42 protein-coding genes (2 of these 42 only partly in view) are annotated in these 57671 nt (G+C 42.2%); 13 read left to right on the forward strand and 29 right to left on the reverse strand.

All coding sequences use genetic code 11. The annotated features are described in order from the left end of the window. From P855_RS0112590 to P855_RS0112610, 5 genes are all read right to left on the reverse strand, one after another. A protein-coding gene (locus P855_RS0112590; RefSeq protein WP_028783907.1) for an NADH:flavin oxidoreductase crosses the window boundary here: on the reverse strand, positions 1–400 show its beginning. 704 nt of this gene lie to the left of the window's left edge; the window shows 400 of its 1104 coding nt (coding positions 1–400); its start codon is at positions 398–400; its stop codon lies off the left edge, out of view. A 297-nt stretch (positions 401–697) separates the two neighbouring features. Then, entirely contained in the window at positions 698–967 is a 270-nt protein-coding gene (locus P855_RS22100) for a hypothetical protein (protein ID WP_152526235.1), read from the reverse strand. Positions 968–1125: 158 nt separating this feature from the next. Beyond that, positions 1126–1977: a chemotaxis protein gene (locus P855_RS0112600; RefSeq protein ID WP_028783909.1), complete on the reverse strand. Its 852-nt coding sequence runs from the start codon at positions 1975–1977 to the stop codon at positions 1126–1128. A gap of 270 nt (positions 1978–2247) precedes the next feature. Next, positions 2248–2637 carry an aspartate 1-decarboxylase gene (panD, locus tag P855_RS0112605; protein WP_028783910.1) on the reverse strand — a complete coding sequence of 130 codons (390 nt, stop codon included), beginning with the start codon at positions 2635–2637 and terminating at the stop codon, positions 2248–2250. A 78-nt stretch (positions 2638–2715) separates the two neighbouring features. Continuing rightward, a complete protein-coding gene (locus P855_RS0112610; protein WP_028783911.1) occupies positions 2716–3165 on the reverse strand; it encodes a VanZ family protein in 450 nt (149 codons plus the stop codon). Positions 3166–3592: 427 nt separating this feature from the next. Here P855_RS0112610 and P855_RS0112615 point away from each other — a divergent pair, with 427 nt between their 5' ends. The 4 genes from P855_RS0112615 (at position 3593) to P855_RS0112630 (ending at position 9383) form a co-directional block, all read left to right on the forward strand. Next, the gene (locus P855_RS0112615; protein ID WP_028783912.1) at positions 3593–5191 is read left to right on the forward strand and encodes a DUF2334 domain-containing protein; all 1599 of its coding nucleotides are present in this window, start codon (positions 3593–3595) and stop codon (positions 5189–5191) included. Positions 5192–5260: 69 nt separating this feature from the next. Then, entirely contained in the window at positions 5261–6991 is a 1731-nt protein-coding gene (locus P855_RS20925) for a DUF2334 domain-containing protein (protein WP_051353204.1), read from the forward strand. After that, complete coding sequence (locus P855_RS0112625; RefSeq protein WP_028783913.1) at positions 6984–8264, forward strand: glycosyltransferase family 2 protein; 1281 nt, start codon at positions 6984–6986, stop codon at positions 8262–8264. The genes P855_RS20925 and P855_RS0112625 overlap by 8 nt, the downstream gene beginning before the upstream one ends. Before the next feature lie 24 nt (positions 8265–8288). Next, positions 8289–9383 (forward strand): glycosyl hydrolase family 8, encoded by a 1095-nt coding sequence (locus P855_RS0112630; protein WP_028783914.1) that lies wholly within the window; start codon positions 8289–8291, stop codon positions 9381–9383. Between the two features lie 86 nt (positions 9384–9469). On the opposite strand, the gene P855_RS20930 is transcribed toward P855_RS0112630, so the two are convergent. Both P855_RS20930 and P855_RS20935 read right to left on the reverse strand, forming a co-directional pair. Then, the gene (locus tag P855_RS20930; RefSeq protein ID WP_084315695.1) at positions 9470–15361 is read right to left on the reverse strand and encodes a pullulanase; all 5892 of its coding nucleotides are present in this window, start codon (positions 15359–15361) and stop codon (positions 9470–9472) included. A gap of 353 nt (positions 15362–15714) precedes the next feature. After that, positions 15715–17196, reverse strand: a complete 1482-nt coding sequence (locus P855_RS20935) for a PQQ-binding-like beta-propeller repeat protein (RefSeq protein WP_051353205.1) — start codon at positions 17194–17196, stop codon at positions 15715–15717. A 319-nt stretch (positions 17197–17515) separates the two neighbouring features. Between P855_RS20935 and P855_RS0112645 the strand changes: the two genes are divergently transcribed. Continuing rightward, complete coding sequence (locus tag P855_RS0112645) at positions 17516–18367, forward strand: YitT family protein (protein WP_028783915.1); 852 nt, start codon at positions 17516–17518, stop codon at positions 18365–18367. A gap of 823 nt (positions 18368–19190) precedes the next feature. Here the strand turns inward: P855_RS0112645 and P855_RS0112650 are convergent. From P855_RS0112650 to P855_RS0112700, 11 genes are all read right to left on the reverse strand, one after another. Then, positions 19191–20030 carry a MurR/RpiR family transcriptional regulator gene (locus tag P855_RS0112650; RefSeq protein WP_028783916.1) on the reverse strand — a complete coding sequence of 280 codons (840 nt, stop codon included), beginning with the start codon at positions 20028–20030 and terminating at the stop codon, positions 19191–19193. Positions 20031–20059: 29 nt separating this feature from the next. Continuing rightward, positions 20060–20956, reverse strand: a complete 897-nt coding sequence (locus P855_RS0112655) for an ROK family protein (RefSeq protein WP_028783917.1) — start codon at positions 20954–20956, stop codon at positions 20060–20062. Positions 20957–21022: 66 nt separating this feature from the next. After that, the gene (locus P855_RS0112660; protein ID WP_028783918.1) at positions 21023–22303 is read right to left on the reverse strand and encodes a TRAP transporter large permease; all 1281 of its coding nucleotides are present in this window, start codon (positions 22301–22303) and stop codon (positions 21023–21025) included. Next, positions 22304–22771, reverse strand: a complete 468-nt coding sequence (locus P855_RS22520; RefSeq protein ID WP_028783919.1) for a TRAP transporter small permease — start codon at positions 22769–22771, stop codon at positions 22304–22306. Positions 22772–22797: 26 nt separating this feature from the next. Beyond that, positions 22798–23829 carry a sialic acid TRAP transporter substrate-binding protein SiaP gene (locus tag P855_RS0112670; RefSeq protein ID WP_028783920.1) on the reverse strand — a complete coding sequence of 344 codons (1032 nt, stop codon included), beginning with the start codon at positions 23827–23829 and terminating at the stop codon, positions 22798–22800. 123 nt (positions 23830–23952) lie between these two features. Then, on the reverse strand, positions 23953–24822 hold the full coding sequence (locus tag P855_RS0112675; RefSeq protein WP_028783921.1) for an N-acetylneuraminate lyase: 870 nt from the start codon (positions 24820–24822) through the stop codon (positions 23953–23955). A 13-nt stretch (positions 24823–24835) separates the two neighbouring features. Further along, a complete protein-coding gene (locus tag P855_RS0112680) occupies positions 24836–25534 on the reverse strand; it encodes an N-acetylmannosamine-6-phosphate 2-epimerase (protein ID WP_028783922.1) in 699 nt (232 codons plus the stop codon). 195 nt (positions 25535–25729) lie between these two features. Then, positions 25730–28132, reverse strand: a complete 2403-nt coding sequence (locus P855_RS20940) for a sialidase family protein (protein ID WP_152526237.1) — start codon at positions 28130–28132, stop codon at positions 25730–25732. Positions 28133–28376: 244 nt separating this feature from the next. Beyond that, a complete protein-coding gene (locus P855_RS0112690; RefSeq protein WP_028783923.1) occupies positions 28377–30428 on the reverse strand; it encodes a CocE/NonD family hydrolase in 2052 nt (683 codons plus the stop codon). Positions 30429–30443: 15 nt separating this feature from the next. Further along, entirely contained in the window at positions 30444–31142 is a 699-nt protein-coding gene (locus P855_RS0112695) for a TetR/AcrR family transcriptional regulator (protein WP_028783924.1), read from the reverse strand. Between the two features lie 12 nt (positions 31143–31154). Next, positions 31155–32681, reverse strand: a complete 1527-nt coding sequence (locus P855_RS0112700) for a BCCT family transporter (RefSeq protein ID WP_235062646.1) — start codon at positions 32679–32681, stop codon at positions 31155–31157. 380 nt (positions 32682–33061) lie between these two features. Between P855_RS0112700 and P855_RS20945 the strand changes: the two genes are divergently transcribed. From P855_RS20945 to P855_RS0112715, 3 genes are read left to right on the forward strand one after another with little or no spacing between them, the layout of a single operon-like run. Beyond that, positions 33062–34054 carry a glycosyltransferase family 2 protein gene (locus P855_RS20945; RefSeq protein WP_051353207.1) on the forward strand — a complete coding sequence of 331 codons (993 nt, stop codon included), beginning with the start codon at positions 33062–33064 and terminating at the stop codon, positions 34052–34054. After that, positions 34035–34409, forward strand: a complete 375-nt coding sequence (locus tag P855_RS0112710; RefSeq protein ID WP_028783926.1) for a GtrA family protein — start codon at positions 34035–34037, stop codon at positions 34407–34409. Before P855_RS20945 ends, P855_RS0112710 begins: the two co-directional genes overlap by 20 nt. Before the next feature lie 13 nt (positions 34410–34422). Further along, positions 34423–37014, forward strand: a complete 2592-nt coding sequence (locus P855_RS0112715) for a YfhO family protein (protein WP_028783927.1) — start codon at positions 34423–34425, stop codon at positions 37012–37014. 414 nt (positions 37015–37428) lie between these two features. Here P855_RS0112715 and P855_RS22410 read toward each other — a convergent pair whose 3' ends face one another. The 5 genes from P855_RS22410 to P855_RS0112745 all read right to left on the reverse strand — a co-directional run bounded on the left by P855_RS22410 (position 37429) and on the right by P855_RS0112745 (position 41752). Beyond that, on the reverse strand, positions 37429–37593 hold the full coding sequence (locus tag P855_RS22410; RefSeq protein ID WP_200865956.1) for a hypothetical protein: 165 nt from the start codon (positions 37591–37593) through the stop codon (positions 37429–37431). A 118-nt stretch (positions 37594–37711) separates the two neighbouring features. Further along, complete coding sequence (locus P855_RS20955) at positions 37712–38491, reverse strand: SDR family NAD(P)-dependent oxidoreductase (RefSeq protein ID WP_051353209.1); 780 nt, start codon at positions 38489–38491, stop codon at positions 37712–37714. Between the two features lie 24 nt (positions 38492–38515). Continuing rightward, on the reverse strand, positions 38516–39655 hold the full coding sequence (locus P855_RS0112735; RefSeq protein ID WP_028783928.1) for a thiolase family protein: 1140 nt from the start codon (positions 39653–39655) through the stop codon (positions 38516–38518). Next, the gene (locus P855_RS0112740; RefSeq protein ID WP_028783929.1) at positions 39656–41113 is read right to left on the reverse strand and encodes an AMP-binding protein; all 1458 of its coding nucleotides are present in this window, start codon (positions 41111–41113) and stop codon (positions 39656–39658) included. It abuts the gene before it with no gap. A gap of 60 nt (positions 41114–41173) precedes the next feature. Continuing rightward, a complete protein-coding gene (locus P855_RS0112745) occupies positions 41174–41752 on the reverse strand; it encodes a biotin transporter BioY (RefSeq protein WP_028783930.1) in 579 nt (192 codons plus the stop codon). 262 nt (positions 41753–42014) lie between these two features. On the opposite strand from P855_RS0112745, the gene P855_RS0112750 reads away from it, so the two are divergent. After that, the gene (locus P855_RS0112750) at positions 42015–42509 is read left to right on the forward strand and encodes a sigma-70 family RNA polymerase sigma factor (protein WP_028783931.1); all 495 of its coding nucleotides are present in this window, start codon (positions 42015–42017) and stop codon (positions 42507–42509) included. Between the two features lie 456 nt (positions 42510–42965). Here P855_RS0112750 and P855_RS0112755 read toward each other — a convergent pair whose 3' ends face one another. Further along, positions 42966–45089, reverse strand: a complete 2124-nt coding sequence (locus tag P855_RS0112755) for a lamin tail domain-containing protein (RefSeq protein WP_028783932.1) — start codon at positions 45087–45089, stop codon at positions 42966–42968. A 419-nt stretch (positions 45090–45508) separates the two neighbouring features. Beyond that, a complete protein-coding gene (locus tag P855_RS0112760; RefSeq protein ID WP_028783933.1) occupies positions 45509–48673 on the reverse strand; it encodes a glycoside hydrolase family 2 TIM barrel-domain containing protein in 3165 nt (1054 codons plus the stop codon). Positions 48674–48856: 183 nt separating this feature from the next. Between P855_RS0112760 and P855_RS0112765 the strand changes: the two genes are divergently transcribed. Genes P855_RS0112765 through P855_RS0112780 form a run of 4 tightly spaced genes read left to right on the forward strand, consistent with a single transcriptional unit; the run spans position 48857 to position 53562 of the window. Further along, positions 48857–50041, forward strand: coding sequence for a galactokinase (locus tag P855_RS0112765; protein ID WP_028783934.1), 1185 nt, complete (start codon positions 48857–48859; stop codon positions 50039–50041). Continuing rightward, positions 50038–51039, forward strand: coding sequence for a UDP-glucose 4-epimerase GalE (gene galE, locus P855_RS0112770; RefSeq protein WP_028783935.1), 1002 nt, complete (start codon positions 50038–50040; stop codon positions 51037–51039). The genes P855_RS0112765 and galE overlap by 4 nt, the downstream gene beginning before the upstream one ends. Further along, positions 51036–52514 (forward strand): UDP-glucose--hexose-1-phosphate uridylyltransferase, encoded by a 1479-nt coding sequence (galT, locus tag P855_RS0112775; RefSeq protein WP_028783936.1) that lies wholly within the window; start codon positions 51036–51038, stop codon positions 52512–52514. The genes galE and galT overlap by 4 nt, the downstream gene beginning before the upstream one ends. 13 nt (positions 52515–52527) lie before the next feature. Next, complete coding sequence (locus tag P855_RS0112780; RefSeq protein ID WP_028783937.1) at positions 52528–53562, forward strand: aldose epimerase family protein; 1035 nt, start codon at positions 52528–52530, stop codon at positions 53560–53562. Positions 53563–53830: 268 nt separating this feature from the next. On the opposite strand, the gene P855_RS0112785 is transcribed toward P855_RS0112780, so the two are convergent. The 4 genes from P855_RS0112785 to P855_RS0112800 form a co-directional block, all read right to left on the reverse strand. After that, a complete protein-coding gene (locus P855_RS0112785) occupies positions 53831–54991 on the reverse strand; it encodes an ROK family transcriptional regulator (protein ID WP_028783938.1) in 1161 nt (386 codons plus the stop codon). Between the two features lie 94 nt (positions 54992–55085). After that, positions 55086–55913: a carbohydrate ABC transporter permease gene (locus P855_RS0112790; protein ID WP_051353210.1), complete on the reverse strand. Its 828-nt coding sequence runs from the start codon at positions 55911–55913 to the stop codon at positions 55086–55088. Next, positions 55910–56782 (reverse strand): carbohydrate ABC transporter permease, encoded by an 873-nt coding sequence (locus tag P855_RS0112795; protein ID WP_051353211.1) that lies wholly within the window; start codon positions 56780–56782, stop codon positions 55910–55912. The genes P855_RS0112790 and P855_RS0112795 overlap by 4 nt, the downstream gene beginning before the upstream one ends. A 90-nt stretch (positions 56783–56872) precedes the next feature. Further along, positions 56873–57671: the 3' portion of an ABC transporter substrate-binding protein gene (locus tag P855_RS0112800; RefSeq protein WP_028783941.1), read on the reverse strand. It continues 494 nt past the right edge of the window; 799 of the gene's 1293 nt are visible here — the last part of the coding sequence; the start codon falls outside the window, past its right edge — the gene reads right to left on this strand; it ends in the stop codon at positions 56873–56875.

The raw sequence follows: 57671 nt of genomic DNA on the forward strand, positions 1-57671 counted from the left end.
TTAATCCAGAAGGGCCTACAGGATCTGCTTCTTCATTAGGCAGGTCTCCCTTTTTGCGGGTCATCCCGACATGCCAAAGCTGAGGCACAATCTTACCGCCAGCTTCATGAACCTCTTCCACCACTTGAGCCCAGCCGTTCAAAGCAGCTTCTCCATAAAAAACAGGAATACTGGCACCTGAAACTGAAGCCGGGTGATTGATTCCGGTTCCTTCCGTTACAATTAAACCGACTTCATTTTCCGCACGACGCCGGTAATAGGCAGCTACATCCTCTCCCGGTACTCCACCTGGTGAAAACCCACGCGTCATCGGCGCCATCACCGTACGGTTGGGCAGATTTAGTTTTTCACTTTGGAATGGCCTGAATAATGCTTCGGTAGTTAAGTTTGTATGATTCAAATCATTTCCTCCTTATCTTAAACACACTATGTATTATTTCAAATTGGATAATTGAAGGAAAATCATCTGTTTGGAAAAACGTATTTCATCTGGCATCACCTTAATTCTAAGGTTTTCATTATCATTTCAGGACTTTCCGCTCAGAAAACTACTAATTAAGCCTCTGATGAATGATAGCTTTTTTTGTTAAACTGCAAATAAGAAGACAGCAATTACCAGACCTCCCCCTACACTGGCCGCTGTCTTCTTATTTTAATACTTACAATTTGAGAACCGACGGACCTGCGCAGGTAAGAATTACTCCGCGAGATGTCCGTTGCTTTCTTTGATTATTGATGCGACTCGGTCATAATCCTCTTCACTTATATCCGCAGTCAGTACTTGTCTTTGATGATTATCCTTTTCTTCTCTCGGTGAAAAAATTCCCTGTAAAAGATCGGTCATTTCACTGTTTTCCTCAGGTATCGGTTCTACGGAAACACGATCTGCTCTTAACGCCTGCAGCTTCGCCCTGACACCTTCCGCCTGGTCCTCGTTTTGAAAATACGCCTGGATTCTTTTCATCATCAATAGCCTCCTGTCATTGTTATACCACTTATCTTCCCCATTCTTCCTTCCCTTAACACTTATAATACCCATTATCTGGAGGACCTGGGGTATAAAATAAAACACCCCGGAGCCCTCCAAATTCTGGAGGACCCGGGGTAACGACTTCAAGGCTGTCATCATTGATTAATTTCCTGCCATGTACGTACTAATCCATCCACCATCTTGTCAATCACAGCATTTTCTTCATCGTACTGATGATGGGAAAGGGGATTCCAGCTGGTCAGCGCACCTCCTGCATTGACCTGGATGTCTTCCGTTACCGCTGCCTGGTATTGTTCGTTCAGGTTTTTCAGCGGGTATGCGAGGATATCGTCTTTATCGTAAAAATTCAGCCATTCTCCCTTCACTTCTGGATGATGGTGGTGAAGGTTAGGTGCGGGCACCTGGATTGGCAATCCAAAACCGCCGAAGCGGAGTGACCACAAAGCCATGGGGCTGCCCATCGTGTAGAAATTAGCCAGGGTTTCGCCGTTTTCCAGTGGGGTGTTCTTAATACGACGCCATGTCCGGGTGCCGATATTCGACTGTTTCACTTGGAGATCATAAAAATAGTTGCTGGCAATAACTGAACCCAGACTGTGGCTGATGACACATAATGGCGCGTCCTTCCCCGCTTTTTCTTCTATGTGACTCAGCGTTGCCGCTAGAAGCTCATGCACTTTATCATAATTATTATCATCGACAGATGCAGGCTGGTAGGCGATCGCATCAGCAAGGAATTCGACAGTAAAGCCCCGGAGCCGCTGATAATCGAGATCCGTATCCATATGTACCCGCTCCCACAGCCGCTCTTGCTCTGCTGCGAAAATTTTTGACCACCACACTGGTTCAAACACCAACGCTCCTTCTGCTTGAGCTCCAGCTTTTTTCCTGAACCGTTCTGTTATTTTTTTAATGATTTCTACGGCAAAATCGTCACCTGGCGTTCCTGCGCCATGTAATATCATTACTGCTATTTTATTTGTCATGGACTTTCCTCCTCAACCGGGGAGTTTCATATATAATTTCACTAGTATAAGATGATTTTAACTGATTTTCTGAAGTTAAGGCAAAGTTGCGTTTATTTTTTTCTAGTATGTTGAATGACCCCTCTTAATTTCTCCGTAATTTGTAGTGGGGAGTACTGTGTTGACCGTCCTGCCTATTACAGATATTCTCTCGAGGGATCACCATCTTCCACTCATTACAAGCTTTAATTAAAAGGGACATGGAATAACCCATGCCCCTTTTTTCGATATTTATTTAACACCTTCCGGCCAATGAAGGTCATGTTCTTCCACAGAAGTAATCGCATTCGCTCCATCGACAAACACGACCCTTGGTCTTAACGTTTCAATTTCTTCATCGGTCATTTGCGCCATGCTCAAAATGATGACGATGTCTCCTGGTGAGAACAAATGAGCTGGTGGTCCATTCAGACAAATTCTCCCCGAGCCCTCTGGAGCAGGAATCGCATACGTTTTCCATCTCGTCGCATTCTTCAGACTGGTCACCTGGACCATTTCGTACGGCTTGATATCGGCTTCTTTCATTAACTTTTGATCGATAGTTATACTTCCGACATAATCCAGTTCTGCCTCTGTTACGGTTGCACGATGTATTTTTCCTTTGCACATCAATCGCTGCATGGAACTCTCCTCCTTTGTTGATACTACAACCGTATAACAATCTATTAAAATATTCAAAATATGCATCCTGCATTTTCACTAATCTTCTAATCCAATAAAAGTAACAACCCTATTCATTTTTTCCTGCAAAGGTTCGTCGAACGTAACAAAAGGTCTCTCATTAAGGTAAAGCAAACCAATGAATAAAGGAATCAGAACGATAAAATAGAGACCAGGATATTTGAGGTGACTACGGTTTCGGATGATAAAAAATAATAGAAGCGGCACCAGTAAGCCGACGGTTACTCCTGCCATGTTCGCAATAGCATCGAACAACTCCGCACTCCGGGCTGGTGCAAAATATTGCCTGTATTCCTCTACTATTCCAACAATGACCAAAGCCATCCAAAGCGTGCCTGCCCTGCGATATATGGTCTGTCGATCAGATACCAATACTAAAATCATGCCACACAGTAAAGATACTAAAGCAAAACTAATCACATGAAGCTGTTTGTCTACTCCAAATATCAATTGGTAGTCCCACTGCACTCCCATCACCCTCTCTATCACTAGCTTTACCAGTGATAGAGTTCCATAGACCTGTGTAAGGAAAGTTTTATTCATATTGTGAAAAAAGCCCCGGTGACGTCAATTGTCTACCCTGTGATACTCTTTATAAAAGTCGGCGTACATCCTAAAGGTACTTATGTAGCGAACGTGTAAGTTGCCGAACTGTATTTTTTCATTATACGATTCGGTCTGCTGATTAATGTGTTATTTTATTATGTTTCTCTCCTATTATTTTTCCTGCTTCCTACACGGTATAACGAACGATGGAAAACCTGGAGTTATATGTTAATTTATAGAAATCTTATTTGCGCTGGCCACTTGTATTTTGACTGAATATGTTGTATCGTTCTATTTAAAGAACGACACTTTCGTTATAACACTACTAAAATTGAAAGGAGGCAAGTGATTGAAACGACTGAAGAAACTTATTTGCTGCTTCTATCTTTGTCTGGCAATACTGTATGTCCCCTGGAGCTTTTCGTACGTTTATGCTGAAGTAAATGCCAGCCAGGAACCTGTCATAACCGTTGTATATTCTTCACCAGACAACAAAATCGGAGAACATCAAAGAAGTCTCGACATGCTGCTCAGTCATTTCAGTCAACCAGTTACGTTTATAAATGCATCCGACCTGGAGGAATCGGACCTCAACTCCACGACACACCTTTTTTACTACGGCCAAGTGAAGGATGAATTACCTGCTGAGGCGGTTAATATCCTGAATCAATTTAAAGGTACTAAAGTTGTCATCGGCTACAACCAGGAACAGTTTACCGATTTTGAATTTGTAAAGGGCAATGGGGAACCAGGGGTAAGCAAACTAACGTTAACCTCCCAGGAAAAAGAAATCCAACTTCCTGAAGACCACCAAATTTTTAATGTAAAAGACAGTAATGTCACCCATACGTGGATCTCCGCTCAGGGGAAGAATGAGTCCTATCCATTATTCATCCAAAATCAATCCAACTACTATTATGCTGACTATAACCTTGCCATTTCCGATGCAATCCTGTTAGGCGAAGTGCTGCATGAAGTGTTTGATGTCGAACACCAAAACATCCATCCTGCTGCGATGCGGCTGGAAGACGTCAATCCTTTACTTGATCCTGATTTATTAAGCCAATCTGCAAATGTCCTGTTTGAAAAAGGAATTCCTTTCATGGTATCTGTCACACCCATCTATAAAGACCCCGCCACCGGTGAAAATTATTATTTATCAGATTCGCCTGGACTGGTGTCAGTCCTTCAACACTTGCAGCAGAAGGGCGCAACTATTCTTCTCCACGGCTATACAGATCAATCAGCCCTGGGAAAGTCAGGGGACGGTTTCGAATTTTGGAGTCCTAACGACACTTCAGAAAAAAAGGACAAAACATACGTCAAGAATCGAATTAAAAAAGGAATCATCGAGTTACAAAAGAACGGTCTGAATCCTTATGCGTTTGAAACACCCCATTATGCTATTTCACAAGAAGGCTACGAGGCAGTGGCAGATTTTTTCCCTACTTACATTGGACAACTGCAGCTCTCAAACGAAAACTGGAAACACATGGAGGAATCACCTTTTCTGACCCGGCCATCCTTTATCCATGGCATGCAACTGTTGCCAGAAACTTTACGCTACATTCAGGATGGTGAACCTCACTCGATCACCGACGTGATGTCACGTGCAGAACATTTATCATTAGCGAGAGACAGTGTGATGAGTGCCTTCTACCATCCCTACTTAGGCGCTGAAGGATTAGAAGAAATGTTGGAGTATATGACAACAATTCCAAATCTCGATTGGATAGACCTTGCTGCTGTCGGCGATCCTGCCCCTTATTTAAATGACACAGAGACCGGTACTCAAAGACTATCGCAGGTAGACTCAGCGCGAATAACTGATTATCTATTCCTTATGAATCCATTGTGGCTGCCACTGTTAGTGGGTGGAGTAACTGCCGGATTGATGCTGCTGGTTTCTTACCTTTTGGCAATAAAGATAAGGCACGAGGAAAAATGACAGCATCTCTTTTTTTAACAATACGTTCTTAATAAAGAACTTAATTATCAAAAAGAAAGGAGAAAGTCGATGCTACGTTCGCTGATCACCTGTCTGATGCTATTGCTTGGGTCGATGGCCACAACCTTCCCTGCCTTTGCGGAAGGTAGTGAAGCACAGTCTCCTAATGTTCTGGTGGTCTATTCCAATGAGGATAACGAAATAGATGAGTACCAACGGATGCTGGATATGTTAATCGGTCACTTCACTACCCGCATTCAATTCGTCTCCACCCGGAATTTTCAGGCAGAGCAATTAAAAGGGATCACCCATTTATTTTACCAGGGAATCAAACAGGAAGAACTTCCTGATGATCTCCGTGACGAACTGGAAAGGTTTCCCGGAACAGTGGTTGCATCAGGGCATAACATCGAACAATTAGGACCCGCTTTCTCATTCGCTGAGCCACTCGCTGTAAAAAAGTTCAATGAGATGTACGTATCGTCCGATCCTGATAGAAAAATCAGGATTGCTCTCCACGAAGTGCAGAATATCAATCCTGATAAAAGCTCCTCCGTATTAGCATGGGCCAAGGGGGGGCACACTGCTTACCCGTTAATTACCAAAAAAGAAAGGTATTTTTATGTAGGTTTAAGTAAAATCGACTACAATTCATCACTATTACTGGCGGAAGTGTTCCATGAAGTTTTTGATGCACCTCACAAACGACAGCATCCTGGCTATATCCGTTTAGAGGATGTCCATCCGATGGTTGACCCGGTGAAATTGAAGCAAGTGGCTGAAGTTTTAAAAGAAAAAGAGATTCCTTATATGATTGCCGTCATTCCGGTCTATGTCAATCCTGAAACAGGGGAACAATTTCATATGTCGGACTACCCGAAGGTCCTGGAAGTGTTGAAATATATGCAGAAAAACGGGGGAAGTATCGTCCAGCACGGATATACGCATCAGTATCGTTCGACAGAGACCGGTGAAGGTTTCGAATTTTGGGACGTGGAGAACAACACACCGATTTACAAAAATGCAACAGATCCAGCCCCTTTGAAAGGTCCCAATAATTTTAAGAATGATCAGGAGTATGAAGCTTACCTGCAAGAACTTCTATCCTTTGAACAGGAATATGTGACAAAGAAGGTGACAAAAGGCATCAATGAACTCAATGGGTTCGGACTTCAGCCGCTGGCATTCGAGGCGCCGCACTATACCATGTCACAAAATGGTTACCAAACGGTTGCCAGCCACTACTCCACCTATGTTGGGCAGGTGCAATTAAGCGACAAAGATTGGAAAACGATGGATTCCACTCCATATATCACTCGCCCATCCTTCCTTCATGGGATGACCTTGCTGCCAGAGACACTGGGCTATGTCCAGCCGGAAGACCCGCAAGCACTCGAAACGATCGTTGCAAAAGCAGAAAACCAATTGATCGTAAGAGACGGTATAGTATCCCTTTTCTACCATCCTTACTTAGGAGTAGAAAAGTTCAAAGAACTTTTAGAGCACCTGGAAAATTTACCTGACATCGAATGGATTGACCTGAAGCAGGAAACAGCTACTGCTTCTACCTCTGAAGTAATGATTGCGGCCAAGAACGGAAAGATTCACACATCCAGAGATACATTCGGAGCAATGACGGATTCTAAAGAGAGTTTTAATTACCATATGAAAACTGCTGTGGATAAAATAACATGGGCCATGGTCGGAACAGGGACATTGGCTGTTATTTTTTTCACCATTTATACCATCGTGTCCTACCGGCGTCTGGCTAAAGAAGAATGGAGGGATAAAGTTGGCTGATATCTTCATCTATATATCACTATTTTTAATATGGTTCATGCTGTTCTACCATATGTTTTTGATGCAAGGCGGCTACCTTCACTCACTCAATTATAAAAAGACGGCAATAAAATGGAGCAGACGTAGTGGCGAACTCCCCACCGTAAGTGTCCTGATACCTGCCCATAATGAAGAGGTAGTCATTGAAAATACACTGAATGCGATGCTCCAGTTGAAATACCCCAGACACAAACTCGAAGTAATCGTAATCAATGACAACTCCAGTGATGGAACTGGAGAAATAGCAGACACTTATGCACGAAAATTTCCAGTAATCAAGGTGGTCCACACCAGGCCGCCACATGCAGGAAAAGGTAAATCAGGCGCCTTGAACCAAGGGTTGAAGGCTTCTAACGGTGAAGTCATTGTCGTATATGATGCCGATAACACCCCGGAGCCCGATGCGGTCATAAATCTGGCCCTGGGATTGCAAAATGACCCGAAAGCCGGAGCGGTTGTCGGCAAGTTTCGGGTTATCAATGCCAATAGGAACCTGTTGACCCGTCTGATCAACATCGAAACGCTCACCTTCCAATGGCTCGCCCAGGCAGGCCGCTGGTTCTGGTTCAAAATGAGCACCATTCCAGGAACGAACTTTGCCATAAGACGTTCCATCCTTGAAGAACTAGGCGGTTGGGATGAAAGGGCTCTTTCCGAGGATACCGAATTAAGTTTCCGGGTTTATAATCTCGGCTATCATATCCGTTTTTTCCCCGCTGCCATCACCTGGGAACAGGAGCCTGAAACACTGAAGGTCTGGTGGAAGCAGCGGACGCGCTGGGCACGAGGTAATGAGTACGTCATCCTGAAGTACCTGCTTGGATTTCATAAATTAAAGAGGAAAAAGATCGCAATCGACCTTACGTACTTCCTGTTCACTTACTTACTGTTTTTCGCAGGAGTCATCATATCCCACACGATATTCATCCTGAATTTGTTTCTTGATTTGCAACTTTCCGTAGGACCCGTCTCTTTTATTCTGCTGGTGCTGGGCTTCTTATTATTTGTAACAGAAGTGACTTTAGCTCTCAGCTTTGAAAAGGGTCAGTTGACCTGGAAGAATGTCTCGATTGTAGTATTTATGTATTTCACCTATTCCCAGCTTTGGATTCTTCTCGTCATTTATGCTACGTACTTGGAAACTAAGCGTGTCTTATTCCGACAGGAGGTAACCTGGTATAAAACACAACGGTTCAAAGGTAAACAGGCGAATGAAAATCGATCAGTCTCGTAGTGCAAGGGTAAAGGTGAAGAGGAGTTGAAAAAGATACTGATGTTGCTGATGTTTCTTGTAGTGGCTGTCAACATCGCTTTCTTTACAAGAGGAGCAATTGGGAAGGCAGACAACGAAGACACCGTTCAATTCATTAATGAATGGATGCGTAATGATAATGGAACTTTCGCTACTTATTTAAAGGAAACGATTGAAAAGGATGAAGATAAAGTTCAGGGAAGGGAAGCCTTATCCGAATCCCTTGGTCTGTGGATGCTTTATGCGATTGAAAATGATGATGAAGCCATGTTTGAAGAGAGGTTCCGCTTATTGAAAACCTACTTCATGACGGGAGAGGGATTCATATCCTGGAAACTGCCTGAGACGGGAGAGTCCGATGTACAGACCAACGCACTGATCGATGATCTGCGAATCTACAAAGCTTTGATTCTGGCTTATCGCCAATGGGGAGCGACTGAATATCTGACAGCAGCTGATAAGGTTGGAACATTTCTTGGCAGCAACCTTATCTATCAATCAGTCCTGGTTGATTTTTATGATAGGTTTTATGACTATCAGACCCAAACGATTACACTTTCCTACCTGGACCCTGAGGCGATTAAAATGCTGGAGCAACACGGCCACATAACTCCGTCCAGCTACAAGAAAATGACGGCGCTATTACAGGAAGTCCCATTGAAGAATGGCTTTTACCCTAAGTCTTACAACGTGCAAACGAAAAAAATGGTGTTTGATGAAGAAATAAACTTGATCGACCAGCTGTTAGTGGCCATCAATCGTTCCCAGCTTGATTTTAATTCTGATGAATTGCTCATATTTATTAAAAAGGAATTAGAACAAAGAGGCGTCTTGAACGGAAGATACAGTATAACTACCCGTTCACCAATGGTAGCGTATGAGTCTCCGGCGATATATGGATTCGTTATCCTATATGCGATTGAAATCAAGGATAGGGAGCTCGCACTTCAAGCCTATCAACGGATGATTGACTTCCGGGTCAACCGCTCCAAGTTTCGAGGAGCTTATTCCATCAACGAAGACCAAAACACCCATATATTCGATAATCTCGTCCCATTATTAGCAATACAAAAACTCAAGAATGCCCAATGGATCAGCTAACTTTTTTTACAATATCTGGAGGACCTGGGGTGCAAACAAAAGCACCCCGGGTCCTCCATTTTTGGAGGGCTCCGGGGTGGGTCACTTTATTTAAGCTTTTTTATTTTCTCTAACGCTTCTGTAAGCTGCTTGGAGGCTGTTTTGTCTGCATTTTTCTTGCCTGCATCTTCCAGCAACTTCTCCAAACTACGCTCGATCTGTTCCACAGCTGTTTCAACAGCTCGTGCTTTGCCGGTTTGCTTTTCTTCTTTGTCCTCATTTAAGAATACTTCCAATACAATATCCTTAATTTCTGCCGGTTTCATTTCGCCTGCTGCAGTCAGATCCATCATGGTTCCGGCATCTTGTGCAGCAGAAACTTTACCAGCTAGGAAATCTTCGGTATTGAATTGAACCAGCTCTTCCGGTGTCAGCGGTTCATTCGCTTTACGGTTTTCCATTTTGATGACGACGGTTGTCAGCGGCTCGATAGTCAGTGTATCTTCCGTCATTTCAAAACCGGATCGTTCGTCCACTGATTCAGCACCAGCTTCGTCACTGTCTACCAGCACATCGCCGCCACGGAAGTTATAATCACCTAGTGTCAGGCTGCGTGCTTGATCATCGGCATTGACGAATACATAATAGTTGCCCGTTTCGTCGGTCGACACTGCTTCATAACCGATCAACAAGTCATTCTCCTGCATTTCGGGGAATTCCAGCAAGGAAACATTTTCATTGACCAGCGATTGTTCGCCCAACCTAAATGCATTGGTAGATTTACGCAGTTCAATCATGCCTGCTGTGAAGTCCCTCGTCGTTGTATTAACCGCATATTTCTCTTCGTTGGTCGCTTTTTCCCAGTCAAACATGTTTATGGCATCAGAAGAATCATAGGAATCATGGATGAAGTAGCCAAATGGATCGCCACTGTCATCAGTCAATTCATGATACTTCTGTTCCGGTACACCTTCACCGAGCCATTGCTTGGTACGACCGTACTCCTGGCCGGAATGGATGAAAGCTGTACCCTGGGAGGTCAAAATCATCGAATTCCCTAGACGAATCCGTTTATGAATTTCTAAATCGTTTTCCGGTATGGCCGGATCCTTTTTAATTGACTGGGCGATGACATCATACAACGGCAGGTTATCGTGTGCCGCAATGTACTGGACCATATCGCCTGGATCGTCTTCCGCCGTATTGGAAGGCTGACCTTTGATGTTGTTGAAAATGACATCGAGATCACGTGCTCCCCCGGTCAGGAAGCGAGGCTCCCCTTCAGAACCGAAACCGGACTTTAATTCGTTTCGAATTTCATCGGAGAATACGGCGACATCGTCGGTTTTATCCATCCAGTCCTGATCTGCGCCCATACCTTCTAAAGATGGATCGGCAAGATGGCCGGCAAACGTTCTCCATCCTTCACCGATGAACAACGCATCCGGGTTGATCGCTTCTGCGGCATCATACGCATTCTGGACAGCTGGATAAGTAGCGTCACCCATCATGTCAAAACGCATGCCGTCAATTTTGTACTCATCGAACCAGTATTCTACGGAATCGACCATCAGCTTTTCCGCCATATAATGGTTGGTCGCCAGGTTGTTACCGAAACCGCCAAGGAAGTTGCCCTGATCGTCCTGGAAAGCATAATAATCAGGAACGATATCATTCAAGGTGCTTGTCTTGGCCATATGGGTATAGACGACATCAAACACAACGCCCATGCCGGCATCGTGAATTGCATCGATCAATTGCTTCAATTCTTTCACACGCAGTTCTGGATCTTTCGGGTTTTCGGAATAGGCACCATCCGGCGAGAAGTAACTGTGCGGGTCATAACCCCAGTTGTACGAATTACCCGCTGCTGAATACTCCAGTTCCCGTTCACCCATATCGGTTTCATCGCCATAGTACCATGCCATCACAGGAAGCAGCTGCACATGGGTTACTCCCAGCGATTTAATATAGTCCAGCTTGTCAATGAACGCGGTATAAGATCCCCATTTGGAATCCAGGTCATCTGCGATGGATGGGTCAGATGTAAAGTCGCGGATGTGAGTTTCGTAAATCACCGCATCTTCACGTTTTTCATAACCATCGATCGCCGCATGACCGAAGCCTTCCGGATCTGTACCGCTCAAATCGACGATTGCCGCTTTACCGACATCATCGCCATCCGGGCCAGGTTCGCCTGTCGTGTCGACAGTAAATGCTGCCATGGACTTGGCGTATGGATCCAATACTTTTTTCGTGACACCGTCATTGGTCACTTCGTACTGATAGTAGTAGCCTTCGAGATCCTCAACTCCCAGTTCACTGGCAGCGACCTCTTCAGCCCAGACACCCTGTTCCACTTTTGTCAGTTCGACACTGCCAATTTTGGTTGCGGCATCTTCTTTGTCAAAAAAGTTCGCCACGACTTTGCTTGCTTTTGGCGCCCATAATTTCAATGTGGCATCGCCATCCTGATAGGTTGCACCAAGATCATCGCCTTCATAGGCATACAGTTCATCAATCATTCTCCAGCTCGTGTCTGCGGAAACAGTTCTTTCCCCGTATTCCACCGTCAGTGGAAGTTTTTCCAAATCGAAAACAGCTTTCACTTCCACCGTCTTGTCACCGGTGATATCCACACTGTCTATCGCTACATCGTTACCATCGACATCTTTGATGGACAGCTTCGCGATCAAACCATCAACGGTCAGACCATCAGTCATGGTAAAGCTTAATTCGATGGTATCTTCGGCAATCACCTCTGCCGATGCAAGGCCAGTGGCCATTTCCCAGTACGGAGAAACATAGACATTGTCGTCACCTTGTCTGAGCCATAGCTGATTGTATCGGTCTAATAGATTGAAAGTTTTGTCGCCGCCATCTTTGTTGCCATTCGTCGTATCAAGCGTGATCATGCCGATTTCCTTTGCATTTTCTGTCAGCTTGATATCTACATAGGCCCCGTATCTGTCTGTTCCTTCAAAAGGAGCGGCACCAGTCGGCCAATTTTCAGAAGGATTAGCTACATCGCCCCAGTTCCAAAGACCGAAGTTTTCATAATCATCATTGTCGCGGTCATAATGGATGCGAACGGTATTTTCAGGTAAATCTACTGGTTCATAGGTATAAACTTTATCCGATCCCTGTTTGATATAAATCTCGTTGATTTCCGGTGAGGTAATCGTAAAATCTTTATCTCCACCATCTTTTCCGGCATCTCCTTTGGTCACATCCATGACCAGGAAGCCGATATTTTTCGCACCGTCAGCAAGTGGTACGTCGGCATAGGCACCATAGCTGTCTGTTTCTTCAAACATGGTCGCTCCTGTCGGCCAATTTGCGGAAGGTTCAGCTACATCATTCCACAGCCATAAGCCATAGTTTTCATAGTTGCCATCGTCACGCTTGTAATGGATGCGGATATGATCTTCCGGGACAGGCTCGACTTCCATGTCGCCTTCTCCTCCATCACTTGCACCTGCAACACCCGTAATGGCTCCACCTTCAGCGGTCAACAAGGCAGTACCACCGTCCGCTTTGGAAGGGATAGTCAAAGTAACCTTTCCTTCTGAAGCCTCGTAAACCTTTCCAGTATAGTGATCGGTCACAGTTGTACCGTCTTCCACTTCGATGGTCACTTCCTTAGCTTCATCGGCAACATTAAGCCCGACATGGACGGAGCTGCCGTCATAAGCCCGTTCAAACAGTAAGAATTGATCGCTGTCAGATCCGCCGACAAACGTACGATCTCCTTTTGCAAAAACCTCGGACTGCTCGCCCCGGAAGTTCAAAATCTTAGAATAGTGTGCGAGAATATCATTGTTTTCTACTTCATTCCAGGCAAAATCATAGCGGTTATCGTATTCCGGGTAGTTGTTCGCTCCCGATTGCCCGAGTTCTTCCCCGTAATAGATGACCGGCTGCCCTTTTGCGGTCGCCTGAAGGGAAGCCGCTACTTTCAGTTTGCCTTCATCGCCACCAAGAGAATGCAGGAAACCATCTTCATCGTGGCTGCCTAAAAATTGCCCTAACGTAGCGGTGTTATCCATTTTCTCATTACGTGCAGCAAGCTTGTCATCGGCTGCTTTCAAGCTGCCATTGACGAAATCATGGGCAATTCCTTTGAATCCGAAATCAAGGAGCGAGTCCATCATTCCGGTTTCCAGGTAGCCGTAATCGTTGTCGGCATTGGCTCCCCATGCTTCCCCGATCATTTTGTGTTCCGGCATTTTTTCCGTAATCGCGTTCTTGAATGCCATCCATGTCGTATCCTCGACATGCTTTACGGTATCGACACGGAAGTAGTCAATCGTGTTTCCTTCATCTGTCGTCGCTGCCTCAATCCAGCTCGTCTGCCAGTCGATGATCTGCTGGCGGACGGCAGGATCTTCGGTCTTTAAGTCAGGTAATCCAGCCAGTTCACCGACAACCTCATCGGTGCCGACATCTGCTCCCTGACGGACAAGGCTGCTGAACCTTTCGCGGTCAGCGTCGGTCGGATAACCTTCCGGCTGCTCAGCTTCAGGCATATCGTCGACTTCCTTCAAACCATATCCGGTATGATTCAATACGACATCGACCATGATTTTCATATCACGGGCATGGGCTTCATCAATCAGGTTATGGAACTCTTCCATCGTTCCGAAGTGGGGGTTCAATTTCCCAAAGTTATTTGCCCAATAACCATGGTAGCTATAGTAAGGCTGGTCGCCGTCTTCATTGTAGCGGACATCATACTTGATGTTTTCGACAATCGGGCTGATCCAGATCGTGTTCACCCCAAGATTATCGAGATAATCAAGTTTTTTCGTAATCCCTTCAAAATCTCCTCCCTGGTAGGTGCCACGTTTTTCCGTGTCATAACCAAGGTTGTATGGATCGTTGTTCGATGTATCACCATCAAAAAAGCGGTCGGTCAGCATAAAATAAATGATCGACTCGTCCCAGTCAAAATCAGCTTCACCGACAGACTGGCGCGTTTTCACTTCTACTTCTGCGGTTCCTTCATGATGATTGCCGAAAGAATCTACTACAGTAAGCGGAATCGCCTTCGTCCCAGCTGTCACGTCATCATCGACAGCAATGGAGATTTCCTGTAGTGACGGATCAATCGGCAGCTTTTGTGATCCGCCTAAGGAAGAAATATCCGCATACATTTCTGTAACCTGCAGGTTATCCGTTAGACCTTCCACATCAACATTCAACACAGCGTTTTCATTATAGTCAATCGCTGCAGGTTCGACTGTTCCCGAAACGCTGAGGTCAGCTTTTTCGAAACTGATGGTCGAAACGCCATCTACTGTGTTGTATGGATCGGTCACCTCGGTAGTCTGCCCATCCTTGGTCACGAGGTACGTGTATGCATGTTCTCCATTTGGAATATCATTGTACGTAAAAACAAACCGCTCATTCTCCGGCTCATACGTCATTTCCTTCGTTTCACCGTTGAACTTCAACTCGACTTTATCGATCGTGTCCATCGCATCGGATGCGAACAACTCTTTATCCCTGTAAAAGAACGTCGCATTTCCGTTATCAATGACAGGAGCCGAGCCATCCGGCACTATCCTTATTTCCTCGACACCGCTGGTTATGTAGGCCTTGGTGAGGGTGTCGTTCTGGCTGACCTGGATAAAGCGGTCTCCAAATTCTTTTTCCGCCGTATTCCAGTCTTCCGTGCTGCGGAGTACAAAACCGAACTCTTTTGTTTCCGGTGCAACGGAAATATTCGCTGTCGCAACACTGCCTTCATACGAATCAAAATTAATCTGGCCATCCTGGACGCCAGTATTCCAGGTCCAAATATTCCAGTCGCCAAAATTCTCATCTTCCCGGATGTAATTGAACTGGACCGTTCTTTTTGTAGTTTCCTCTGTCGCGGTTGCATCAGTAGCTCCCGCTGCATGCGTCTGTTTAACTGGCGCAATCGGCGACCATAAGCTTAACAGCATGATCAAAATCAAAAAAATGGAGAAATTACGCCTCGTATCTCTTCTCATTCAATTATTTCCTCCTTAATAGATTAATAGAATAGCGTCATCAGCCCTCCCTTCTTTTCGTAAACCTATACGTTTGCAACTTGTGGCGCAAACGCTTGCATAAAAGGGTAAATAAAAAGAAGTTCTTAAGTCATAGGTATTTTATATTATCGTGCAAGCGCTTGCATTTTATGTTTTTATTTTACATGATTTGCTAACAAACGGCAAACTGGAATTTCTTTTTACAATGCACTTAGACGCATTCTTGCTCCATAAACCAAACACCCCGGGTCCTCCAGATTTTGGAGGGCTCCGGGGTGTTCAAGGTTTTACCCCAGGTCCTCCAGAATTTGGAGGACCTGGGGTGGCTCAGTTTATCTCTCGATTTTATTTTTTCTGCTTTTCCTTACGGTAACAATTAGGATAGTTACCAGTACAACAAATGTTACTAAAGGTATCCCATAAACGACCGTAAGAAAACTGAACTGGCTTTTCTCCGGAGGCTCCGGGTCAGCGGTGAATGCATCCGAACCATTACGGATATCCTCTGTAGGCAGTGCATAAACCTTGCTATCCTGACTCCCGACAATCAACGTATCATTCATAATAATCGGTCCCGATGGTGCCAGAGTGCCGCCAAGTTTCTTTCGTCCGATTTCTTCCCCTGTTTCAGCATCGAGGGCATGGACGTATCCTTTAGCGTTAGAAAAATAGACAACTCCACCTTCTGCGACCGGCGGAGCTTTCATCGTAGTGTTTTGAAAGTCCCAAAGCCGTTCGCCGGTTTTCAAATCATAGGCATAAAACTTTTTCGTGATCGGACTCCCAACATATACTGTTCCATTGTAAATCATCGGTGCACCTGATTTATTGTTTTTTACCATCTCGCCATATCCAAGGCTTTTTTTCCACAGTACTTCCCCGGTCTCTGTATCCATCGCATAGATGACATGTTCCGGGTGTTCCATGCGCTCCCCGCCAAATGACCTTCCCATTTCTTTATAAGCTTCTAACAATCCATATTGCTCATAGACTTCTTTAAGCGTTAATTGCTTAGGTCCCTCCAGCGCTGTCGTTACGACAATATCATCGCTGATGGCAGGCGGCACATCATCCAACCCGGCGAAAGCTTTCGGCATTTCCGTCTGCCACACCACTTCACCATCAGCTAAATCAATAGAAGAAAAAGTATATGGCTGTGGATGGCCGCCTCCCACAAACAACTTCCCTTCATATAGATTAGGAGAAGACATACTGACGACATGACCAAGACCTATCTCGTCCACGACCTCCCCTGACTCCACTTCCATCTTATATATCTGCCTGTCCCCTGCCGCGGCATAAACATAACCATCATGATAAACCGGGGCGGGCATGACTTCACCGTCGGTACTTGTCTGCCATTTCGTTTCGCCTGTTTCCGCATCCACAGCCATCACGCCGCTTTTTCCTGTACCCCGGAGCCCATTACCCTGAAAAAATCGGTTGCCATACCCGACATAAACGGTTCCGTCATGATAGATCATTTCCGAATGGATCCAGTTCGGCGCCTGGTTCTGCCACAATTGCTCTCCTGTCTTGATATCAAAAGCAAACATACCTCCGGTATTGTGATTGCCGACAAACATGCGGTCTCCTGCCACTACTGGTGTCGAACGGATTTCATCCTCTGTTTCAAATGTCGTGGCCTCAAGCGGCTTTACTCCTTCCTGGTTAAAAACGGGATTATTGCTGTCATTCAACCGATATTCCAGCCATTCATCAGGCCCAAAAGCCGCCCACGCACCAGCAGGGGCAATCAATAAGTATAATAGTAATACCGCACCGGCCCAGCTATTTTTCATCACCAACTTCACAACAAAACCCTCCCCTTCTTCAAAACATCTCTACTCCATTACTTACTATCATACCCCTGAGGCAATTGTGTTACTACATCTCACTCTAAGAATTAAAAATGGAGGTCTAGGAATAGAGTATGCCAGAGTTGTCTTTTCCAGGAAATATAACAACTACGTGCCTCCTTATAACCTATGACTCTAATCTTACAAGGCAAGCAGGCGAAGATTTCAGATCCTTATAAAAGACAAAAGGTGTTTTGCATGTTTGGGTGCAAAACACCTTTTCCTGTTGTAGAGTTTCCCTTATAATTCGTGTAAGGATGGGAGGCAGTACGATATGCAGAGGTATAGTAAAGACTTGATTTTACTTATTGTCGGTTCTTTTATTTTTGCGATTGGTATAAATTATTTTGCCATTCCTAACCAACTTTCCGAAGGTGGCATTATAGGGATTACCATCGTAACCTACTATTTATTTGGCTGGTCTCCTGGAATAACGAATTTTCTCATTAATACTTCTTTGGTTGCGATCGGATATAAGTATTTCACAAAACGAATGACCATCCTTACGATTATTTCCATTGTGATTACCTCCATTTTCCTCCATATCACGGCCGGTTGGGGTGAGTCACTGAACGGGGATACGTTATTAGCTGCTTTATATGCCGGCCTGGCTGTAGGGATGGGGATCGGATTCATATTCAAAGCGGGAGGAACATCAGGCGGCACGACCATTCTTGCACGCTTACTTAACCAATGGCTGGGATGGAGTGTCGGAAGTGCCATGCTGATCATTGATATAACTGTGATTGCAGGTTCTTCTTTCGTTATCGGAAAAGAAAAAGCTATGTATACACTGATTGCGGTATATATTGGAGCAAAAGTCATTGATGCCATCGTGGAGGGAACAGAAGAACGCAGTGCTGTGATGATCATCTCAGACAAAAGCGAAAACATTCTTCAGGCCGTCACGGAAAAAATGTCACAAGGAGTCACGGTTCTTGAAGCAAAAGGCGGTTATAGCCAAACCGATAAGAATGTATTATATATCGTCATAAACAAACGGGAAATCGTCCAACTTAAAAAGCTGGTAGAGGCTATTGATCCTGAAGCTTATATTACACTGCATCGTGTACAGGAAATTTTCAGAAAAGGTTATAAGGGAGAAAAACGCTCCAGAATCAAATAGAAAGCGAACCTTGTATAATATTAACACTCCCGAGTAAAGAATCGCTAACATTGACGCCTCTAATAAAGAAATTCCGGGAAGCCTATGTGTCTGACGAAGGTAAAGAACAAGCAGCGGCTTAGTTAATGAAAGAGTTTGAACATCTACAGCAACTCCCAGAGCAATTGAATCAGGAATAGGAGAACGAGAAGTTTTTAACCGAAGTAGAATCTTACCTCGAAAAACTGAAATATTACGATGAAGCTGGTGAAATTCCGTTAGACATCTAATGGCCACTAAGAACAACGAGACAGAGAAAGCAGAGGAATACAAAGAAGAGCTGATTACTCTGTTCAACCAATCCGAACAGATACCGCAAAAAATGGGCAGGGAGTCATCAAGCCATTCCTAGTTCAGAGTGTGCTGGGGTTGCCTTCCTTACAAGAATCAATCCAACCCTCTATAGATACATTTTACAGCATGTGGCATGACCTGAATGACATCGATTATCATAAGCTGGATGGAGTCAACAAAGACGCCACGCAGGTGAATTGATTCAGTACACACCTGAACACGGAAAACGAACCGGTACCAACCATTGGTGGTCGAAGGGCTCGTCGCAGAAAGAGGCGGCAACAATTCTATCATGCCTTACTACGGATAGTCCTGAGCATTCATGCCAATGACTAGCTGAGAGAGAATGCGGATCTAGGGGCTGACTATTCGTATAGAAGATGGCGTTGTTCTGGTTACTGAATCTTAAGCTCTATAAACCAAACGAAACAAAAGGTCTGAAGGGGGTACCCTTCAGACCTTTTGTTTCATCCTTTTTTAAAGTAAAATCTTAATATAACTTACTTGCAGTATTCTTGGTAATTCCCATTTTAACTTTTTCTGCATACTCGTAGTTTTTAATGGTTAGCCCGGTACATATCAAATCGATTAAGAATAACTGGGTTATCTTAGCTACTAGTGATCCACTGTCCAATGGGCTCTCTTTCGATGATGAAAGTAAGACGTGATCTGCAAATTTCGTGAGAGGGGATCTGATATAGTTTGTGAGTGCAATGACTTGCGCGTTGTTTTCCTTCGCAATAGCTACACTATCCACAATATCTTTAGTACTTCCCGTCAGACTTATAGCGATTACAACCGTATTTTCATTCATGGTGGAAGCACGCATCACTTGAAAGTGTGGATCCGTAATGACATCCACATGCTTTCCAATACGCATCAGCCGGGTCTGCATATCCTGGGCAGCAATACCAGAAGAACCAACACCGAATACAACAACATCGTTCGCCTCATGGATTGTGCTGATACACTGCTGTAATACGTCCGGGTCTACAAGATCGTAGGAATCTTCGATGGCCCGTACCATATTATTCTTGATTTTTTCTACGTAAGTAGCTTCATTATCATCCTTGCCTTGCACTGATAATTCCTGAGCGAACAAAAATTTAAAATCCTGAAATCCCTTGAATCCCAGTTTTCGAAAAAAGCGTAGAACCGTAGCCTCTGCCACACCGCTCGCCTCTGATAATTCCGTCAATGAATGGTAGAGAACCTGCTGGCTATTTGCTTGGATATACTGATATATTTTATTTTCTGACTTTGTAAAACCAGGCTTATTTTGTTCCATTAAAATGGAAGGTTTCACACCATTAAGTCGGTTCTTTTCCATAAAATGATCCCCTCTTTCTCCCTTTGCGGTCAATCAGCAAAATAGTGGTAAGCAGCTCCCAGAAGGTTTGCTTTATTTTGATGAACTGCTATCCGAACATCAAGTTTTCTTCGATGATTCGGCATCACTTTTTCAAAAAGCGATTGTTTAATATGGGTCAAAAGAAATTCACCTTGGGCAGAAATACCGCCACCGATAACGATCAGTTCTGGATTTAAAACATGAACAACCGACTTAAGGCCGGTCGTCAAATCATCCAGCCACTGATTAAAAACTGCTTCACTCTGTTTATCACCATACCGCAATTTTTCGAAGAATTCTATTACCTTTATTTTACTACCAAACGATTCATTTATCATCTCTTCCAAGGCGGAACTTGAAGCATATCTTTCCAGACAACCATCATTTCCACAGGTGCACGGCTTCCCTCCGGGATATAAAGTAAGATGACCGATCTCAGCCGCAGCATGACTGGAACCAGAATATAATTGACCATTTAAAAACAATGAACCTCCGATTCCCGTACCAATGGTCAAACATAAAAAGTTTTCTGTATCATTAGCTGCACCCTTCCAATATTCTCCGAGCGCTGTACAATTGACATCATTTTCTACTTTAACCTTCAGACCTGTTGCTTTTCCAACACGACTTCTGATATCCATTCCAGTGTAATCGGGGATAGTATCAGTAGCATATACCACTACCCCATTTTCCGAATTAATCTGACCAGCTGTACTAATGGATATTCCATCTATCTTCCAGATTTTTTTTATTTCCAGGCTTTTATTGATGACTTTTTTTATAATAGCTTCTCCACCTTGTTTTGCTGCTGTGGGGAAGGAGCCATCTTCCATAAATGAGCCATCCCTATCTACAACACCATACTTTATTGATGTTCCTCCTATATCAAACACGGCAATCAACATAGCTATTTCTCCTCTATATTCAAGTTAAAAAGAGAAAAACCTGCAGACAGGCTTTTCTCTTTAAAATTACGGACTAAACAAATTAGGTAAAAACAGTACAAGTTGAGGAAATATCGTTATGATAATCAATGTAACGAACAACGGAATCCAAAATGGAATGACTCCTCTGGTGATGACATGAATAGGGATATTACCCACTTTTGACACCACAAACAACGCCATTCCCATCGGTGGAGTCAATATTCCAATCATCAAGTTCAGAATAACAATGATACCAAAATGAACTGGATCGACACCAGCTGCTACGACAACAGGCACCAGAATTGGTATCAATAAAATCAGTAAAGCCAATGACTCGATGAACGTTCCCAGAAAAATCAAGAGTAAATTGATCAATAACAGCAATAGTACAGGGTTTTCTGTGACATTCAAGAAAAAGTCAGCTATTTCCATGGCGACTCGTTCATGCGCGATCATCTGGCCAAAAAACTCAACAGCCATAATCATCAATACAGCTACCCCGGTCAATTTTAACGAATCAACCACATTATCAAAAAACTTCTTCAAAGTCAGTTCACGATATAAAAAGAACCCCAGGATCATTGCATAAACCGTGGCTACCACAGCAGCCTCTGTCGGTGTAAATAACCCAGAAAAGATACCACCTATAATGATAACCGGTGTCAGCAATGCCCAAAATGCTTCTTTAAAATGAAAAGCACGCTTTTTGAAGGTAGACTTTTCTTCCTTTGGAAATCCACGCTTCTTTGCAAAAATATAGGCGACCACCATCAAGCTGGCTGCCATTATAATACCTGGGATAACTCCCGCTAAAAATAAATCGGCAATCGATTGATCAGAGACTACACCATAAATGATCAATGGAATACTGGGAGGAATAATTGGCCCAATGATCGCTGAAGCTGCCGTTAGGCCTCCCGCGTAATCATCATCGTACTTCCCGTCACGCATCGACTTAATTTCTAATTGTCCCAGCCCCCCAGCGTCAGCAAGTGCTGAACCGGACATGCCGGAAAACATTAAGCTTGCCATGATGTTCACATGTCCCAGTCCACCCATGAAGTGTCCTACCAGCGATCTTGCAAAACTGAAAATCCGCTCGGTGATGCCAGATGAATTCATTAATGTTCCAGTTAATATAAAGAATGGAACGGCAAGCAGCGAAAATGTATCAAGACTATCAACCAATTTCGCACTTGTGAAAAATACCAGGCTCCAGTCATTGGTAAGAAAATAAACAAATGCTGCAAGCAGTAACGTGAACCCCACCGGCATACCCAGGAATAAAAGGACAAGCCATAACAGCAATATCATAAAGACATCCATTTATCCCACCTCCTTCTTATGCTTTATCTCTTTGATGTTTTTCTCAATCAAGCGATAAAGCATAAGCAAGGATAGTACCGGGAGTGCCATATACATATATACATAGGATATATTCAAGGAGACAATCTCCACCGGAAGCTTACGTATTGACATTTCGTACCCGATATAGGTCATTACCAGCAGGATGATCCCTATTAGTATTTGAAAAGTGTAGTGGATAACATTTTGTATCCTGACTGGCAGCTTCTCAAAGAAGTATTCGATTCTCACATGTCCATCACTTTTAATCTCAGAGGAGACGGCAAGGTAAGCTACATATACAAATAGAAACCTCGCCAGCTGCTCAGACCACGTATTCGGACTATCCAATACCTGCCTTGAAAAGATTTGGAGGACAAGAACAATTAATATTACGATGAACAGCGATCCACCAATAATCTCCTCGAGATTCCGAAAGAACTTTTTCATAAACATTCCCCTAGATCGAGTTTGAATTACCGCGCGTCTTTAATTTGTTGTAAGTATTTTTCTCCGTCACCTTCAATATCTTCCAGATATTTAGGGTAAGCTTTGGAGACTGCCTTTCTGAATTCCTCTAAATCAGGCCTTGTTACAGTGACACCTTCTTTTTCGAACTTAGAAATCAAACTTGCTTCTTCTTCTTTAAATAGCTTGGTATGCTCTTCGGCAGCCTTATCAATTCCTTCTTGTAAAATGGTCTGGAGGTCTTCAGGTAATGCATCCCAAGTCTTTTTACTTACTACATAATTGGCATCGTTAACTACATGATTTGTCATAGCGAGGTAATCCTGTACTTCATAGAATTTTTGTGCATCAATCGTGGAAAGAGGATTCTCCTGTCCATCTACGGAGTTAGTCTGAAGCGCCATGTATACTTCTGTAAATGCCATCGGTGTAGGAGAGGCTCCAGTATATTTAGCATAATCAAGGAGTGTATCAGCTTCCGGAACGCGAAGTTTCAAACCTTCCATATCACTTAATGATTCTATCGGACGGTTGGAAGTCGTCTGACGAGTACCATTATAGGCAGTTGCAGCTATCATCCAGTTATGGTCTTTCTCTAATTCCTCATGAAGTTCTTTCCCATAGTCCGTTTCATAAACAGCACGTTTCAGGTGATCGAAATCCTCCACAATATATGGAAGACCCATCAGTTCAGCACGCGGTACCCATATCCCGAATCTGCCAGTCTCCGCAAGAGTAATATCTAAGCTATCTTCCCTTACTTGCTCTAACATGGCGCGGTCATCTCCAAGTTGAGAATCTGCATAAATGTTGATGGTTAATTGTCCATCACTTTCTTTCTCTACATAGTCAGCTAGCAGCTCAGCCGCCTTGTATTCGTTCTGAGCAGTTCCGGCTACCATTCCAAACTTCAATTCAAATTTTTCTCCATCAGATGAAGAGTCGGCACCTGCAGAACTTGTATCATTTTCTCCAGAACACGCCGCTAAAGCGAATACTAAAACTAACAAAAAGCCTAACTTCATGATATGTTTCTTCATAAAATAACCTCTCTCCCTTTAATATGTTTTGAAACGCTTTCATTTGTTAGTAAAAAATATATCATCTTGATAGTTAATTGTCAATATTATTATTATTATGAAAATCAACTATCAAGAAGAGTTTTAATTAAAATACTTTTCAGCAATTTTATTAGCTCTTGTTACTTCTGTTTCTGTTAAAGCACGCATCGGTTTGCGGCAAAAACCGGCGTCTACGCCTTTTTGCTTAAGGACTTCTTTAATAGTTTGATAGAGTCCATTATCAAGTATTTCAGCAATTACATCGTTCGTTACTTTTTGTACTGCTCTCGCCTCGTCAATTTTACCATTTTGCGCCAATTCAAAGATCTGTTTCGCCCGTTGTCCATTCAGATTGAACGTACTGCCAATAGCGCCATCGATATCTAATACACTTGCTGACAGGAGCATCTCATCAAATCCAGAATAAATCAGTTTCTCTGGGAATTTGTGGCGAATTCGTTCCAACAGGAAAAAGTCAGGAGCTGTGAATTTTACACCGATGATTTTTTCATGTTCAAATAGCTCAGCAAATTGATCCAGGTTCATATTGACCCCTGTCAATGCTGGAATGGAATAAATAATCAAATCGTTATCAACGCTTTCAAGAATTGTCTGGTAGTAGTCTTTGACCTCTGCAAAATCAAATTTATAATAAAAAGGTGTGACAGCAGAAATAGCATCATATCCCAAATCTGTCGTGTACTGGGCCAGCTCCACTGCTTCATCGATGTTCAAAGATCCCACTTGCCCGATCAATTTCACTTCGTCACCGACTTCATCCTTTACAATTTTAAATACCTGTTTCTTTTGCTCCGTGGATAACAGGAAGTTCTCCCCGGTACTGCCATTTACATAAAGACCATCCACTTCGGAAACATCGATATTATATCTGACAATTTCCCGTAAGCCTTTCTCATTTATGTTTCCTTGTTCATCAAAGGAACACATTAAAGCTGAAAATAATCCCTTCATACTTATCCCCCTATTATTTACTGGATTCATATTCATCCACTTGATCAATAGCTGCTGCAAACTTCTTAGTAATCAATTGCGGTCTCGTGATGGCACTGCCCACTACCACTGCATGAGCGCCTAGTTCTAATGCTTCTTTCACTTTCTCAGGGGTATCATAGTTGCCCTCGGCTATTACAGGAATAGAAACAACCTCCAGTACCTTCTCCAATACTTGCAATGGAACCACATCTTCCGTATAAGCGGTGTACCCCGCAAGTGTTGTCGCAACAATATCTACGCCTGCTCTTTCTGCTTCTATTGCTTCTTCAGTTGTAGATACATCTGCCATGAAAAGCTGTTGAGGAAACTCTTTCTTAACTTTGTGAAAAAATTCAGTAAAGCCTTTGCCATCCGGTCGTTTTCGGCAGGTAGCATCAAAAGCGATAATGTCACACCCTTCTTGGTAAAGCTCCCTCACTTCTTTAGTGGTCGGGGTAATCCTTACATCATTATCCGGGTAATCCTTTTTGATAATCCCGATGATAGGAAGCTTAATCTCCCTTTTAATCGCCCGAATGTCCTTTACTGTATTCGCCCTTATTCCTGCGGCTCCTCCCTGGGATGCTGCCAGTGCCATCTTGCTCATGATGTACGAGTCGTGAAGCGGTTCTCCTTCCAGTGCCTGACAAGAAACAATCAATTTTGACTTTAGTTTTTCTACTAGATCCATAAACGATCTCCTTACCTAATTTGCCATTCTACTATCGTTTGTTTAAAACGCTTTCAGTAAGTTCACTATAAACCAGTGATTGCTAATTGTCAATATAATATTTAATATTGACAATTAGCAATCATAAGTGATTAACTTATATACAAAAAAGGGCATCATTTTATAGGTGATGCCCTTTTTAATAGACCTGCTTTTCTACTGTTTTTTTGCTGTTATTATTTCATCTTTCAATAAAATATCTTCCTCATATAGTTTTCCATATTCGTTAAACCACCGTGATTCTTCAGCTGGTTCAAGCTTTACATCATGTATTCCTGCGGGCAAATCAGGCAGTGTTCCAGTAAATGTGAAATGGTTTTTGTTTTGTTCTTCTAATTGTAAAGTTAACTGTTCCCCGCCAACGGTACCATGAAGCTTCCTTTCACCCATCAACATTATATAGGCATCTTCAAATGATACATCCACTCTAATTTCATCACCTTTAACATATACGGGTGGAGGACTAGAGATAATTTGAACCGCTTCTAAAGTTGGCTCTGGAGCTTCTCTGAATTTATCCCATTTCAGAAATTCCTTATTGAATTTGATAAAATTCATTTCCGTATTGGCTGTCCCTTCATAGAAGAGCCCTAACTTTCCGCCACTCAAGTTAGCAAGACTGGAATACCCATAATGTCCTTCTTTGACAAGCTGTGCATATTTCCAATTAAAATCATACTTTAAACGGCCGTTTTCATACGTGCCATTTTCCTTTATCAAGCCGAAACGGACTGCTCCATTGATTCTGCTGGAATTATCATTAGCACTGGACAAAACTACTGCTTCTTTGCCGTCAACCATTCCCTCATACTTGATAGCTGACATTTGACTGTATGGCGCATCTACTGCTTCTTCGGTAACCACCTCATGATGCCACGTTTCACCACCATCGAAACTTGTTGCAATTTGCGGATGGCCACTGTGATTCCTCATGAACAACTTCAACTGACCGTCTGGCATCTCCACAACCTGGGCTTCTGTAATTTCATACTGCCAGCCTTCAAAGGTCTTCTCATCTAATACTTTGTCGTTACCGACTATCCTGCCTTGATTTGGCGACTCACCACGATGCCACGTTTCTCCGTTGTCATCACTGTAGATTACCGCGCTGGCCTGGCGATTATTGTCATTGATGAAATAAACCGGGAAAACCAGCCTCCCCTGATTCGGCCCTTCTTTCAACTGAATTCCATTACCAGGGCCAGCACCCAGAAACATCATCCAATCTTCTTTGACTTCATCATTCAAATCAATCGGGCCTGTCCATGTTTCGCCTTCGTCATCACTATAATATAACTCAAGATAAGATGTTTTAAATGGCTTTAACGGAGAAGTCTCACTGAAGATGTTATCTATTTTCTCACCATCCTGATATAAATTTCTCTCCATATCGACTGTATATTCAGTAAGCGCTCCTGATTCATCATAAACCTTGCCTTCCTCACGAATCGTATATTCGTTCCCACTTTCATCGGTAAGAAACATATATTCTTTTCCATTAACCGTTTTAAAACCAGTTCCCTTGGAAACGTTCGTACCGAATCCTCCCATCAATCCAGCTCCATGGGGAAATCCATCCACTAAAGCAAAAATTCGTTCAGTTGAACGATCTTGCAAGAAAGCTAAGTCAATATTAGACGCTTCATCCGGGTAATCATTGATGACAATTCCATCATCCCAGGTCTCGCCTTCATCAAAACTTCGCCTGATTACTGCATCAATATTATTGGGAGAATCAGCCCCACTCTCAACTCTTCTGTCGATTCCCGCTATAAGGGTATTCTCTTTCGTATTAAACAAAGCAGGTATTCGGTAGTTATTGGAACCCATGAATCCTGGATAAAAGAGGCTTGCAGGTTCTGTAATATAGGCGTCGTCGGGCATTGGATTGACCAATGCTTCTTTAGAGGTTACTTCTGTGGTGTTAATAAGTAGTTGATCAGAGAGAGGAGTGGAGTAGAATTCAAAGAAGTCAATGTCCCCTTCAAACGGATAAGGATTTCCTCCCGATGCCCGTTCAGTTATACCCAGTTTTGCACTGTTTGGTTCGTAGATGTTAGCGAGGAATTTCACAGGTGAAGTTTGATCATGCTTTATTAATTCACCATCAAGAAAATACTTATAACCTTCCTCCTTGTCTACAGACATTGCTAAAGTATAAACTTCACCTTTTTTTAAAGACAGATTAGAGGCTTGGATGTGTATATTTTTTTGTGGTTCACCAGGTTTTTCATACCGGTTTTCACTACCAATCGCTCCAGGCGATACATATAAATGAAAATGCCCGTTTGCAAGCCTGTTATTGCTTAAAGAAAACAAAGACATAATCGAATCACCAGTATAACGGAATCTGACCACGATCGTTCCTTCTTCCTGCTGCTTCAGGATGTTTAACTTATTGTTTAAATCTACCGATTCACCACTTGATAGTTGCTTGTTCTCGATTCGTAATGTCGGCTCTGCACTTTCTTCAGAAGCAGCAGATAATCCAGTAACAGGTTGAAAAGCTGAAACTACTAAAAGAAATACCAGAACCAGCAGAAAAGCTTTTTTGTTCAAACAATCTCCTCCTATTTTATAAAAAAGTTTCAAGCAGCTATCCTCCTTTTTTGAAATATTTTTCCATTCAGGAAAATAGTAACATTTTGAAAATAAAACATCAATACCAATTATTAAAATGACAATTAATAATCAAAACCTTATTGGTCACTTCTTTAATAGACTTATATAAAAAGCACACAAACGAATTTTAACGTTTGTGTGCTGAATAATAATTATTGGCAGATTTCCGTATAAGTTATTTTCAGTTATATATCCTCGGAATTTCTTTTTCCCACGTTTTCTCCGTTACTTTTACATCATTTTCATACGCCCATATTTTATTGACCAAGTAGAACGTTGTCGCATCACTGGTCATTTCACTGAAAGTTTCTACCTTTGTCTGCCATTCCCCCCTGCCAATGGTTAACTCCCATTCACACTGAACCTTGGCTGAGACAGGATTCTTTTCTTCTATTATATAAACGTTTTTATTGGTACTTCCATACTCTATCCCATTGGCAGGCAGCCTTCGCTTTCCTTCATCAGAAAAGTCATGCAGCGTCCATGTCTGCCGGATAGGGTCATGGGTAATTTCCTGGGTTCTTTCTTCTTTTCGTAGAATCTCTCTTTCCATGACTGGAGCCGTCTCTGGTGGCTGGAACTTGCCTGCTTGTCTGTCCTTCTCACTTGGCACTCGCTTAGGCATCTCCAGGTAAGTGGAATCTCCAGTATATAAGGTAAGCTCCACTTCTTCAGGAGAAGGCCATGCCTGTGGCCAATAAGTGGGAGCAATAGCCACCTCCAAACAATGTCCTTCAGGAATAACTTGTCCTAATGAATCAAGTTTGATAGCTGCATGATATGTCTTCCCTGGCACCAATGCTTCAGGGTTTACATGGGAGTCCAGATGATTAAGATTCAGCATTCCCCAACTGATTAACGTAGACTCCCCTGTCGGTGATTTATCCGATAAGCGCACGGCCACGAAAGCATTTTCTTTATTAGCAGAGAATTTCATATGAAAGATAGGGTGCCCAAGGTATTCTGTTTGTTTAGAAAACGGTTGAGATTGGAACACAATTGATTTTCCATTTTCTAACCTCTGGTCGGCAGGCAGATCACCTGGCTGACCAAATGGGCAATACGTACCCGCGTAGAATCCATGCTCCTGAACACTGGGCACTACTATTTCTTCCCTGACTGACGCCTTTTCCTGCAATTCATTAGAAGAAACAAACCATTTCTCTTCCTTTAATTGCGGGGATGGCCAGGATTCGTCCCCCACCCATTTTCCGGGACGTTCATCATAACTGACAGCAGGTTTGACACTGTCCTGCATCCAGGAAATGAGTTTAGGCTCATCCATGATTCCTGTATCAATACCTTTCAGCCAATAATCCCACCAGCGGATACATTCCTGCAGGAAACCAATGGTCGGTTCAGGGGTGGCGACTTCAGGAAACTCATGCGCCCAGGGACCGATAATCCCTTTGCTTTCTGCTGGCAGGTTCTCTAACAGACGGAACACGGCATCGGTATACCCATCCTGCCATCCACTAACAGCAAACACCGGGATTTGGATGTCATCGTAATTTTCGCAGACAGATCCATGTTTCCAATAGTCATCCCGCGTTTGATGGGTCAGCCATTCTTCTACAAAAGGAGGGGTGTTTTCGATTCGATCCATCCAATTTTCCTTCCAGCTCTTCCCCACCACTGCTGGGTCTTGCGGACGCGTATTATAAGCGAACATCGTTGAAGCCCACCAAAGCATATCAGAAGCAAGGATATTTCCTCCCCGATAATGTACATCATCCGCATACCTGTCATCAGTGGAGCATAAAGTGATAATTGTTTTTAAAGCACGGTGCTGCCTGGCAGCTACCTGCAAACCATTAAAACCTCCCCACGATTTACCAATCATACCTGCAGCACCAGTCGACCACGGCTGCTTTTCGATCCAGGTAAGTATGTCTAATGCATCGTCTTGTTCCTGCTTCGTATATTCATCGAGTAGAATGCCATCTGAATTCCCAGTTCCTCTAATGTCAACCCGGATACTGGCATAACCATGACCAGCAAAATAAGGGTGCCTTGCCGAGTCACGTATCGCAGTAAAATCATCCTTACGATAAGGAAGGTATTCCAAAATGGCAGGAACTGGATTTTCTTCTGCATCTGTCGGTATCCACATAGTGGCAGATAAATTCGCACCATCAGACATAGGAATCCATATATTCTCTATCTTTTTCACTTTTCTGGGATAATCGGTTTTTACCTTTCTTCGGTCAGAATCATTTATGTTAAATACCACCGGTTTCCACCTCTTTCAAATTTCGATGTTTAAGTCAACTTTTTCTCTTTTATCTTCTGGTATGGCATGAATCAGAATTTCCCACACATATTTTAACGTTAAATGAACGGCTTCATCTTTTGCTAAAGGACGTCGTTCATTAATGTAGGTGCTCATCATACCCTTCCAAATCATTAAAGTCATATCGGAAATAAGTTCTACTTTTTCCTCCTGGATCAGACCTTCTTCCACAGCTTGCTGAATAAAGAGAGCACTACGCTTAGAAAAACTATGTTCTGTGATAATAGATCTTATTTCTTCCGGCAGCCCAATTAAATCATCAGCGTAAATACTATAATAGTGATCAAGCAGATCCTGGGCAGAACCACCAACATTTTCGATGAAAATTACTTCATAGATTTTTGGTTGTTCAAAACTATGTTCACAAAAGCATTCCCAGGCATACAACCATTTTTCCAACGTATTATTTCCTTTTTCTAAATAAGAAGGCAGCTCTTCTGTATAGCTTTTCGTAAAGCGCATCGCTGCAAAAAATTTTAAATGAGAAAGGTCTTTGAAGTAGTTATAAGCAGTGGAGCTGGTGAAGCCGGCTCTATCTGCTATCTTACGGATGGTTACATTTTCAATGCCTGACTCTTCGATCATATCTACAGCGGCCTCCATGAAATAGTTCCACATCCGTGCTTTTTTTAATTTCTTTCTATTATCTTCCATGCTACTCATCCTCTATTTTTTATCATCTATATAGACGTGTAAGTGTTCATTACTCTTTAACCATTTAATAAGAGAATAAGCCATTAAGATATACATTATCAATACAGGGACAGATACTAACACCGAAGAAGTCTGTACAACATCCAACCCTCCGACAATGGTCAAGCTGATCGCCAGCGCGGATAGTAAAATCCCCCATAGCAATCGATGCCAACGGGCAGGTTCGGCCCCATCTTCCAACTCTCTCGTAGCGACACTTGCAATGACATAACTAGCTGAATCAAGAGAGGTAGCCAAAAATATAAAGCCCAGGATAACAAAAAATATTGAGACTATTATCGGAAGCGGAAGTGAGTTCAACACCTCTACAATAACGGATGGGCCACCTTTTTCCATAAGAATGGACGTTAAGTCTACTTTGTCTGTCAATTGCAGGTTCATCGCATAACCACCAAAAACTCCAAAATATAACCAACTGCCAAGGGAACCCCATAATAAGACATTTGAAACTAATTCCCGAATGCTTCTTCCTTTGGAAATACGAGCTACGAATATTCCTATGAATGGTGCTGTAGCCGCAAACCATGCCCAGTAAAAGACAGTCCAGGTTTGTGGGAAGCCCCCTTGGTTGATAGGATCGGTGTACAGGCTCATGCGCATAAATTTATCCAGCATAATTCCCATACTGTCTGTAGTATAAGAGAGAATAAAGAAAGTCGGCCCCACAATGATGACGAATAATGCAAGCCCTAAGGCCATATACACATTCCAGTCGCTCAGTTTACGGATACCTTTATAAAGACCGAAATAGGCACTGGTACTGAAAATGAACGTCCAGATGACAATAATGGTAAGGTTAAGCCATAAAGAAGGCTCGATACCAAAAAGGTTGCCTAATACGGCAGCCACCATAGGAACGCCAAGTCCCAAGGAAGTACCAAGACCGCCTATCATACTCCATATCACTAAGACATCAATGGTTTTTCCAATAAAACCATCTGCATGTTTTCCCAATACTCCCCTGCAAGCAGCACTTATTTTCAACGAACGATCTTTTCTGACAAAAAAACTATATGCCATGACTACTGCTGGAAGCGCATATAAGGCCCATGCAGAAATTCCCCAATGAAAAAAACCGTAACTCAGAGCATACTCTGCTGCTTCATTGGTACTTGGCTCAATTCCAAATGGAGGGCCAGTGTAGTAATAAAGCGGTTCGACAATGGACCAGAACATAATGCTGGTTCCCATACTCGCACAAAATAACATTCCTCCCCAACTGAAACGAGTGAATTCAGGTTTATCCTGCGGATCGCCCAACTTCACTTTTCCGTATCTGCCGAAGATCAGCCAAATAAGTATAATAAATAGTCCTATCGTTAAGAATTCGAATGCCCAATCCAAACGGTTATTGATCGCGGACATCATACTTGAAATAACCGGCGCCGCTGATTCTCGTAATATAACAAGCAACAGCGTGACGACCACAACTAAAATCAATGACGGCCAAAAAATACTCTTTTCTAATTTAGCTTTCATAAGTGCTTGCATTCCTCCTCTTTTATGAACGCGTTCTTTTTATGAACATGTTCATATTAACATAACAATTAGATTTGTCAAAAAATTTTTGATGTTTAAATTACCCCGGAGCCCTCCAAATTTTGGAGGGCTCCGGGGTAAAATGAAATATAGACTTATATTACACTGCATCGTGTCCAGGAAATTTTTCAAAAGTGGTTATAAAGGATAAATAGCCGAGTTAGGGAGGACTGCGGGGTAAACTCAGTTACACCCCAGGTCCTCCAGATTCTGGAGGACCTGGGGTAGTCTGGCCTATGAATACTCTTCTAATCTTTCCCTGTTTCAACGTTTCTCCACAAGGGTAGGATGTAAATAGAGTAAAACTACGGAGGTACACGATGAATAAATTAATGGTATCGGTAATCATACCCGCTTATAATGAAGGGGAAAATATCGAGTTGGTGCATGAGGCCCTTCAAAAGGAATTTGCCGGTCTTTCCTGTGACTGGGAGGTTGTCTTTGTCGACGACGGAAGCGCGGATGATACCCTTATGACAATCCGTGCACTGGCGGCTACTTTCCGGGAAGTGAAATATGTCGCCTTCAGTCGGAATTTCGGCAAGGAAGCTGCCCTGCTTGCAGGTCTTCAGCATGCCCGCGGGGATGCGGTAATCATAATGGATGCCGATCTCCAGCATCCTCCTGCCCTGATTCCTGAGTTACTGGAAGGTTATCAGGAGGGTTATCAGCAGGTGATCGCCAAGCGGAACCGGAATGGAGAATCCAAACACCGCTCTTTCCTCTCCTCGCTTTACTATAAAGCGGTCAACAGTCTGATCGAGGTGAAACTGTATGACGGAGAAGGAGATTTCCGGCTTCTGGGCAGACAGGCTGTCGATGCTATACTGAGTCTCAGTGAAGGAAACCGTTTTTCCAAGGGGTTGTTTTCGTGGATCGGTTTTGATCAGAAAACGATTCGTTACAATAACGTCGAACGCCAGAACGGCGACTCCCAGTGGTCGATGAAACAGCTGCTGGAGTATGGAATCGAAGGTATCTTATCGTTTAACCAGCGGCCGCTCCGTCTGGTCATGTATACTGGTTTAATCGTAATGGCCTTCAGTCTGATCTATATCCTGATCATGTTCGGAATGATTCTCGTACAGGGAATCGATGTGCCAGGCTATTTCACCACCATATCGTCCATTCTGTTTCTTGGCGGTGTACAGCTGGTGAGCCTTGGTGTAATCGGCGAATATGTGGGAAGAATTTATATGGAAACGAAAAAACGGCCACATTATTTGGTAAAAGAAAGCAATGCGAAGAGGGATAACCGTGAACAAAGCGAGTCAACTGCCAAAACAAGCACTCCTGAAAAAATGGAACAATGAATTCACCCGGTTCGTCATCGTCGGCGGACTGAACACGGCGAATTACTATCTATTCTATGTGTTATTTTATAACCTGTTGGGATGGCATTACCTGCCATCCCACATTCTTGCCTTTTTGATCAGCATGGTCATTTCTTTCTTCCTGAACGTTTATTTTACGTATAAGGTCAAGCCCACGCTGTCCAAATTCCTGATGTTCCCGTTCACCCAGGCCGTAAATATGTCGGTGTCTTCTTTGTTGATCTATGTGTTTGTCGACCTGTTACATTTAAATGGCAACATCGCCCCCCTTGCTGCAGTCATATTCACCGTACCAATTACATTTATCGTAACCAGTAAAATTTTGAAGAGGTAAGGCGGGAACAATCATGTCAAAAAAACAAACGATTCTGCTTATCGGCGCAAGCCTCGTCACTGCCATCCTGGCACATGCCTTTTTCCTATATCAGTGGACGCAGGGGGTCTATATGGCAGGGCCGGATGATGGGCTGTCCCAGATGGTCCCTTTCCGTGAGATGCTCTATGACCAGTTCACGAGCGGAAATTTCTTCTATGCCTATGAATTCGGCCTCGGAGGAGGTACATATAGCCAGCTTGCCTATTATTATGGCATCAACCTATTTTTCTACATTACCGTAGCGGCTGTCTTTCTTCTGGAGTCCTTATCGCTAATTGGAGAGCCGGACGTGCTGTTCTGGGCCCAGGCGACCGTGTTCATCAGCATAGCGAGAATGACAATCATCCTGATGGTCAGTACATATGTCTTCCGCTACCTGAATGGCAGGATACTCCATTCGTTCATTGGTGCCGTTCTTTACGGGGTATCCGCCATGTATTTTCGAAATGTTACCTTTTGGGAGTTTTTCGGGGACGCATTCCTCTGGCTGCCACTTTTGATTCTTGGCGTGGAAAAAATCATCCGCGAGCAAAAGCCGGGCTGGCTGATTGCAGCGACAGCCATTTCTTTTTTCGATAATTTCTATTTCGCCTACATAAACGGCATTTTCACCGGCATGTATATCTTTGCCAGATGGATTTTCCCGCTGGCGGCCAAAGAAACGCCGAAACGTAAACAGCTGAACTATTATATCGGAGCCGTGCTGCTTGGACTCGGAATAGGCTCGGTCGGACTCGTACCGGCGATCTGGGGCTTTCTGCAAAACATCCGCCCGCCCTTTGATCAGGAAATTCCATTTTTCTCAAACACAAGCAACATTCTTTATGACAGCCCGTACCTGATCGTACCGGCTGTGTTTGTGCTGATGATCGGCCTGCTTCCACTATTCAAACAACCACAGTTCAAGCTGTTCACAGCTCTGAGCCTGCTGATCATCATGCTGCATTATCTTCCATGGGCGGCGAGCTTCTTTAATGGACTGTCTGCGCCCCAGAATCGATATGAATATCTGGCATCCTTTACGATTGGCGGAGCGGTTGCGGCTGGCTTGCCGGTATTGAAAAAAGTGACACAGCGACAGATGATGGCAGCGGGAATCGGCATGATCGCTTTCTATTTCGTTTTCCATCTGGCCGATTCGACCCTGGAATTCGCCTCTCAGTGGACAGCGGTCATTCCTGTTACTGCAGGTGTAGTCCTTCTGCTGTTTTTCCTGGTCATCAAAAACGGAAAAACAGCGAGGCACAGCTTGATAGCGGTGATTGTTCTGTCCCAGCTCGTAGTAATCAATCAATACCAATATGACAAATTATACGTACATGGCGGGTTGCAGGACACTACGAAAGAATATATCCAAAGTGAAAAATACTCAGGGGCAGAGCAGCAGAAACTGATCAATGAAGTCTTAAACGCAGATTCTTCGCCTCTTTCCCGGGTGTCGTGGAAAGCAGATGGCAGATATAATACACCCATCATCCAGGGATTCACCGGGACAAGTGCTTATTCCAGCATCCTCAATGGGCACCTGTTGGATTACTATTATCATGACCTGGAAATAGATATGAAACGGGAAAGCGTCAGCCGCTACTCGGGGTTCGGCGACCGCGCTAATTTGCACAGTCTGTGGCAGGGTAATTACGTGATGTATAAAAAAGGAGACGCAGCGAACATCCCGTATGGTTTTGAAGCCTATAAAGAGAGTGAAAACTATATCGTCTATAAAAATACCAATCCTTTACCGTTCGTGCGGGTGTCTGATCAGATCTACAGCGAGAAAGCTTTAAAAGACAATCATCCCATTTCCCGGGAACAGGCGATGTTAAAAGGACTGGTGGTCAAAGGTGCCACAGCGACAGCAGGACCAATTCCGGAAAAAGAAAACCTGATCGATCAAACGACAAGCGAGAGCGTTGGAAGCACTTATTCCGAGGGAAGACTTGTAATTAATGAGAAGAAAGGCGGGCTCGATATTTCACTGCCTCAATCAGTCATGGAGTCGGGGGCAGAGGATATCTATGTTTCCTTTTATCTGTTTAACAATGTAGAAGAAGCCCCATTGTTTGCGTTACAGGTGAACGACTTCTGGACCACCCGGAAGTCGCGGGAATCCTTCTATAAAACCAATGTTAATGATATTACGATCCGTATTCCAAAAGAGGAAGTAATCTCGATCCGCATGCGGAAAGGCGATTATACCTTAAAGGATCTGGAAATCTACACAGCGGATTATCAGGCCTTAGAAAAAGCTGCCAAACGAGAGCAAACCAACACCCAGCCGGAAGTAACACTCGATGGCAACCGGATAAGTATTAAAGATTTACAGGTAACTAAAGACGGCTACCTGGCTATTCCTGTTCCCTATGAAAAAGGATGGCAGGTCAAAGTCGACAGAGAGAAACGCGATGTAGAAAAAGTTAACTACGCCATGCTCGGGACTGCTATCCAGCCGGGCGATGAAACAGTAGAATTCACCTACCTGCCGCCATATTTTAAAACGACCTTGATAATAGCAGTTGTATCAATACTTTTAGCTTGCCTTTGGGTGAGAAGAAAAAGAGATTAGCCACACCACGGTTTCTGCTCTCCCAGGGTGCCTGAACCTGGCCCACTCACTTCCATCAGGAAACACATTACCGGGAAAACCAAATTAAAATCAGAGATCTCAATACAGTGGGTCAGACTCCCGTGGCTAAGTCCTGGAGTCTGACCCATCATACATAGATCTATGTATTTTAAGTATCTTTACCAGGAAAAAGTTCCCTCGCAACATTAGACGGCCAGGTGATCACGAACCCCTTGGTTACATTATATGTGCTTATAATCAAAAAGGCGCCTGCCTTCCCATATGCTAAAGCAATAACATACAGAAAGGCAGACGCCTTTTCATTCATTCTTTTCATCCAAAAGAATTTTTATATAGTCTCTACGTGATTAGACCTTGTCGGGCAATAGGATTAATACTAATCTGCTCAATGCATTATAATCCTAACCCTTTTTTCACCTCGTCTTCAGGCAGCCATTCATCTCCAGTCTTAATTGAATTCTCGGCTTCTATCATTTTGGAGAGCAACTTTATGGTAGCGTGACTTTTTTTATTAGCTTCGATGCGTTTATTTATATCTTCCAGTTTCACTTTTCTCATCATGCCTTCCCCCTTTTCTCTTGGAAATCATTATATGAGATGCTTAATGCTAAACTTATATATAATTTACCCGGTTTTTAATAGCTCCATAACATTTATGCAAGCCCTTGTATATAATTCATAGCAATTCATAAGAAGGAGGCAGCCAGCGCCCTTTTTCTTCTTTATTGATCGAATAGACTTCTCCTGACTGTGATAACTCCCGATTTTCGATAAACGCACAAATAAACGCAGCTACCTGCTCCGGGGTGCCGATATCCCAGTAGGCTTGTTCATCCTTGTTTGTGGCGTTTGCCTGCGCCTTTTCCACGAAAGGTCTGGTCATATCGGTCAAGGCGGCGGGTGACAGTGCATTGACCTGAATGTTATTCCGCTTCAATTCTTTTGCGAGCGTAATCGTCATGCCGATGATGGCTGCTTTGGCTGCACTGTAGTTGATCTGGCCCGGGTTTCCAATCAATCCTGCCAGTGAAGTCATGTTCAAAATAAATCCTGGCGTTCCGGTCGATTTAAAAAATCGGGTCGCTGCGGTGCTGCAAAGGAAGGTGCTTGTCACGTGAGAGTCCATGACCTGCTTGAAGACTTCGAGACCCATCCGGTACGAAATGCGATCCTTCGTGATTCCGGCATTATTGATGATTCCAGTCAGGCCGCCAAAAGCAGCTGTCGCCTCCTGGACCAATCGCTCCCCTGCATCTTCTTCTATTACCGACTTGGCAACTCCGGTGGCACGTCCGCCATGACTGCGAATGTCGTTTACCAGTTGTTCGACCTTTTTCTCATCACGTCCGTTTACAACAACGGCGGCTCCTTTTTCTGCAAGCATCCAAGCAGTACTTTTGCCAATGCCGCGCGTAGACCCTGTGATGATAATGATTTCGTTCGACAAATCTCCCATATTAACAGCCCTCCCGTTCAATATTTATTCCATGGTTTCTAACAAAGTGGCAAGTCCCATTCCCCCGCCGATCCCAAGCGTTGCAATTCCACGCCTGGCATCCCCTTTGGCCAGTTCATGGACCATGCGGGTAACCAGAATTGCCCCGGAAGCTCCATACGGGTGGCCTAATGCCAGGGCACCACCGGACCGGTTGACCTTTTCAAAAGGAATCTCCAGCTCTTTCAATGAGGCGATCACTTGGGAAGCAAAGGCTTCGTTGAATTCGACGAGATCAATGTCGTCCTGACTCAAATTCTGCCGCTTCCACAACTTTTCTACGGCAGGAATCGGACCGATGCCAAGCAGATTGGGATCGACCCCGGCAGCGGTACTGTCCACAAAGCGCGCTAATGGCTCCAGACCGAGCATCCGGCACTTTTCCCATGACATGATCAGCACAGCAGACGCTCCGTCATTCATCGGACAGGCATTCCCCGCGGTTACCGTTCCTTCTGGCTTGAACACCGGCTTCAGGCGACGCAGTTTTTCCAGTGATGTATCGGCTCTCGGGCATTCATCGACCCTGACGCCAGCTACCGGAACAATTTCCTCATCAAAAATACCGTTTTGCTGTGCATGCACTGCTTTTTGGTGACTATGTAAGGCAAACGCATCCTGTTCTTCCCGTGAGATATCGTAGTGTTCAGCTACATTTTCAGCCGCTTCCCCCATGTCAGGATCACCGATCGCATCAGGGGAGAATCTTGCTCTTGTATAAAGTTCAGGACCTCGCGGGTCATGGAGGTTCGCAGGCTTTTTTATTTTCCAGGGAGCGAGACTGGTGCTCTCGACCCCGCCAGCAATATAGGTATCGCCAGCTCCAGCCTGGACCAGCCGGGCAGCCATATTGATTGCCTCAAGCCCTGATCCGCACTGACGATCCACGGTTACTCCAGGGATCGTCACCGGCATCCCTGCTGTCAGCAACGACAAACGTGCGATATTGCCTCCTGGACCGACCACATTCCCTAAAATGACGTCATCAATTTCTTCTGGATCGATGTCTGTTACCAGGTTTTCAAACAGAGGACGCATCAGCTCTTCGGGAGGGATATGGGACAACACCCCTCCTGCTTTACCTACCGGCGTCCGTTTTGCTTTGACAATGACAGCGTCTTGCATCTACTCACTCCTTAAGGGAATTTGAAGTTTTTTCCGCGCTATTTTTCCACTGCTCGTATAAGGGAAAGCTTCGAGCTCGTACCATTCTTTTGGACATTTATACTTGGGCAAAAAGTCAGCAAGGTGGGCTTTTATCTCCTCGATCATGAGCGATTCGTCTTTGGCAGCAGTTACAAAAGCGACGACTTTCTCACGCCAATAGTCGTCCGCTACTCCTTTTACCACTACTTCCTCTATCGCTGTATGTTTACGAATCGCTTGTTCGACTTCCTCCGGATAAATATTGAGACCGCCGCTGATGATCATGTTTTGTTTCCGTCCTACTAAAATAAAATGACCTGCTTCATTTTCAAAAGCAAGGTCTCCGACCGTTGCCCAGTCACCAGCAAACACTTTTTCTGTTTCTTCGGGCAGGTTCAAGTAACCATCAAAGGTCCAGGGGCTTTTTACAAACAAGCTGCCGACTTCTCCCTTTTGAACCCGCTTTCCTTCATTTGAAAAAATAGCGAGTTCCACTTCCGGAAAAGGAGTCCCAATCGCTCCGTCAGGGAGGGCTTCCTCCACATTGCGATAACTGACAAAGCTCAATTCCGATGCCCCGTAGAACTCATGCACACTCGCATTCGGAAACACCTGCACGGCTTCCTGTTTCGATGGTTCAGCCCATTTCGCTCCAGAGGATATCAACGCCTGTAACGTTGGGGCAGTTTCGCCCTTCCTCACACGATTCAGTGCTTCAAACATGGTTGGTACGATGTACAGAACGGTAATATCGCTTTTCTGCAGCAGACCCCAGACCTCGCCTGCCTCAAACGTATCCGTCAAATATAATGTGGCACCGATATGCAGACTTTGCACAGCTGCATATAAAAAGTGGGAGTGGACAAGCGGCCCCGGGCAAAGGATTCGATCTGCTTCATACAGGGAGAAAACTTCCTGCCCTACAGAAAAACAATCCGCCCAGGAAGCATGGCTTCGGATGAAACCTTTCGGCCGCCCGGTAGTTCCAGAAGTATATCCAATATAAAAAGGGTCATGATCATCAGCATGCCCCTGTTTCCCATCAGCAGGAGCATTCGCTTCCAGTTCAGAAATAGAAACAGCCTCCATTTTCTCAAACCGATCACCAAAAATAGAATCATAGATGATGAGATCCGGCTCGGCATCACCGATTACATCGTAGAGCTGCGCCAGTTTCCATTTCGGATCAAACGGTATCGCAATCCCTCCGCATGAACTGATGGCGATGAACAGTTCTAACCACCTGGGACTGTTAGGGAGCAGGAACCCTACTCTTTTCCCTTTTATATCAGAAAGCTTTTTAGCAAGTTTACCCTGGAGAGACTGGATAGATTGATAGAAATCCCGATACGAAATTATGCCTTCCTTCGTTTCGATGGCAATCCGCCCGGGATTGTCTTCCGCTATTTGTATTAGTTTTTCCCCGATACAAGCCACACGTTTCACCTCTTCTTTATGTAGAAAAAAGGTTTGCCGGAGTTCAGGCAAACCTCTTATTCAGGCAACATTCGAAACCTTGCTCGAACGTTGATTCCCTTTTTCAATTATCGGATAGACACGATTGATTTGTCGTGCAAGCAAGGAAGCCACTACCACTTTCACCAGGTCGCCAGGGATGAACACGAATGCTGCCCACATCGCCTTCGTCCATGGAGTTTCTGTAATGAAAGATAAATAGGTAACCCCACAGGCATATACAAACAGGATTCCGCCAATTACGTTAAAGGCAATGTAAAGCCCGAGATTGAGTTTATTCCAGAAACGTTCGACCAGAAATCCGGTGATAAAAGCGGCAAACGGCCAAGCCATGATATAACCGCCGGATGGCCCGAATAGCACACCAAGCCCGCCTCTTCCTCCGGAAAGGAGCGGTACACCAAATGTCACAAGCAAAACAAAGAGTAATAGACTCAACCCGCCACGTTTCGCCCCTAAAATAGATCCAGCGAGCATCACCCCTAAGGTCTGAGCCGTGATCGGTACCGGCGTAAACGGTGTGACAATCGGAGGCATTAGACCGAGCGCACCAATAATAGCAGCAAATAAAGCCGCATAAACCATTGTTCTCAATTTCATAATCTCCACCCACCTGTTCATTAGTTTTATGTATGAGTGAAGATTACCGTATATTAGCGAAGTTTGTCAACTATGTTTTTCATTAGGTTAACGTTGCTTGGTATAAGTCAACTTTAAACCTTGCTTCTTATATCCGGCTTCAATTCTATCACTATCAACTACAAATAATACTTAACCTTGTATAACACTCTGATATACCCGCCTTCGATTATAAAAATAGATATCTAATAACTGCAGAACCGGTTCTCGAAAAGAGAATAAAATGTCAAAGCAATTAGATCAACCATTCGAAGAAATATTAAAGCAATACGACAATATGATCCATTATCATATCCATAAGTTACATATCAATGATCCGGAGCAGGAATTCTACCAGGAAGGCTGCATCGCACTATGGGAAGCATATCAGTCCTTTGACCCGGAGCGAGGAGCCTTCCGGCAGCTGGCAAATTATAAAATACACCACCGCTTTATCGACCTGATCCGCAAGCATTCCAAAGCAGCAGAAAACGAAAAGAACTATGTTGACCAGCACGCTAACCTGGAAGACAACAGCACGTATGATCAGCCGGAAGATTATTATCTTTGGAATCGCTTGAAAAATGAATTGACAGAAAAGCAATGGAAATGGGTGAAGTATTTCATCGTAGAGGATCTGCCTTATGCAGTGATTGCGAAGAAAGAAAACACTACGGTCGATGCTGTGAAGAATTGGGGAAGGGAAGCAAAGAAGAAACTGAAGCTGATGTTCGTATAGTAATATTCCATTTTCTGGAGGACCTGGGGTATGAACGCTCACACCCCGGAGCCCTCCAAAATCTGGAGGACCCGGGGTGTGTTTATGGTATTTTCATTCTAATTCAATCGCAATCTTCTAATAAACGTCTTCTGTTTTCGATTATGTTCCTTTGAAAACTCTCACATGTTCATTCTCCTTTCTATGTATCCTTTAAACTTTTACGATAGTTACTATGCAGCGTCTGACATTACATCTGTACCTTTCAATTTCCTACCATAAGCAAATATAAACCCAAAAGGAAGTGTCATTTGAAACAAAAAACGAAAATACTTATCTGTGCTAAACATCAAATCTAAATTCTCTGCAAAGGATAGCAAGATTTCTATCTAAATTATTAATCAGCCACTGGAAAATATCTTCAACAAATGTAAATGCCCCTATCAAGTCTCCCTCACAAAGATGGAGACAAGTTTTCTACTCATTTGGAGAGGGGGCAACAGCTGCCCAATCCGAAACCGAATCACTGTCAGATGCCACATCCGTACGGATAATGGCTTCCCCTCGATTCGCACGGATATCCCATCCACTGGCATAACCTTCATAAGCTACAAAATCCATCTCATTGCCCGCTTCATCCTTCAGGACAACCTGATCCCCGCTATTGCTGAGGGAAATGGACATGCCGCCCACAGCTGGAGAAAATCCAAATAGGTTACTGAACCCGGCTGCGTCTTTAGCGATAACCAGGTATTGGCCTGGTGCAATGAATGTACCGGATGGCAACGTAAAGGATTCGTAGTTATCCTGCAGGGAATACCCGCTCAAGTCCATATCAGCACTAGTTCCGTTATATAGTTCCACAAATTCTTCTTTGCTATCTGTTCCTGTTGTATCATAATACACTTCTGAAATCACAAGCTTTCCATCATTCCCACTAGAACCCCCGTCATAGGAAGTTCCATAGTTGAATACGACCCCCAATGGATCATGATCGGAAACACTCAATGGGGTGGTTGGGTCTGATGCAAGGGAAGCTGGAAAATCAGGATTGATCTTGGCGGAATTCACCTTTGTTACTTGGTTTTGCAAACCGCCGCTGACCAACAAGTGGTCTAGAAATTGAGCCTTACCGGTGTAGATGTAACTGAAGCGATTTTCCTCCGGAATATGATAAATCATGTTCGTCAGATTTGCATTGTTTTCCAGGATCGCTACAGGCTCTTCATCCCCGTAGGAATTCAAATCTCCTGTAACCATCACTTCCATCTCGTTGGATTGTTCTTTTTCAGCTGCATCAGCTACATAAGTGGCTTGAGCACTCCGGCAAGCATCTGGTCCGCTTTTGGACATGAAATGGTTGTTGATAACAGAGATCGTCACTCCGCTATCTGTTTTTACATGTAGCAGCAAAGGAGGACGGTCGAATAATAGATTTCCGGAATCGGCGCAACCGCCGTTGACCGTAGTTGTGGCATTCTCACCGATTTGTTCCACACCAACAACATTTACACCATCTTTCACCAAGTAGCCGACATCAATGCCCCGGCTGTCATTTCCTTCTTTTAAATACGGGGTATAATTCGGTCCGCCATCGGCTTCAATTTTAGCGGCCAGGCTGGCAAGGACCTGTTTATTTTCCACTTCCTGTACAGCAAGAACATCGGGGTAACCAAGATTATTACGTATGGCAAGGGAGAGCTTGGCTGTTTTTGTGTCAAATGCTTCCTGCGTTACTGTGGTGCTGGAGTCTCCAGGAGTAACTTCTGAACCGGCAGCAAAATAATTCTCCACATTAAAAGTTTCCACCGTCAATGTACTGGAACTATCCGCAGCTAACGAATTCTCTGTATGCCCTTCATCTGAGACATTCAGTGTGCCGGAATTCCACTGTAATGTATAAGCCCCATAGTCATAATCCATTGGACCGATGGGGCTGCCGGTGATGGTATCGAACGTAGATGCTCCGCTTATATAATTACCTAGTTTGTCCCCCATCTTGAATAGAGGCGTCGTCGCGTCCTTTCGATCCACACGATTGGTTGTGGTTCCTGGTACTAAATAGGTCTCCTTATATTCATTACTCCCGGCCACGGCTGTCGCGTTTTTCACCATCACACGCATCCCCTCGAAGGATTCGAAGTCTTGCTTCGTCATGGTGGAAGTTAGTTCAATAGGAGCAGGAACAGAAGAAGAACCGACTACTTTTGCTCCGCTTGATGCTGCTATTTCAGTCAATTCATAGTATTCTTTTACCGTTCCTGTTTGCGTTACGACATCTCCCGGCTCGATGTTCCCTGGTCCATTCGAATGATAGACATAGATCCCCTCAGATGTAGCAGCATTCCCATCCTCACTGGTGTCCTGGATCCAATAGCCGTTACTGTGCGTGGCGATGACCGTACCACATGTCGTCACCGTCTTCCCTGCATAAGGGGAGGTGTTTCCACTCCCTTGGATGTCATGGATTTCGTAATCGACAGATTGCTCGACTCCGGAACAATCCACCGTAGCAGCAGCTGCGGTGCTTGCATTCATCCCAAAAAGCACAAAGCCGACGATGACAAACATTAGAAAACTTGTACTCCAGATTCTTCCCATAAAATATTACCTCCTTTAATTCATAACCTATAGTTCTATGAAACCAGAAAAACATTAAGATAGCGTAAACTGGGCATATATTCGCTGAATTCCCTGAATTAGGTCCAATGAATGCATAAAACATGGAAAATTTGGCAGGAATTTGCCCCCTTATAAGGAAAGATTAAGCCTCTCGGAGTGATAACAAATAGAAAATCAGAAAAAATTGTAAAATGCGTTAACCTAACATCATTGACATGTTATATGAATGTAAAAAAATAAGATTCTTTCTCAATTGGCCAGGCTCCCCAGCGGAATCCATCGTGCTTCGTTTTGAGAACTCCTTAGCTAAGCTGTCCGGCCATATATTGTATAAATGACTAAAAAAAAGAAGAAGTACCGAGATCGATAGTTGCTCGGTACTTCTTCCTTTTAAAATATTAGGTGCATACAATAACTTGTGATAATTCACTTGGCGAAATATCATTTTTCGAATATCCACTAAGGTGAATAGTAAAGTGAAAATCGTCATTTACTAATTGATACTTTTCAAGTACACCTGGCCCACAACTTGCCGAACCAAGACCATTGTGCTTATGGTCAATGTTTAATACAGTAAAATCTTGTTCTACTAAATCTGTTATATGACAAGCTTGCTCTATGTTTTCCGTTGTATAATTATGGGCGCTGAAATTAAATAAATTTCCGGAAATCAACAACCCATTTCCTAATTGATTTGTAAGTGATACCCAATTAACATCAGTACGATTCCCGTTTTCTTGCGGAACTACGTAAGGAGTTGATAGTTCTTCTATGCTTTTAGACCAGATTCCAAGTCGATTAGCTGATTTACTATCAGCGTAAGACTCCCCAGGTCCCCTCCCATACCAGTCAACTAGATTTATATTTTTTTCCAAGCACATTTGAATGCCAATTCTAGGTAAAGTCGCCGAACCTACCCCGTTTTTGTTGCCTTTCACTTCTAAGGTGACAACTCCATTACCTGAAATCCGGTACTTAAGAGTTGTTTCAAATCCCCAATTAAGCCCAGGGGGAGATATCTTCTTTTCTATAGTGATATACATTATATTTTCTTCTTGATTTAAGTTGTATTTGAAATCCATCAAACGCTGTTGCATAATGTGGACACCATTATCTTTCCATTCTTTCTCTTCCCTTCGTGTATTGAATTCTTCTTGACCAATTCGATCATTATCAGTTGGAGCCCTCCAAAAATTTATAGAAGGTCCTTTTTCAAGGATTTCTGCCCCTTCGTATTTCCACGATTCAATTTCTCCGTTCATTATATTAAACAATATTTGGAAGGATTCTCCTTCAATACTTAACTGATTAGTCTTTTTATAGGTTTCAAGGATTAAAGTATAATTAGACTTTGTTAGAAATGGAGCTTCTTCCTCCAACTCACAGGAGACAGGAAGTGAAAACTGTTCCCACGCTACCTCATGGCCGGCTTTTGTCCATTTAGTATCTGCTTTCTCCATTAAACTTATGGTTAACCAATAGTCATTTGTAACATCGCCTTTTAATGGAAGAGGTAATGGAAGACTTACGTCCTGATGGGTCCCAGGTTGAATTACTGGAAGATCAAACACCCCAGAACGTATCAACTCTCCACTTTCATGAATTGCCCAAGAGCACGTTAAATGATTTAAATTAGAGAAATCATATTTGTTATGAAATCTAATAACTCCTTTTTCAATATTGACAGCTTCCATTTTAACCGGCTCAATCACTTTCTTGTACTCAATCAATGCTGGAGACGGCGTGCGGTCAGGCATTATCAACCCATCTATAACGAAATTAGAATCGTGCGGAATGTCACCAAAGTCACCACCATATGCAAAATGCTCTTCCCCTTTTACGTCATAGTTTCGTATACCATGGTCCATCCACTCCCAAACAAAACCTCCCTGCAAACGCTTATGTTTGTAAAATGTTTCAAAGTATTCTTTAATCCCCCCTGGTCCATTCCCCATCGCATGAGCGAATTCACATAGAATATGTGGTTGTTTTAAATCCTTTCTCTCACCAAGTTGATCTAAGATTTCTATGGAAGTGTACATGGTAGAAAACATATCTGACGCAACGTTTAATTCTTGTGGGTTGTTATTAGACTTCGTCATGATAGCGCGAGTTTCCCCTTCATAATGAATTAACCTTGTATCATCTCTTTGTTTAGTCCAATTAGACATTGTTATAAGATTACTGCCAAAGCCAGATTCATTCCCTAATGACCAAATTATGATAGATGGATGATTCTTGTCCCTCTCGACCATCCGCTTCATTCTATCTAAATATATTTCCTCCCATTCAGGGTCATCGCTTAATTGATTCCAGTTCCCTACTAATGCGAACCCGTGACATTCTAAATCTGCTTCATCGATTACATATAGGCCGTATTCATCACAGAGGTCATAAAAGCGAGGATCATCTGTATAGTGGGCTGTTCGAACAGCGTTTATATTATGTTCTTTCATTAGTTGAATATCTTTTACCATCGCATCTAAAGGTACAGATCTTCCGAGATCTGGATGGTGTTCATGACGGTTAACACCCTTAAATAGAATAGGCACTCCATTTACTTGAATTAGACCATCTTTCAGTTCTACCTGCCTAAACCCAACCTTTCCCGGAAGGACTTCTAATGTATTATCTTTTTCATCTCGTACTACAATGAGCAAGTGATAAAGATAAGGAGTTTCAGCTGTCCATTTATAAGGGGAGGTTACAGGAATTTTTTTTGATAGCTTTTTTTCTTTAGTATCTAATTTCACTTCTGAATTCGCCCAAGTTATTAGTTGATGCCCAGAGTCTAATAATTGGTACTCTATGTTGTAATGTGATGATTCTTCTAATTTTGAATGGATTTCAGTCTCTATTTCAAGGATTGCATTGTCATAATTACTGTCAAAAGTGGTTTTCACAAAGTAGTCATGAACATGAGTAATGGGTTTGCCTATTAAATAAACATCTCGAAAAACCCCACTTAACCACCACATATCCTGGTCTTCGATATAACTTCCTACCGACCATTGGTATACGCGAATAGAAATAGTATTCTTTCCTTCACGCAAATAAGTAGAAATATAAAATTCAGCGGCTAACCGGCTTCCTGTACTATATCCAACGAACTCACCGTTTATCCAGACGTGAAATGCACTGTCCACTCCTTCGAAACGAAGAACAGTAAATTCGTGCAAGTTTTTATTAGTAAAGTAAAACTCTTTTCGATAAGAGCCTGTAGGGTTCTCAGTTGGGATGAATGGGGGATCTACCGGAAAAGGATATTGCACATTGGTATAATGTGGTTTTCCATATCCGTTCATCTGCCAATTTGATGGAACTTGTAAATCATCCCATCCATTCACATCATAGTTATCTTCATAAAAATTATCAGGAGCCGCGCCTGGTGTAGTAGAATAATGAAATTTCCATAATCCATTTAGTGATTGATAACCAGCAGCATTCTTCCGCTGATACGTAAGTGCATCATGTTCATTAGAATATGACATAAAATAAGACCTTTCTTTCAATCGATTCTTTTCAAGTACCGATAATTGTTGAAAATCATTTTGATATAGCATACATAGTAACCTCCTAAAATTTCACAGTATGAGCCACTTTCCGAATCTCACCTATTGCGTAACTCGTAAAATGATAGTAAACTGATGTTAACTTAATTATTTTAATTAATAAAGATACTTTAGATTATTATACTATCTAATTTCTGAATTATCAATAATCAGTTAAAAAACAGGAGGTCTCATATGAAATCAGGAGTAAACCTCACCAAAGAATTTCAAACTATTTTTAATACCACCCAACCAATAAGAACATTCTTTGCTCCAGGGCGCATTAATCTAATAGGTGAACACACAGATTACAATGGGGGGCATGTTTTTCCGGCAGCCATTTCCTATGGCACCTATGCACTGGGAGCCAAACGAAATGATTCAAAGCTACGCTTATATTCACTTAATTTTCCTGAAACAGGAATTATTGAGTGCGATCTATCTGAGTTAAACTACAATGAAGAACAAGAATGGGCAAACTACCCAAAAGGAATATTCTCTTTGCTCACTAAAGAAGTAACTTTTTCTAAAGGTGCTGATATTCTATTTTACGGTAATATTCCTAACGGTGCCGGTTTATCTTCTTCGGCCTCAATTGAACTTGCGACCAGTGCACTTATCAATGGCTTATATAACATTATGGTAGATCGGATTGATATGATTAAACTTGGGCAAAAAGTTGAAAACACTTATATTGGTGTTAATAGTGGGATTATGGATCAATTTTCTATAGGACTAGGTAAACAGGAACACGCTATTCTATTGAACTGTGACTCTCTTCAATACCAATATGCCCCTTTAAGATTAACTGATCACGTTATTATAATCATTAACACTAATAAGAAACGTTCTTTAACTGGCACTCAATATAATAACCGAAGAAAGGAATGCGAAAGAGCTCTACTGGATTTACAAAAAAAACTAAACATTCATAGTTTAGGGGAGCTCTCAAAAGAAGTATTTGAACATAATAAACATCTAATCACTAACGTAGTGGATAAAAAACGTGCGAAACATGTTGTTTATGAAAATGCTCGTACATTAGAAGCTTTTGACAATTTACAGAAAGGAGACCTACATGCCTTCGGACAATTACTTAATACATCTCACGTTTCGTTACGGGATGATTATGAAGTAACAGGAAAAGAACTTGACGTAATCGTGGAAACCGCTTGGAAACAAGAAGGTGTATTAGGAGCTCGCATGACAGGTGCAGGTTTCGGCGGATGTGCAATAGCTCTTGTCGAAAAAGAGCACCTAGAAGCATTCAAAAAAAATGTGAATAATACTTATGTAGAAAAAGTTGGTTATGAAGCTACGTTCTACAATCCGAAAATCGGCGATAATATAAAGGAAATCTCTGAAGGAGTGTTGATATGAGCATACTCATCTTAGGTGGGGCTGGTTACATCGGCTCACACGCTGTCCATCAATTAATTGATCAGGGAGAACAAGTGGTTGTCATTGACAATTTAGAAACTGGACATAGAGCCGCCCTCCACCCTCAAGCGAACTTTTACGAAGGAGATATCCGGGATATAGAATTTCTACGCTCTGTTTTTGCTAAAGAGTCAATTGAAGCAATTATTCATTTTGCTGCAAATTCACTCGTTGGAGAATCGATGGAAAAGCCACTCAAATATTTTGATAATAATGTTTATGGAACACAAGTATTGCTACAGGCCATGGTGGAAGCAGAGGTGAAATATATTATCTTCTCATCCACTGCTGCGACATATGGAGAACCTCAAGATGTGCCTATTAAAGAAACAGCGCCTACTGACCCGACAAATACGTATGGAGAAACTAAACTTACAATGGAAAAAATGATGAAATGGACGGAGAAGGCTCACGGAATCAAATACGTTTCCTTACGTTATTTCAATGTAGCTGGGGCAAAGGAGAGTTCTGAAATAGGTGAAGATCATCGTCCTGAATCACACTTGGTTCCAATTATTTTACAAACTGCTTTAGGCCAAAGAGAGTTTATTACTATTTTTGGCGAGGATTATAATACGAGTGATGGCACTTGTGTACGTGATTATGTCCATGTTGAAGATTTAATTGACGCTCACATTCTGGCAATAAAGTATCTAAAGAGCGGTGGAGATAGTGACGTTTTCAACCTAGGAAGCAATAAAGGTTTTTCTGTGAGAGAAATGATCAATACAGCCCGTAAAACAACAGGAAAGGTAATTCCTGCAAAGATAGGAGAACGTCGAATTGGTGATTCAAGCACATTGATTGCAAGTTCTGAAAAAGCAAAGCGAATTCTTGGCTGGGACCCTAAAAAAACCTCAATCTCAAAAATATTTGAGGATGCTTGGAACTGGCATTCTTCGCATCCATTAGGGTATGGAAGGAAGGATTTCTCATGATTTATCAACATATTGAAGGGCTGATTAAGAAAGCATTAAGTATGGAGTTGATAAAAGCTTCAGATGTTAACTATGTACGGAACCAATTAATGGGACTGTTAAGTCTAAAGTCATTTCCAGAAAAAATAGATAATCCCAGCACGGGTTCAATTCCTCATATACTAGAAAATATTATTGCTGATGCAATCGAAATCGGCCTTATTGAAAACATTTTTGATGAGAAAGAAATTTTATCAGCAAACATAATGAATTGTTTTATTGCTAGACCCTCAGTCATAAATGAAGAGTTTTATGATAGATATACCCAATCACCTCGTTTAGCAACGAATTACTTTTACAATCTAAGTAAAAATAGTAACTATATTCATATAAATCGTATTTCAAAAAATATTTCTTATAAAACGGAAACACAGTATGGAGAAATGGATATTACTATCAATTTATCAAAACCCGAAAAAGACCCTGTTCAAATTAAACGAGAAAGAGAGGTAAAGCAAAAGCTAAGCTACCCAAAATGCGTCCTTTGCAAAGAAAATGAAGGATACCTAGGAAGAACAGGATACCCGGCAAGAGCTAATCACCGAATTATTAAAGTACCTATTCTAGGCGAGAATTGGTACTTACAATATTCCCCGTATGTTTATTATAACGAGCATAGTATTCTATTTTTTGAAGAGCATCGCAACATGAAGATTGATAAAACAACATTTGAAAGGCTTCTTGTATTTACCGATAAATTTCCGCATTATTTTATCGGTTCTAATGCTGATTTGCCGATCGTTGGTGGCTCTATCCTAAATCATGATCATTATCAAAGTGGAAAGTTTGAATTTGCAATCACAAAAGCCAAAACTGACTTTTATTTTAAACTAAGAGCATTCCCTAAAATAGATTGCTCTGTTTTAGAGTGGCCAATGTCCGTTCTTCGTCTCAAAGGTACAAAACTTTCAGATCTAGTAAATGCTGCCAATCACGTTTTAAACACCTGGAAGAATTACTCAGATCCACTTTCTGATATCTCCGCATTTACAGATAACGTACCACATAATACGATAACTCCAATTGCTAGGCAGAAGAATGGCGAATACGAGCTTGACCTTGTTCTGCGTAATAACCGCACATCAGAGGAACATCCTTCAGGGATTTTTCATCCACACGCTGACGTGCATCATATTAAAAAAGAAAATATAGGTTTAATAGAAGTAATGGGATTAGCTATATTGCCTCCGAGATTAAAAACTGAGCTTTTAGAAGTTAAAAAATATTTACAGGGAAAAGGAAATAATATTCCAGATTACCATCAAAAATGGGCTGAACAATTAAAAGATAAGTATAATACGATTCACAGTGAAGAAGAAGCAAAAAATATCATACAGAAAGAACTGGGAAATAAATTTATAAAAGCACTAGAAGATGCTGGAGTATTAAAAAATCGTGCTGCTTTCAATAGATTTATTAACAAATTAAATGAATAGGCGGACATAAATTATGAATATAAGTAGAAATGAAGTGTTTAAGAACTGGAATGAATACACTTTAACAAATAATAAGGGGATGTCTGTAAGTGTATTAAATTACGGCGGTATTATTACTAAGATCATCGTCCCTGATCAAAACGGCAATTTTGAAAATATAGTTCTGGGGTATAAAAACTATAAAAATTATGAAACCAACCCCGATTATTTAGGAGCTATTATAGGGAGGATTGCAGGAAGAGTGCAAAATGCTTCTTTTAATTTAAATGGGGATACATACCGGCTGGAGACCAATGATGGAAAAAATCACTTGCATGGTGGTAGCAGAGGCCTACACCAAGTAGTTTGGAACGTCACTACATTTAGCACAGATGAGAAAGTCGGCTTAACTCTGACTTATCAAAGCGAAGATAATGAAGGAGGTTATCCTGGTAATCTAAAAATAATGGTTACTTATACTTTAACTAACAACAATCAGTTGCTTCTAAACTACACGGCTTCAAGTGATAAAACGACACCAATAGCATTAACGAATCATACTTACCTTAACTTGAGCGGCAATTTAAAAAATACTGTAGATAATCATTTTGTAACCATAGATAGTAGTAATTATATAGAATTGAACGAAGAATTGATCCCGACTGGAAACTTAATTAGCGTCAATAATTCCCCGTTTGATTTTCGAACAAGTCGCATGCTTGGTGAGGGATTCAATCAACATTTTCTCCAAAACAGCATAGTTGGTGGAGGTTATGATCACTATTTTGTTTTTGACGACATTTCAAATAAAGAAAAAGTGGTCATGAATGAAGCTAATAGTGGGCGTGTACTCAAAATAAAAACGAACCAACCTGGGATGGTATTGTATACAGCTAATAATCTAGAGGAAGGTCAGGAATTAAGAGAAAAAATATCTGAAAAGCATCTTGGGGTTTGCTTCGAAACACAAGCTCCCCCTGCATCTTTACACGATGAATCTTTACCCAGTCTCATACTAAACGCCGGAGAGGTTTACACTCATCAAACTATTATGGAATTTAGTATATAATAGTAAAGGAACAAAAAAAGTTAATCAAATTGTTAGATTAACTTCTTTTTGTTCCTTTTTATTCGAGAAAACGGGAGTGAGTCCTTTAGTCAAAGTTGGAAAAACTAGCTGCAAGTTACCAGAACATATCAATAAATAAAAAGCAAAATCTGATGAAAAACAGTTAAGTTTCCATGGGTTTCCTTTCGATTCTTTAGTGAGGATTGTAACGAGAAAGTTACATTGAATATTTAAAATCGATTATTTAAATTCGAGAATCATACTATATCTAGTATTCAAATAGTTCTACTAACAATAAAGAAACAGCTCCAAGTAATGTCGCATTATCCCCCAGACCCGAGACAGTCACGTCTGTATTTTTCGCTTCTTCTGAAAGCGCTCTTTCTTTAATCGTACTACATATTTCAGGGTAAAGGAATTCTTTACTCTTCATAACGCCCCCTCCCAACACGATCCTATTCGGATTTAGTAGATGGATTAGGTTTGTTAGACCAATACCAATGGTTTTACCAGTGTCATTCAAAAATTGAATAGCTTCCCTATTGTCCCCTTTAGCCAGTTCATATATTTCTTCTCCACTCAACTTTTCCCGCAAACTAAATTGCTTTTTAAACCTAGCTTCAATAGCCTCTCCACTTACAAATGTTTGCAAGCACCCAAAGTTACCGCATTCACATTTTTGCCCATGTAAATCAATAGTCATATGACCTAATTCTCCGGCGATATCTTGTGCGCCATGGTATAACTTTCCATTTAAAATGACGCCTGCGCCAACGCCAGTACCAAAATTAACAGCAACCATACTATCTACATCACTATTGCCACCAAACCACGATTCTCCAAGTGCCATAGCACGAGCATCGTTTTCTACTTTAACAGTAAGGTGGAAGGTTTCTTCTAACGTCTTTTTAATCGGAATGTCTTTTAAATCTAAATTAGGAGCTATTAAAGAAATCCCACTATCTACTTGAACAACTCCATGCATAGCTATTCCTATTCCTATGATTTTTTGTTGAATTACATCAGTTGTGTCGATTATGGCACCTATACTTTCTTTTAATATAGAAAGGAATTTTTCATTTGTTAATGGTTTGGGTATGGCATACGATGATTGTTCAAAAATTTGGCCTGTTAGGTCAGTCAACACACAGTCTACCGCTTCAGGCCCCGCATCTACTCCTATTACATAGAATGCCTGGCTGTTAATATGAAGCATTGTAGGCTTACGTCCGCCATTAGACTCACCTAGCTTACTTTCTCTTACTAACCCCTCTTCCATCAGTTCCCTTACGATGCTGCTTACCGTTGGAGGAGTTAGTTTTGTCTCCTTCGCAATTTGAGCTCTAGATATAGGTTCAGACGTTCGGATTTTATTTAAAACAATTGATTTATTTACTGATTTCATTAATTCAAACGAACCACGTTGCATGGAAAAGCCTCCATTAATCTCATTTAACAAACATTTATTATAAGTAACTTATATATTTCAATTATATATGAAAAAGTCTATAAAACACACATAATTAACCCTTTACTGAACCGGACATCCCTTCCACAAAGTATTTTTGTAGAAAGAAGAAGACTAAAGCAGTTGGTATTGTTCCAATTACAATTGCTGTGTAAATAATACCAAAATCCGGCGAATATCCTGACCCTAGGTTCGAAATCAACAATGGGATTGTCTGAACGTCTGGAGATTGTAATATGACCAATGGCCATAAGAAATTGTTCCAGTTATTCATGAAAGAGATAATTCCAGCAGCTGCAAAAGTATTTTTCATTGAAGGCATATAAATGTGGATGAATATCCCAAGTTCACTTAAGCCATCTATCCTTCCAGCTTCAATTAACTCCCTAGTAAACATTTTTGTATTTTGCCTAAATAAGAATACAAAAAATGCTGTGGTAACATAAGGTAAAATAACCGCAAACAAAGTATTAATTCCAAGAAAGGGGATCGTTTGAGATACTCCCCCAAAAAACCTAAACAATGGTACCATTAAAGCTGCAAACGGTATCATCAATGAAAGTAGTAAAATATTAAAGACAATGTCTTTTCCTTTACTTCTATATATTTCAAATCCGTAACCTGCAAGAGATGAAACAATTAGGCATAGTATTGTCGCTACAATAGCAATAAAAAACGAGTTATACAATGCCGATCCAACATTGTAGTTTTCAAATAAACTTTTCAAGTTCTCAATTAAATGTGTACCTGGTAGCAGCCGACCGTTTGAAACATCAACCGATTTATTAGTCATACTTATTAACATCCACAAAAATGGGAAGAGTGAAACTAGTGTCGCTATGCTTAAAATGAAATAAGTTGAAAATAACTTTAATTTATTCAATCTCTTTCACCTCCCAGTTTGAATTGAATTATAGAAAAGATAACCGTCAAGACAACAATGATAAACGAAACTGCTGCTGCATATCCAAAGTCTGGTGTATACTCAAAAGAAAGATTGTAAATATATTGTGAAATAGTCAATGTTTCATTTCCGGGTCCACCCATTGTGATGTTCATTGGTTCATCAAATAATTGAAGCGTTCCAATAGTGGATGTAATTGCCGTAAATAGGATTATAGGCTTTAACATCGGAATCGTAATATAAAAAAACTGCTGTACTACATTTGCCCCATCTATTCTGGCTGCTTCATAAACAGAATGATCAACGTTTTGTAGACCTGCTAGATAAAATATCATATTGTAACCAGTCCAACGCCAAGTTATCGCAATTATAATGACGACCTTGGCCCAAAAAGGGTCCATCAACCACTCGATTGGTTCAGAAATTATAGATATAGATAACAGAAATTCATTGACTAACCCGTCAGTAGAAAACAAATATTTAAATATGACGGAGTAAGCAACCAGCGAAATAACACTAGGTAAAAAAATAGCCGTCCGGAAAAAACCTTTAAACTTTAAATTTGGGCTATTTAATAGCACGGAAAAAAACATAGCTATTATAATCATTAATGGTACTTGGAAGATTAAGTAGATAAAAGTATTCCTGATTGCGATCAATGCCACTGGGTCATTAAATAATCGTATATAATTATCTAGTCCAACAAACTGCAAGCTTGCTCCCATACCTGATTTAAAGGAGAGTATAAAAGCTTGTAACATAGGATAGAAGTAAAATAAAGATATCAAAATAGTAGCTAAAAGTATAAAAATCCAGCCGATCAGACTTTTGCTTACCCTTAGGTTCATTTTCCCCACTCCAAACAATTGCATTTAAATAGGCCTTGAGCATCGCTCTTAATTATTTTTCTGATGCCCCAGGCCCTTTTTTCGAATATATTAATTTAATTGTGCTTCAGCTTGTTTCTGAGCATCATTCAATACTTCTTCTAATTTTTTGCCGGTCCTATAGTTTTGTAACTCTCCAGTTAGTATATCCATCGCTGCATACGTGTGCATTCCATAATTAACCCTTGGAATTTCCCTCATCCAGTTGACAAAATCAGTGGTTACTTTTTGGCCACCGAAGAATTCGTCTTTTTGATTAAAAGCTTCTCCCTCCAAAGCAGGTAGATAAGTTCCAATGGCTCCTATTTCCGATACTAGCTTTTGATAAAGTTCAACGTCATTTCCAAAGGTATCAGCTAGAAATTCTGCAGCTTTTTCCTTACCAGGTATGTTTAGCACATAGAAAGAACTCCCACCTAAGTTTGAAGCATTCTTGGCACCCTCAACTGATAACTTCGGAACTGGGACAACTTTCCACTTTCCAGATTGTGATTCTTCGGCCTTTATACTTGGAGTCATCCAGTTACCTGTAGCTACGGTAACCACCTCTCCACTATTAAATGAAGCAATTCTAGAACTCCAGTCCGTATTAATATGTGCAATATCCTCCTCTAGCATTTCCTTATAAACACGCATAGCATTTTTTACTGCTTCATTATCTCCTATATTAGCTGTAGTACCATCTTCTCCTGTGAACCATTCCCCTGCTGTTTGAACCATGAATCTTAAATGGTCAGGTTCATTTGGATTCAATGAAATCATTTTTTTGCCCGTCTTTTTTGTTATATCCTTACCAATTTCTATAAATTCTTCCCAAGTGATATTTGTTAAATCTTCAGGTGTATATCCA

Source organism: Thalassobacillus devorans MSP14, assembly GCF_000496835.1.
GTDB classification, from domain to species: Bacteria; Bacillota; Bacilli; order Bacillales; family Halobacillaceae; genus Thalassobacillus; species Thalassobacillus devorans_B.

Excerpts from the sequence above, each read along its gene's own strand:
- P855_RS0112745 (WP_028783930.1), bottom strand. The coding sequence starts at position 41,752 with ATGAAATTGAGAACAATGGTTTATGCGGCTTTATTTGCTGCTATTATT.
- panD (WP_028783910.1), bottom strand. The coding sequence starts at position 2,637 with ATGCAGCGATTGATGTGCAAAGGAAAAATACATCGTGCAACCGTAACA.
- P855_RS0112660 (WP_028783918.1), bottom strand. The coding sequence starts at position 22,303 with ATGGATGTCTTTATGATATTGCTGTTATGGCTTGTCCTTTTATTCCTG.
- P855_RS20955 (WP_051353209.1), bottom strand. The coding sequence starts at position 38,491 with ATGGGAGATTTGTCGAACGAAATCATTATCATCACAGGGTCTACGCGC.
- P855_RS0112680 (WP_028783922.1), bottom strand. The coding sequence starts at position 25,534 with ATGGATCTAGTAGAAAAACTAAAGTCAAAATTGATTGTTTCTTGTCAG.
- P855_RS22100 (WP_152526235.1), bottom strand. The coding sequence starts at position 967 with ATGATGAAAAGAATCCAGGCGTATTTTCAAAACGAGGACCAGGCGGAA.
- P855_RS0112645 (WP_028783915.1), top strand. The coding sequence starts at position 17,516 with ATGCAGAGGTATAGTAAAGACTTGATTTTACTTATTGTCGGTTCTTTT.
- P855_RS0112780 (WP_028783937.1), top strand. The coding sequence starts at position 52,528 with ATGAATATAAGTAGAAATGAAGTGTTTAAGAACTGGAATGAATACACT.
- P855_RS0112695 (WP_028783924.1), bottom strand. The coding sequence starts at position 31,142 with ATGGAAGATAATAGAAAGAAATTAAAAAAAGCACGGATGTGGAACTAT.
- P855_RS0112600 (WP_028783909.1), bottom strand. The coding sequence starts at position 1,977 with ATGACAAATAAAATAGCAGTAATGATATTACATGGCGCAGGAACGCCA.
- P855_RS0112670 (WP_028783920.1), bottom strand. The coding sequence starts at position 23,829 with ATGAAGAAACATATCATGAAGTTAGGCTTTTTGTTAGTTTTAGTATTC.
- P855_RS0112765 (WP_028783934.1), top strand. The coding sequence starts at position 48,857 with ATGAAATCAGGAGTAAACCTCACCAAAGAATTTCAAACTATTTTTAAT.
- P855_RS22520 (WP_028783919.1), bottom strand. The coding sequence starts at position 22,771 with ATGAAAAAGTTCTTTCGGAATCTCGAGGAGATTATTGGTGGATCGCTG.
- P855_RS0112655 (WP_028783917.1), bottom strand. The coding sequence starts at position 20,956 with ATGTTGATTGCCGTGTTTGATATAGGAGGAACATCAATAAAGTATGGT.
- P855_RS0112750 (WP_028783931.1), top strand. The coding sequence starts at position 42,015 with ATGTCAAAGCAATTAGATCAACCATTCGAAGAAATATTAAAGCAATAC.
- P855_RS0112760 (WP_028783933.1), bottom strand. The coding sequence starts at position 48,673 with ATGCTATATCAAAATGATTTTCAACAATTATCGGTACTTGAAAAGAAT.
- P855_RS0112795 (WP_051353211.1), bottom strand. The coding sequence starts at position 56,782 with ATGAACCTAAGGGTAAGCAAAAGTCTGATCGGCTGGATTTTTATACTT.
- P855_RS20930 (WP_084315695.1), bottom strand. The coding sequence starts at position 15,361 with ATGAGAAGAGATACGAGGCGTAATTTCTCCATTTTTTTGATTTTGATC.
- galE (WP_028783935.1), top strand. The coding sequence starts at position 50,038 with ATGAGCATACTCATCTTAGGTGGGGCTGGTTACATCGGCTCACACGCT.
- P855_RS0112755 (WP_028783932.1), bottom strand. The coding sequence starts at position 45,089 with ATGGGAAGAATCTGGAGTACAAGTTTTCTAATGTTTGTCATCGTCGGC.
- galT (WP_028783936.1), top strand. The coding sequence starts at position 51,036 with ATGATTTATCAACATATTGAAGGGCTGATTAAGAAAGCATTAAGTATG.
- P855_RS22410 (WP_200865956.1), bottom strand. The coding sequence starts at position 37,593 with ATGAGAAAAGTGAAACTGGAAGATATAAATAAACGCATCGAAGCTAAT.
- P855_RS20945 (WP_051353207.1), top strand. The coding sequence starts at position 33,062 with ATGAATAAATTAATGGTATCGGTAATCATACCCGCTTATAATGAAGGG.
- P855_RS0112675 (WP_028783921.1), bottom strand. The coding sequence starts at position 24,822 with ATGAAGGGATTATTTTCAGCTTTAATGTGTTCCTTTGATGAACAAGGA.
- P855_RS0112785 (WP_028783938.1), bottom strand. The coding sequence starts at position 54,991 with ATGCAACGTGGTTCGTTTGAATTAATGAAATCAGTAAATAAATCAATT.
- P855_RS0112650 (WP_028783916.1), bottom strand. The coding sequence starts at position 20,030 with ATGGAAAAGAACCGACTTAATGGTGTGAAACCTTCCATTTTAATGGAA.
- P855_RS0112700 (WP_235062646.1), bottom strand. The coding sequence starts at position 32,681 with ATGAAAGCTAAATTAGAAAAGAGTATTTTTTGGCCGTCATTGATTTTA.
- P855_RS0112715 (WP_028783927.1), top strand. The coding sequence starts at position 34,423 with ATGTCAAAAAAACAAACGATTCTGCTTATCGGCGCAAGCCTCGTCACT.
- P855_RS20925 (WP_051353204.1), top strand. The coding sequence starts at position 5,261 with ATGCTACGTTCGCTGATCACCTGTCTGATGCTATTGCTTGGGTCGATG.
- P855_RS0112735 (WP_028783928.1), bottom strand. The coding sequence starts at position 39,655 with ATGCAAGACGCTGTCATTGTCAAAGCAAAACGGACGCCGGTAGGTAAA.